Source organism: Pseudomonas sputi (genome assembly GCF_021603585.1).
Taxonomy (GTDB): Bacteria; Pseudomonadota; Gammaproteobacteria; order Pseudomonadales; family Pseudomonadaceae; genus Aquipseudomonas; species Aquipseudomonas sputi.
The window spans coordinates 1-41600 of record NZ_BQHI01000039.1; the positions used below are offsets into that span (position 1 = coordinate 1).

Annotated in this window: 38 protein-coding genes and 1 other RNA gene; 13 read left to right on the forward strand and 26 right to left on the reverse strand. The window is 61.1% G+C overall.

The genetic code is table 11. From position 1 onward, the window contains the following. From L6D81_RS27690 to L6D81_RS27720, 7 genes are all read left to right on the forward strand, one after another. Positions 1–1067: efflux RND transporter periplasmic adaptor subunit (locus L6D81_RS27690; RefSeq protein WP_236182768.1), on the forward strand; the 1067-nt coding region annotated here is incomplete at its 5' end. After that, positions 1064–4165 (forward strand): multidrug efflux RND transporter permease subunit, encoded by a 3102-nt coding sequence (locus L6D81_RS27695; RefSeq protein WP_236182769.1) that lies wholly within the window; start codon positions 1064–1066, stop codon positions 4163–4165. The genes L6D81_RS27690 and L6D81_RS27695, both read left to right, overlap by 4 nt. An 8-nt stretch (positions 4166–4173) precedes the next feature. Further along, complete coding sequence (locus tag L6D81_RS27700; protein WP_236182770.1) at positions 4174–4851, forward strand: heavy metal response regulator transcription factor; 678 nt, start codon at positions 4174–4176, stop codon at positions 4849–4851. Next, positions 4841–6205 (forward strand): heavy metal sensor histidine kinase, encoded by a 1365-nt coding sequence (locus L6D81_RS27705; RefSeq protein WP_236182771.1) that lies wholly within the window; start codon positions 4841–4843, stop codon positions 6203–6205. Before L6D81_RS27700 ends, L6D81_RS27705 begins: the two co-directional genes overlap by 11 nt. A gap of 121 nt (positions 6206–6326) precedes the next feature. Then, entirely contained in the window at positions 6327–6551 is a 225-nt protein-coding gene (locus L6D81_RS27710) for a hypothetical protein (protein WP_236182772.1), read from the forward strand. Between the two features lie 194 nt (positions 6552–6745). After that, positions 6746–8062 (forward strand): OprD family porin, encoded by a 1317-nt coding sequence (locus L6D81_RS27715; protein WP_236182773.1) that lies wholly within the window; start codon positions 6746–6748, stop codon positions 8060–8062. Positions 8063–8170: 108 nt separating this feature from the next. After that, positions 8171–9676, forward strand: coding sequence for a sensor domain-containing diguanylate cyclase (locus L6D81_RS27720; RefSeq protein ID WP_236182774.1), 1506 nt, complete (start codon positions 8171–8173; stop codon positions 9674–9676). A gap of 61 nt (positions 9677–9737) precedes the next feature. On the opposite strand, the gene lpxC is transcribed toward L6D81_RS27720, so the two are convergent. The 18 genes from lpxC to rsmI form a co-directional block, all read right to left on the reverse strand. Continuing rightward, entirely contained in the window at positions 9738–10649 is a 912-nt protein-coding gene (lpxC, locus tag L6D81_RS27725; RefSeq protein ID WP_007956752.1) for a UDP-3-O-acyl-N-acetylglucosamine deacetylase, read from the reverse strand. Positions 10650–10761: 112 nt separating this feature from the next. After that, complete coding sequence (ftsZ, locus tag L6D81_RS27730; RefSeq protein ID WP_236182775.1) at positions 10762–11958, reverse strand: cell division protein FtsZ; 1197 nt, start codon at positions 11956–11958, stop codon at positions 10762–10764. Positions 11959–12025: 67 nt separating this feature from the next. Further along, a complete protein-coding gene (gene ftsA / locus L6D81_RS27735; protein ID WP_169431853.1) occupies positions 12026–13285 on the reverse strand; it encodes a cell division protein FtsA in 1260 nt (419 codons plus the stop codon). A gap of 15 nt (positions 13286–13300) precedes the next feature. Further along, positions 13301–14167, reverse strand: coding sequence for a cell division protein FtsQ/DivIB (locus tag L6D81_RS27740; protein ID WP_236182776.1), 867 nt, complete (start codon positions 14165–14167; stop codon positions 13301–13303). Positions 14168–14171: 4 nt separating this feature from the next. Next, the gene (locus tag L6D81_RS27745; RefSeq protein WP_007956758.1) at positions 14172–15146 is read right to left on the reverse strand and encodes a D-alanine--D-alanine ligase; all 975 of its coding nucleotides are present in this window, start codon (positions 15144–15146) and stop codon (positions 14172–14174) included. Further along, positions 15143–16603: a UDP-N-acetylmuramate--L-alanine ligase gene (gene murC / locus L6D81_RS27750; protein ID WP_192562353.1), complete on the reverse strand. Its 1461-nt coding sequence runs from the start codon at positions 16601–16603 to the stop codon at positions 15143–15145. The genes L6D81_RS27745 and murC overlap by 4 nt, the downstream gene beginning before the upstream one ends. After that, positions 16596–17666 (reverse strand): undecaprenyldiphospho-muramoylpentapeptide beta-N-acetylglucosaminyltransferase, encoded by a 1071-nt coding sequence (murG, locus tag L6D81_RS27755; protein WP_236182777.1) that lies wholly within the window; start codon positions 17664–17666, stop codon positions 16596–16598. The genes murC and murG overlap by 8 nt, the downstream gene beginning before the upstream one ends. Further along, positions 17656–18873, reverse strand: coding sequence for a putative lipid II flippase FtsW (ftsW, locus tag L6D81_RS27760; protein WP_373874356.1), 1218 nt, complete (start codon positions 18871–18873; stop codon positions 17656–17658). Before ftsW ends, murG begins: the two co-directional genes overlap by 11 nt. Further along, entirely contained in the window at positions 18870–20216 is a 1347-nt protein-coding gene (gene murD, locus L6D81_RS27765; protein ID WP_236182778.1) for a UDP-N-acetylmuramoyl-L-alanine--D-glutamate ligase, read from the reverse strand. Before murD ends, ftsW begins: the two co-directional genes overlap by 4 nt. Before the next feature lie 5 nt (positions 20217–20221). Further along, positions 20222–21304: a phospho-N-acetylmuramoyl-pentapeptide-transferase gene (gene mraY, locus L6D81_RS27770; protein WP_007956769.1), complete on the reverse strand. Its 1083-nt coding sequence runs from the start codon at positions 21302–21304 to the stop codon at positions 20222–20224. After that, positions 21304–22671 carry a UDP-N-acetylmuramoyl-tripeptide--D-alanyl-D-alanine ligase gene (locus L6D81_RS27775; protein WP_236182779.1) on the reverse strand — a complete coding sequence of 456 codons (1368 nt, stop codon included), beginning with the start codon at positions 22669–22671 and terminating at the stop codon, positions 21304–21306. Before L6D81_RS27775 ends, mraY begins: the two co-directional genes overlap by 1 nt. Beyond that, the gene (locus L6D81_RS27780) at positions 22664–24127 is read right to left on the reverse strand and encodes a UDP-N-acetylmuramoyl-L-alanyl-D-glutamate--2,6-diaminopimelate ligase (protein ID WP_163976425.1); all 1464 of its coding nucleotides are present in this window, start codon (positions 24125–24127) and stop codon (positions 22664–22666) included. The genes L6D81_RS27775 and L6D81_RS27780 overlap by 8 nt, the downstream gene beginning before the upstream one ends. After that, complete coding sequence (locus tag L6D81_RS27785; protein WP_236182788.1) at positions 24127–25866, reverse strand: peptidoglycan D,D-transpeptidase FtsI family protein; 1740 nt, start codon at positions 25864–25866, stop codon at positions 24127–24129. The genes L6D81_RS27780 and L6D81_RS27785 overlap by 1 nt, the downstream gene beginning before the upstream one ends. Then, entirely contained in the window at positions 25866–26159 is a 294-nt protein-coding gene (gene ftsL / locus L6D81_RS27790) for a cell division protein FtsL (protein ID WP_236182780.1), read from the reverse strand. Before ftsL ends, L6D81_RS27785 begins: the two co-directional genes overlap by 1 nt. Continuing rightward, complete coding sequence (gene rsmH, locus L6D81_RS27795) at positions 26156–27103, reverse strand: 16S rRNA (cytosine(1402)-N(4))-methyltransferase RsmH (RefSeq protein ID WP_373874357.1); 948 nt, start codon at positions 27101–27103, stop codon at positions 26156–26158. The genes ftsL and rsmH overlap by 4 nt, the downstream gene beginning before the upstream one ends. After that, complete coding sequence (mraZ, locus tag L6D81_RS27800; RefSeq protein ID WP_007917012.1) at positions 27100–27555, reverse strand: division/cell wall cluster transcriptional repressor MraZ; 456 nt, start codon at positions 27553–27555, stop codon at positions 27100–27102. The genes rsmH and mraZ overlap by 4 nt, the downstream gene beginning before the upstream one ends. Positions 27556–27958: 403 nt before the next feature. Beyond that, positions 27959–28312, reverse strand: an RNA gene (rnpB, locus tag L6D81_RS27805) — RNase P RNA component class A. Positions 28313–28385: 73 nt separating this feature from the next. Then, a complete protein-coding gene (gene rsmI, locus L6D81_RS27810; protein ID WP_236182781.1) occupies positions 28386–29291 on the reverse strand; it encodes a 16S rRNA (cytidine(1402)-2'-O)-methyltransferase in 906 nt (301 codons plus the stop codon). A gap of 177 nt (positions 29292–29468) precedes the next feature. On the opposite strand from rsmI, the gene L6D81_RS27815 reads away from it, so the two are divergent. From L6D81_RS27815 to L6D81_RS27830, 4 genes are all read left to right on the forward strand, one after another. Then, entirely contained in the window at positions 29469–31280 is a 1812-nt protein-coding gene (locus tag L6D81_RS27815) for a penicillin-binding protein activator (RefSeq protein WP_236182782.1), read from the forward strand. Continuing rightward, a complete protein-coding gene (locus tag L6D81_RS27820) occupies positions 31280–31642 on the forward strand; it encodes a YraN family protein (protein ID WP_236182783.1) in 363 nt (120 codons plus the stop codon). Before L6D81_RS27815 ends, L6D81_RS27820 begins: the two co-directional genes overlap by 1 nt. Positions 31643–31744: 102 nt before the next feature. Then, the gene (locus L6D81_RS27825) at positions 31745–32338 is read left to right on the forward strand and encodes a phosphoheptose isomerase (RefSeq protein ID WP_007928463.1); all 594 of its coding nucleotides are present in this window, start codon (positions 31745–31747) and stop codon (positions 32336–32338) included. Continuing rightward, a complete protein-coding gene (locus tag L6D81_RS27830) occupies positions 32335–32913 on the forward strand; it encodes a BON domain-containing protein (RefSeq protein ID WP_236182784.1) in 579 nt (192 codons plus the stop codon). Before L6D81_RS27825 ends, L6D81_RS27830 begins: the two co-directional genes overlap by 4 nt. Positions 32914–32964: 51 nt before the next feature. On the opposite strand, the gene L6D81_RS27835 is transcribed toward L6D81_RS27830, so the two are convergent. The 7 genes from L6D81_RS27835 to rplM form a co-directional block, all read right to left on the reverse strand. Then, positions 32965–33378, reverse strand: a complete 414-nt coding sequence (locus L6D81_RS27835; protein ID WP_007956787.1) for a ClpXP protease specificity-enhancing factor — start codon at positions 33376–33378, stop codon at positions 32965–32967. Positions 33379–33394: 16 nt separating this feature from the next. Next, positions 33395–34012 carry a glutathione S-transferase N-terminal domain-containing protein gene (locus L6D81_RS27840; protein ID WP_011335872.1) on the reverse strand — a complete coding sequence of 206 codons (618 nt, stop codon included), beginning with the start codon at positions 34010–34012 and terminating at the stop codon, positions 33395–33397. A gap of 147 nt (positions 34013–34159) precedes the next feature. After that, a complete protein-coding gene (locus L6D81_RS27845; RefSeq protein WP_236182785.1) occupies positions 34160–34942 on the reverse strand; it encodes a cytochrome c1 in 783 nt (260 codons plus the stop codon). Next, complete coding sequence (locus tag L6D81_RS27850) at positions 34942–36153, reverse strand: cytochrome b (RefSeq protein WP_085684715.1); 1212 nt, start codon at positions 36151–36153, stop codon at positions 34942–34944. The genes L6D81_RS27845 and L6D81_RS27850 overlap by 1 nt, the downstream gene beginning before the upstream one ends. Next, a complete protein-coding gene (gene petA, locus L6D81_RS27855; protein WP_236182786.1) occupies positions 36153–36746 on the reverse strand; it encodes a ubiquinol-cytochrome c reductase iron-sulfur subunit in 594 nt (197 codons plus the stop codon). The genes L6D81_RS27850 and petA overlap by 1 nt, the downstream gene beginning before the upstream one ends. 268 nt (positions 36747–37014) lie before the next feature. Then, positions 37015–37407, reverse strand: a complete 393-nt coding sequence (rpsI, locus tag L6D81_RS27860; protein WP_007956794.1) for a 30S ribosomal protein S9 — start codon at positions 37405–37407, stop codon at positions 37015–37017. Positions 37408–37421: 14 nt separating this feature from the next. Then, positions 37422–37850, reverse strand: coding sequence for a 50S ribosomal protein L13 (gene rplM, locus L6D81_RS27865; protein ID WP_003228062.1), 429 nt, complete (start codon positions 37848–37850; stop codon positions 37422–37424). A gap of 244 nt (positions 37851–38094) precedes the next feature. On the opposite strand from rplM, the gene L6D81_RS27870 reads away from it, so the two are divergent. Next, on the forward strand, positions 38095–39135 hold the full coding sequence (locus L6D81_RS27870; protein ID WP_236182787.1) for an NADP(H)-dependent aldo-keto reductase: 1041 nt from the start codon (positions 38095–38097) through the stop codon (positions 39133–39135). A gap of 47 nt (positions 39136–39182) precedes the next feature. On the opposite strand, the gene L6D81_RS27875 is transcribed toward L6D81_RS27870, so the two are convergent. Further along, positions 39183–40319, reverse strand: a complete 1137-nt coding sequence (locus tag L6D81_RS27875; protein WP_221398075.1) for an acyl-CoA dehydrogenase family protein — start codon at positions 40317–40319, stop codon at positions 39183–39185. A 246-nt stretch (positions 40320–40565) separates the two neighbouring features. On the opposite strand from L6D81_RS27875, the gene L6D81_RS27880 reads away from it, so the two are divergent. Further along, the gene (locus L6D81_RS27880; RefSeq protein ID WP_170844884.1) at positions 40566–41462 is read left to right on the forward strand and encodes a GlxA family transcriptional regulator; all 897 of its coding nucleotides are present in this window, start codon (positions 40566–40568) and stop codon (positions 41460–41462) included. The last annotated feature ends 138 nt before the right edge of the window (positions 41463–41600 follow it).

Below are 41600 nucleotides of genomic sequence, written 5' to 3' on the forward strand. Positions count from 1 at the left end.
AACTCGCCGCCCCCACCGCCATCCCGGTGCGAGTCGTCGCCGTCAGCGAAAAAGACGTCCCCCGCTACACCAGCGGCATCGGCTCGGTTCTCTCGCTGCACAGCGTCGTGGTACGCCCACAGATCGACGGCATCCTCACCAAACTCCTGGTCAAAGAGGGTCAGTTGGTAAAACAAGGCGACCTGCTCGCCACCATCGACGACCGCTCGATCCGCGCCAGCCTCGACCAGGCCCGGGCGCAACTGGGCGAAAGCCAGGCGCAACTGCAAGTCGCTTTGGTCAACCTCAAGCGCTACAAACTGCTCAGCGTCGACGACGGCGTCTCCAAGCAGACCTACGACCAGCAACAGGCACTGGTCAACCAGCTCAAGGCCACCGCCCAAGGCAATCAGGCCGCGATTGACGCGGCACAGGTACAACTTTCCTACACCCAGATTCGTTCCCCGGTCACCGGCCGCGTCGGGATTCGCACGGTCGACGAAGGCAACTTCCTGCGCATGACCGACGCGCAAGGTCTGTTCACCGTGACCCAGATCGACCCGATCGCCGTCGAGTTTTCCCTGCCCCAGCAAATGCTGCCGACCCTGCAAGGCCTGATCAGCGATCCGCAGCGTGCGCAGGTCAAGGCCTACATCGGCGCCGACACCGACGGTGAAACCGGCAACCTGCTGGGCGAAGGTCACCTGACCCTGATCGACAACCAGATCAACGCCAACACCGGCACCATCCGCGCCAAGGCCGAATTCGACAACCCCAACCAGAAGCTCTGGCCGGGCCTGCTGGTGACGGTAAAGATTCAGACGGCGCTGGATAAAAATGCGCTGGTGGTCCCGCCCACCGTCGTACAGCGCGGTCTCGACCAACACTTCGTTTATCGGGTCAACGGCGACAAGGTTGAAGCGGTGCAGGTGCAGATGGTTTATCAGGGCAGCGGTCAGGACATCATCAAGGGCGTGAAGCCCGGCGACGTGCTGGTCAGTGATGGCCAGTCGCGGCTCAAGCCCGGTTCGACCGTGCAGGTCATGAGCGAACCGCCGCAGGTGGTACAAGCGGAGCCCAAGCCATGAAGCAGCACAAAGGCGTTTCGACCTGGTGCATCGATCACCCGGTGGCGACGATTCTGCTGACCATCGCGCTGGTGCTGGTCGGGGTGATTGCCTTCCCGCGCCTGCCGATTGCCCCGTTGCCGGAAGCGGAATTTCCGACGATTCAAGTCTCAGCACAGTTACCCGGCGCCAGCCCCGACACCATGGCTTCGTCCGTGGCCACGCCGCTGGAGGTGCAATTCAGCGCCATCCCCGGCATGACCCAGATGACCTCCAGCAGTGCGCTGGGCTCCACGTTGCTGACCCTGCAATTCACCCTCGACAAGAGCATCGACACCGCCGCCCAGGAAGTGCAGGCCGCGATCAACACCGCCGCCGGCAAACTGCCGAAAGACATGCCGACCCTGCCGACCTGGAAGAAGGTCAACCCGGCCGACAGCCCGGTGCTGATCCTCAGCGTCAGCTCCACGCAAATGCCCGGCACTGAACTCAGCGATCTGGTGGAAACCCTCCTTGCCCGTCAGATCAGTCAGATCGACGGCGTAGGCCAGATCAACATCACCGGTCAGCAACGTCCGGCAATCCGCGTTCAAGCTTCGGCCGACAAACTGGCGGCCATCGGCCTGACCCTCGCCGATATTCGTGTGGCGATCCAGCAGACCAGCCTCAACCTCGCCAAAGGTGCGCTGTATGGCGACTCGAGCATTTCCACGCTGTCGACCAACGACCAGTTGTTTCACCCCGAGGAATACAGCCAGCTCATCGTTTCCTACAAGGACGGCGCCCCGGTTCACCTCAAGGATGTGGCGAAAGTCGTCAACGGTTCGGAAGATGCCTACGTGCAGGCCTGGGCCGGTGATCGGCCGGGCGTGAACCTGGTGATCTCCCGTCAGCCCGGCGCCAACATCGTCGAAACCGTTGACCGGATTCAGGCCGCCCTGCCCGGCCTCGAAGCCATGCTGCCGGCCTCGGTGCAGGTGAAAACCCTGATCGACCGCACCCAGACCATCCGCGCCTCGCTGCATGAAGTGGAAATCACCCTGCTGATCGCGATCCTGCTGGTGGTGGCGGTGATGGCGCTGTTCCTGCGCCAGCTGTCGGCGACGATGATTGTCTCGGCGGTGCTCGGCGTATCGCTGACTGCCAGTTTCGCCCTGATGTACCTGCTCGGTTTCAGCCTGAACAACCTGACCCTCGTCGCCATCGTGGTGGCGGTGGGGTTCGTGGTCGACGATGCGATCGTGGTAGTGGAAAACATTCACCGTCATCTGGAGGCCGGCGACAGCATGCGCGACGCTGCGATCAAGGGCGCCGGCGAGATCGGTTTCACCGTGGTGTCGATCAGTTTCTCGCTGGTGGCGGCGTTCATTCCGCTGCTGTTCATGGGCGGCGTGGTCGGGCGCCTGTTCAAGGAGTTCGCCCTGACGGCCACCTCGACCATCATGATTTCCGTGGTGGTATCCCTGACGCTTGCGCCGACGCTGGCGGCGCTGTTCATGCGTAAACCGGTGCATCACGCCCATGACAAACCGGGCTTCAGCGAACGCCTGCTCGGCTGGTATGAAAAAGGCCTGCGCCGCGCCCTCGCCCACCAGAAATTGATGATCGGCGTGTTCGGCATTTCCGTCGCGCTGGCGATTGGCGGCTACGTGTTTATCCCCAAGGGTTTCTTCCCGGTGCAGGACACCGGTTTCGTCCTCGGCACCACCGAAGCCGCCGCCGATATCTCCTACAGCGACATGGTGAAAAAACACTTGGCGATGGCCGAAATCGTCGCTGCCGACCCTGCCGTCCAGGCGTTTTCCCACTCGGTCGGCGTGTCCGGCAGCAACCAGACCATCGCCAACGGCCGCTTCTGGATCGCCCTGAAAAAACGCGGTGACCGCGATGTTTCGGCCAGCCAGTTCATCGACCGCATCCGTCCGCAACTGATGAAAGTCCCCGGCATCGTGCTTTACCTGCGCGCAGGCCAGGACATCAACCTCAGCTCCGGCCCGAGCCGTGCGCAGTATCAATACGTGCTCAAGAGCAACGACGGGCCGACCCTCGCCACCTGGACCCAGAAACTCACCGAAAAGCTACGTAGCATCCCGGCGTTCCGCGACATTTCCAACGACCTGCAACTGGGCGGCAGCATCACCCACATCAGCATCGACCGCAGCGCCGCCGCGCGTTTCGGCCTGACGGCGAGTGATGTCGACGAGGCGCTGTACGACGCCTTCGGCCAGCGGCAGATCAACGAGTTCCAGACTCAGGTCAACCAATACAACGTGATCCTGGAACTGGACACCAGACAGCGCGGCAAGGCCGAAAGCCTCAACTATTTCTACCTGCGCTCACCGCTGAGCGGAGAGATGGTGCCGCTGTCGGCGCTGGCCCGATTCGACGCGCCGACCATCGGCCCGCTGTCCATCGCCCACGATGGCATGTTCCCGGCCGCCAACCTGTCGTTCAACCTGGCGCCCGGCGTGGCGCTGGGTGACGCGGTGATTCTGCTGAATCAGGCCAAGGCCGAAATCGGCATGCCGACCGCGATCAGCGGCAACTTCCAGGGCGCGGCCCAGGCGTTCCAGAGTTCGCTGAAAAGTCAGCCGTGGCTGATTCTGGCGGCGCTGGTGGCGGTGTACATCATCCTTGGCGTGCTCTACGAGAGCTTCGTCCATCCGCTGACGATCATTTCGACCTTGCCGGCGGCGGGGCTGGGTGCGGTGATCATGCTGTGGATCTGCGGGCAGGACTTTTCGATCATGGCGTTGATCGGGTTGGTGCTGCTGATCGGTATCGTGAAGAAGAACGGTATTCTGATGATCGACTTCGCCCTGGAAGCGCAGCGCCATCGCGGGCTGTCGCCGCAGGATGCAATTTTCGAGGCGTGTATCACGCGGTTCCGGCCGATCATCATGACCACCCTCGCCGCGCTGCTTGGCGCCCTGCCGCTGATGCTCGGTTACGGCACCGGCGCCGAACTGCGCCAGCCACTGGGGATCGCTGTGGTGGGCGGCCTGCTGGTCAGCCAGATGCTGACGCTGTTCACCACGCCGGTCATATACTTGTGGCTTGAGCGGCTGTTCCACAAGCCCAAACCTGCGCCCATCGCGGCGCTGGCAACGACAGACTGAGGCGGGTCATGCGCGTTCTGATTATCGAAGACGAAGAGAAAACCGCGGACTACCTGCACCGCGGCCTGACGGAACAGGGTTACAACGTGGATCGGGCCCGCGACGGCGTCGAGGGCCTGCATCTGGCGCTGGAAAGCGACTACGCGGTGATCGTCCTCGACGTGATGCTGCCGGGCCTCGACGGCTTCGGCGTACTGCGCGCATTGCGTGCGCGCAAGCAGACGCCGGTGATCATGCTCACCGCCCGCGAACGGGTCGAAGACCGGATCCGAGGCCTGCGCGATGGCGCCGACGATTACCTCGGCAAACCGTTTTCCTTCCTCGAACTGGTGGCGCGCCTGCAAGCGCTGACCCGGCGCAGTGGCGGCCATGAACCGGTGCAAGTGAGCATCGCCGACCTGTGGATCGATCTGATCAGCCGCAAGGCCACCCGCGCCGGCACCCGGCTGGATCTGACCGCGAAGGAGTTTTCGCTGCTCAGCGTCCTGGCCCGGCGCCAAGGCGAAATCCTCTCGAAAACCGCGATTGCCGAGATGGTCTGGGACATCAATTTCGACAGCGACGCCAACGTGGTCGAAGTCGCGATCAAGCGCCTGCGAACCAAGCTCGACGGGCCGTTCGACGAGAAGCTGCTGCACACGATCCGGGGCATGGGTTATGTGCTGGAGAGCCGTGGTGTCCAGTAACTCTATCGCGCTGCGCTTGAGCGGGATGTTCACGCTGGTGGCGCTGCTGGTGTTCCTGTTGATCGGCGGCGCGCTGTATCAACAAGTGGATAAAGGCCTCGGCCTGTTGCCGGAAGCAGAGCTCGATGCGCGTTACAGCGTGCTCGAATCCGCGCTCAATCGGTATGGCACACCCGAGCATTGGGTGAAGATCAACGCCAAGCTCAAGCTGCTCGGCGAAGAAGACAAGCGCATCCGTTTCTGGGTGGTCAGCGGCGATCCGGGCTACGAGTTCGGCGAGCCGGATGCCTTGATCCGCGCGTTCGCCCAAGGCCCGCTGGGCATGCGCGACCTGCAACTGCCCGACCATCCTTATCCGCTCAAAGTGCTGCTGACCGAACTGCCGGCCAAGGATCAACGCCCTCCGCTGCGCTTCATGATCGGCATCGATACCGAGACCTTTCACCAGACCCAGCATCAGTTGCTGATCGCGCTGGTCAGCCTGGCGGTGATCGGCGTGCTGCTGGCCTCGGCATTGGGTTACTGGGTGGCGCGGATCGGCCTCAAACCGCTGATCAAACTGTCCCACGAAGCCCAGCGTCTGGCCCCGCCGTTGCGGGCCGGGCGTCTGCGGCTGTCGCCGTTGCCGCCGGAACTGGAGCAGTTCGTCGACTCGTTCAACTCGACGCTGGAGCGGGTCGAACAGGCGTACTCGCGGCTGGAATCGTTCAACGCCGACGTCGCCCATGAGCTGCGCTCGCCGTTGACCAACCTGATCGGCCAGACCCAGGTCGCCCTCACTCGCGGACGCTCCGCCGAGCATTATTTCGAAGTGCTGCAATCCAACCTCGAAGAGCTGGAACGCCTGCGTTCGATCATCAACGACATGCTGTTTCTGGCCAGTGCCGACCAGGGCAGCAAGGCCACCAAACTGACCTCGACCTCGCTGGCCGATGAAGTGGCAACCACCCTCGAATACCTCGACTTCATCCTCGAAGACGCGCAAGTCCAGGTTCGGGTAAGCGGCGATGCGCAGGTGCAGATCGAGATCGCTCATCTGCGCCGGGCACTGATCAATCTGCTGAGCAACGCGGTGCAACATACCGCGCCGGGACAAGTGATCGAAGTGCAGATCGCGGTCGAAGAGCATCAGGTGAGTATCGGCGTGGCCAACCCCGGTTCGCCGATTGCCAGCGAGCATTTGCCGCGTTTGTTCGAACGCTTCTACCGGGTCGATGCGTCGCGCAGCAACAGCGGCAACAATCACGGTTTGGGACTGGCGATCGTCAAGGCGATTGCGCTGATGCATGGCGGCGATGTGTTTGTGCGCAGTGATCGCGGGATGAACACCTTTGGCATCCACCTTCCGGTCTGAGGTCAGGGATCATTGCCATTCCCGCAACAGTCATTTATGAAAATCACGCTGTTTCCCAACGCCCGGCAACCTTATCTTTGCCCGCACCAAACAGCACTTGCCAAGCAAGAAGGTTTTCAAGATGTCCAACAGTATGGGTATTGCCAGCGCTTTCGTTCTGTCCTCATTGATCCTGTCGCCAATGGCGATGGCTGAAGAATCCCAGACGTTCGTGGCGCAAAACGCAGCCCGGGCTCAGGCGTATGAACAGCATCAGGCAGAAGTGATGGCCAAGGCCAAAGACGCCACGCAAGCCCCGCAGGCCGGCCTTTCCCAAGCGCAGTCCGAATCCGGGGCCGACAGCTGAGGCACGCACCACTCCGTTTCCCTCGACGCGGTTGTTTGGCTCTTCCCGTTCAACCGTCGTCCTTGCAGGCCGCTGATTTTCAGCGGCCTTTTTTCGTTGTGGTCTGAAAGCTGTCTGGTACGTCTTTAACAACTGGAAACATCCCGCACCTCAAGACATTGAAGTGTCAGTTGACCCAAGGAGCTTTACCGCACGTGCGTTACCCAGTTCGCTTCACCCCGCTGTTCATTGCAATTGCCGCAACGATTGCCCCCGCCGCCCACGCCGCCGAATCCGAGCAGCAAGGTTTCGTCGACGGCGCGAGCCTCAACCTCAACGCCCGCAACTACTACATGAACCGCAACCGTCTGCAGCAGACGGATGACAACATCGAGTGGGGCCAGGGGTTGCTCGGCAAATTCGAGTCGGGCTACACCGAAGGTACGATCGGCTTCGGCATCGATGCCCACGCCATGCTCGGTTTGAAACTCGACGGCGGTGGCGGCACGGACAACTCCAGTATCCTGCCGGTCAGTGACGGCAGCGGCAAAGCGCCGGGCTCGTTCTCCACGGCGGGCGGCACCCTGAAAATGCGTGCGTTCGATACCGAGTTGAAGGCCGGTGACCTGTTTCTCGCCAACCCGGTGATCGCCGGTGGCGAGACGCGCATGCTGCCGCAGACCTTTCGCGGTCTGAGCCTGAGCAACCACAGCTTCGACGGCTGGATGATCGAAGGCGGCCAGGCCAGTTTCACCAAGCCCTATAACCAGAGCGGCCACAAACGCATCGGCACCTCTTACGGCAGCCTTGCCGAGGGCGACAAGAGCCAGCACCTGAACTGGGCCGGCGTGGCCTGGAGCGGCGTCGAAGGCCTGACCAGCAGCCTGTACGCTTCCGAGCTGAAGGACATCTGGAACCAGTACTACTACGACCTCGAGTACACCTGGGCGCTGAATAACCTGGTGACCCTCAACCCGGGCCTGCACTTCTATCACACGCAGGACACCGGCGACGCGCTGCTGGGCAACATCGACAACAACACCTACAGCCTGCATTTCACCGTCGGCGTCGGCAGTCACAGCGTCACCGCCGCGTACCAGCGGGTCAACGGCAACACGCCGTTCGACTACATCAGCCAGGGCGACAGCGTCTACCTCGATAACTCCCAGCAGTACTCGGACTTCAACGGCCCGAACGAGCGTTCGTGGAAACTCAAGTACGCGTACGACTTCGCCGGGCTGGGCCTGCCGGGCCTGACCTCGGCGGTGTCCTACTCGCGCGGTACGCTGGACCTGACCAAGGTCGATCCGCACAGCAAGGGTTACGCCTCGTGGTACAGCGCCGAGGGTCGCGACGCCAAGCACTGGGAACGCGACATCGACCTCAATTACAGGGTGCAAAGCGGTCCGGCCAAAGACCTCGCGGTACGCCTGCAATGGGCGACCAACCGCGGCGGCAACGGTTACGGCGCGCTGGATACGGACACCGATGAATACCGTGTGATCATCGACTACCCGATCAACGTCTTCTAAGATCGCCGCTACAGTAGAAAGGCCAGCCGATGTGCTGGCCTTTTTCTTGCCTGTGGCAGCGAGCGGGTACAACTACGCTTAAAAGAACCTCCAACCGAAAACCGAACCATGATCGCGAGCCGCCCCCCCACCGTTCCCGGCACGACCGGACGCTCCGAGCTGCTGCTGATCTCAGGCAGCCTGTTGAGCGTGATCACGATTGTGTGCATCGTCACGTTCCTGCTGATCCGTGAACGCGCCAACGCCCAGGAATCGGCGACCCGTAGCGCCACCACCATCGCCCAGTTGATCGATGCCGATGTACTGCGCACCGTCGAACTGTATGACCTGACGCTGCAAGGGCTGATCGCCGCCGCCCAGCGTGACGACCTGAAAAACGTGTCGCCGCAGATCCGCCATCTGGCGTTGTTCGACCGCTCCACCACAGCGCGCTTCAAGGGCGACATCCTGTTGCTCGACAAGCATGGCGACGTGATCGCCGACTCTTCGCGAATCGAGCCGCTGCCGGGCAATTTCGCCGACCGCGACTACTTCCTCGCCCACGCCTTCAACCGCGATACCGGCATGTTTATCAGCCGTCCGTTCAAACCCCGTTGCGACTGCGATGACGCGAACCAGTGGATAATCAGTTTCAGTCGGCGCATATCTTCGGACACCGGTGAATTCCTGGGGGTGGCCGTGGCATCGATGAAACTCGATTACTTCGATCAGTTGTTCAACAGCCTCGACATCGGCATCGACAGCACCCTCAACATCATCAACAACGACGGCATCCTGCTGGCGCAGAAGCCTTATCTGCAACGCGATTCGATCGGCAAGAGCTTTGCCGCCCGGCCCAATGTGGTGCAGATCCTGCGCGACAGCAACGGCAGCGGCAGTTTCAACAGCATCTCGAGCATGGATTATCAGCAACGGCTGTACACCTATTCGCGGGTCGGCAATCTGCCGCTGACGGTGATCGTTGCCCTGTCCAGTGAGGAGGTGTTCGGCGCGTGGCGACGCACGGCGATCCTGATCAGCGGCGCCACCGGCGTGCTGTGTGCCGGGCTGCTGTGGCTGACCTGGCTGCTGGCCCGGGAGCTGCGCCTGCGCCAGCGGGCCGAACGCGAACTGGCACAACTCGCGGCGACCGATGCCCTGACCGGGGTCGCCAACCGGCGGATGCTCGATCAGTCGTTGCGTCACGAGTGGTTTCGCGCACAACGCTCGGGCCAACCCCTGTCATTGCTGATGATCGACGCCGACCACTTCAAGGCCTTCAACGATCGCCACGGGCATCAGGCCGGGGATCAGGCGTTGCGTGAGCTGGCGCGGGTAATCACCGCCAATGTGCGGCGCCCGGCGGATCTGGTGGCCCGTTATGGTGGGGAGGAGTTTTCGGTGATCCTTGCAGAAACCGACAGTGCCGGGGCGCAGCAGATCGCCGAGCACATTCGTGCAGCGGTGGAGCAACTGCCGACCTTGAATGAAGACCCGTCACCGATGACGGTGAGCGTCGGCATCGGCACCTGGACGCCAGCGAGCGAAATCAGCCTGGAACAGCTGTTGTTTGCGGCGGACAGGGCGTTGTATCAGGCCAAGGAAGCCGGGCGAAACCGAGTCGTCGTGGCTTGAGAACAGGCATAAAAAAAGGCCACCCAAAGGTGGCCTTCAAAAAACTAGAGAGGTTCTTTACTTACACCGCCGCAACCGGGCGCATGTAAGAGATCGGTGCAGTGCTGGCGTCTTCGAACGTCACGACTTCCCAGGCATCTTTCTGCTCAATCAACTTGCGCAGCAGCTGGTTGTTCAGTGCGTGGCCGGACTTGAAGCCCTTGAACTCACCAATCAGGCTGTTGCCCAGCAGGTACAGGTCGCCAATCGCATCGAGGATCTTGTGCTTCACGAATTCGTCTTCATAGCGAAGGCCGTCTTCGTTCAGTACGCCATCGGCATCGACCACGATCGCGTTTTCCACGCTGCCGCCGAGTGCGAGGTTGTGCTTGCGCAGGTACTCGATGTCACTCATGAAACCGAAAGTACGGGCGCGGCTGACTTCTTTAACAAACGAAGTGCTGGAAAAATCCACGCTTGCACTTTGGGTGCGGTCCCGGAAAACCGGGTGATCGAAATCGATCTCGAAGCTCACCTTGAACCCTTCGAAAGGGACGAAAGTGGCGCGCTTGTCGCCGTCTTCCACTGTCACTTCACGCAGGATGCGGATGAATTTCTTGGCGGCGTCCTGCTCTTCCAGGCCAGCCGATTGAATCAGGAATACGAAAGGTCCTGCGCTGCCATCCATGATCGGGACTTCAGACGCGGAGAGCTCGACGTAGGCGTTATCGATGCCCAGGCCAGCCATGGCCGAGAGCAGGTGCTCCACCGTGTCTACCTTCACGTCACCGTTGACCAGCGTCGTCGACATGGTTGTCTCGCCGACGTTGGCCGCGCGAGCCGGTATCTCGACAACCGGATCGAGATCGGCACGACGAAAGACGATCCCGGTGTCGACAGGTGCAGGCTTGAGGGTCAGGTAAACCTTCTCCCCGGAGTGCAGACCTACACCGGTGGCACGGATAATATTTTTCAGTGTGCGTTGTTTAATCATGGCATGGGCCGCTTCAGCGCAAATTGCGAACTGGTATCAACAAAGGCTGGCGATGATAGCAGACCGAGCCTTTGCTGAACACCAATCACCTGAATACCCCTGATACATCTCATCAATCGGCCTGACGACGCAGGAAAGCCGGGATGTCCAGGTAGTCCAGGTCATCTTGCGGATTCATCTTCGTGGCAGTCGCAGCACCGGCCTGAGCCTGGTTGCGCATGACGGTCGGACGGTCCAGGTCACGGTAGTTCACCGCAGGCTGTTCCTGACGAGCGGGTGCCGGTTGCTGCACTTGAGCAGGCGCCATCGAGGTGTGAACAGTGTTGTCGATGACCTTCACAGGCTTCTCGATTTTCGCGCCCAGACCGGTGGCAACCACAGTCACATGCAGTTCGTCGCGCATGTCCGGATCGATAACGGTACCGACCTTGACCATCGCGTGCTCGGAAGCAAAGGCTTCGATGATCGAACCCACGTCGGAGTACTCACCCAGGGACAGGTCAGGACCGGCAGTGATGTTCACCAGGATGCCGCGTGCGCCTTGCAGGTTCACGTCTTCCAGCAGCGGGTTGCGGATGGCCGCTTCGGTCGCTTCACGCGCACGGTTCGGACCGCTGGCGCAGCCAGTGCCCATCATCGCCATGCCCATTTCGCTCATCACGGTGCGTACGTCGGCGAAGTCGACGTTGATCATGCCCGGACGCTTGATGATGTCGGAGATACCGCGAACGGCACCGGCCAGTACATCGTCAGCCTTGGCGAAAGCCGACAGCAGGCTGGCGTCCTTGCCGAGGATGGTCAGCAGTTTTTCGTTCGGAATGGTGATCAGCGAGTCGACGCTTTCCGAGAGCATGCGGATGCCTTCGTCGGCGATCTGCATACGCTTGCGACCTTCGAACGGGAACGGACGGGTCACGACCGCAACGGTCAGGATGCCCATTTCCTTGGCCACTTCGGCGATGATCGGCGCAGCACCGGTACCGGTACCGCCGCCCATGCCGGTGGTGATGAACACCATGTTGGTGCCAGCCAGCACTTCAGCGATGCGCTCGCGATCTTCCAGCGCAGCCTGACGGCCGACTTCCGGGTTGGCGCCGGCGCCCAGGCCTTTGGTCACGCCGGTGCCGAGTTGCAGAATGGTGCGCGCGCCGATGTTTTTCAGCGCTTGAGCATCGGTGTTGGCGCAGATGAATTCCACGCCTTCGATGTTGCTCTTGACCATGTGATTGACAGCGTTGCCGCCGCCACCGCCAACACCGATAACTTTGATTACCGGGCTTGCGGGGATGTTGTCTACGAGTTCGAACATTTTCCCTCTCCTTACATTCTCTAGTTTTTTCGCCTACTGCTGTTTGTTGCGGTACTGCGGTAAAGCTTTAGAAGTTGCCTTGAACCCACTTCTTCAAACGGTCAAGCAACGGCGCCTGCGGCTCTTCGTTGCTGTAGCTGTCGCGGCTGCCGATGCCCGAGAACGAGATCCCGTCGGACTGCTTTTGCAGGCCGTACATCAACAGGCCGACGCCAGTGGAATAAATCGGGTTGCGTACGACGTCATCCAGACCTTTCACGCCATGCGGCACGCCCAGGCGGACCGGCATGTGGAAGATTTCCTCGGCCAGTTCCGTGGCGCCTTCCATCTTCGAGGTACCACCGGTCAGCACGATGCCGGCCGGGATCAGGTCTTCGTAGCCGCTGCGACGCAGCTCGGCCTGGATCAGGGTGAACAGTTCGTCGTAACGCGGCTCGACCACTTCAGCCAGGGCCTGACGGGACAGTTCGCGCGGCGGACGGTCGCCGACGCTCGGCACCTTGATGGTCTCGCCCGCACCGGCCAGTTTGGCCAGGGCGCAGGCATAGCGGATCTTGATCTCTTCGGCGTACTGGGTCGGGGTGCGCAATGCCATGGCGATGTCGTTGGTCACCTGGTCACCCGCGATCGGGATCACCGCCGTGTGGCGAATCGCACCTTCGGTGAAGATCGCGATGTCGGTGGTGCCGCCACCGATGTCGACCAGGCACACGCCCAGCTCTTTTTCGTCGTCGGTCAGTACCGAGTACGCCGAGGCCAGTTGCTCGAGAATGATGTCGTCGATTTCCAGACCGCAGCGACGCACGCATTTTTCAATGTTCTGTGCGGCGTTGACCGCGCAGGTGACCACGTGAACCTTGGCTTCCAGACGCACGCCGGACATGCCCAGCGGCTCGCGCACGCCTTCCTGGTTATCGATCACGTAATCCTGCGGCAGGGTGTGCAGCACACGCTGGTCGGCCGGGATCGCCACAGCCTGGGCGGCGTCGAGTACGCGCTCCAGGTCAGCCGAGCTGACTTCGCGATCACGAATCGCCACGATGCCGTGGGAGTTCAGACTGCGAATGTGATTGCCCGCCACGCCGACGAACGCCGAGTGAATGCGGCAGCCCGCCATCAGTTGGGCTTCTTCGATCGCGCGCTGGATCGATTGCACGGTGGACTCGATGTTGACCACCACGCCTTTCTTCAGGCCGCGGGACGGATGAGTGCCGATCCCGACGATTTCCAGCGAGCCGTCGTCCGCAACCTCGCCGACCAGCGCCACCACCTTGGAGGTGCCGATATCGAGACCGACGATCATTTTGCCGCTTTGCACGTTTGCCATGGGTCCTGCCTCTTCTTAATTCTTTGCGACAGCGGGTTGGGCTGTCGTCGGCGCTACGGGTTCCCGCCAGCCAACGGCGAGGCCGTTGGCATAGCGCAGATCGATGCGCGCAATGTTCGTAATCTGTTCTTTGAGCGTCTTGTCATAGATGGCAATAAAGCGGCGCATCTTTTCCACCAGGTTGCCGCGTCCCAGCAGCAGCTCGATGCCGGGGCCGGAACTGCCGGCACCCGTGGTCAGGAACCAACTGCCACGTTCACGCAGTTCGAGCCGCGCAATCGAGAAGCCCAATGGCCGGAGCATCTGGCTCAGCACCTGGTATTGCTGCATCACTTGCTGCTGGGCCCGCTGCGGGCCGAACAGCTGCGGCAGGTGTTCGTAGTTCGCCAGTTCCTTGGGCGTGAACGCCTGGCCCTGGTTGTTGAGCAACGACTCATCGCCCCAACGGGCCACCGGCAGTTGTTCTTCGAGGCGGATCACCACCTGGTCCGGCCACACCCGACGTACTTCGGCGTGAGCGATCCACGGCATCTGCTCAAGCTCGGTGCGCATGCTCGCCAGGTCGATGGTGAAGAAGCTCGATGCCACAAACGGGGCGATCCGCTGCTGCACCGCCTGCTGGCTGATGTAACTCAGGTCGCCCTGCACGGCGATCTTGGTGATCGGCCGGTCGGCGTACGGCAGCAGACGCTGCGCGCCTTCGTAAGTGCCAAACCCCAGGGCCACCAGCAGCACCGGCCAGAACAGACTTTTCAGAAAGCCGAAGTTGGCTTTCGGCAGGCGCGCGGACATCGGCTCTTTGGCCACCATTCGGCTGGCACCCCGCGGCACCGGCTTGCGGCCGGGTGCGGGTGACTGATGTCTGAGATGAGCGCCTTGCATGGTCTTAACCTCGCGCCTCTTTCTTGCCATCGGCATCGACACTGGCGGCCAGAATGGCCAGGACCAGTTGCTGGAAATCCAGCCCGGCCGCTTTCGCCGCCATCGGTACCAGGCTGTGATCGGTCATGCCGGGGGCGGTGTTGACTTCCAGGAACCAGAATTTGCCGTCGGCGTCCTGCATCACGTCCGCCCGCCCCCAACCGGCAATACCCAGCGCCTCACAGGCTTGCGCCGTGAGGTCCATGAGTTCTTTTTCCTTGGCGGCATCGAGCCCGCACGGAATCCGATACTGGGTATCGTTGGCGATGTACTTGGCGTCGTAGTCGTAGAACGTGTGTGGCGTACCCAGGGCGATAGGAGGCAACACCTGGTCACGCAGGGTGGCGATGGTGAACTCGGGACCGTGGATCCATTGCTCGACCAACACTTGCGAATCGTAGGTACTGGCCGCTTTCCATGCGTCGATCAACTCGGACGCAGAACTCACTTTGGCCATCCCGATACTTGAACCTTCATGCGCCGGTTTGACGATCAAAGGGAAGCCCAGTTCCGTCGCTGCCGAAATACAATCAGCCTCGCTGCGCAGCACGGCGTGACGCGGTGTCGGAATCCCTAACGTGTGCCAGACCTGCTTGGTGCGCAACTTGTCCATCGCCAGTGCCGAAGCCAGGATGCCACTGCCGGTGTACGGAATGCCGGCCACTTCGAGCAGGCCTTGCATGCTGCCGTCTTCACCGCCGCGACCGTGGAGGATGATGAACGCACGGTCGATCTTTTCGCTCAGCAGGCGCTGCAGGATATCGGCGCCGACGTCGATGCCGAACGCGTCCACGCCCGCGCTTTGCAGCGCAGTCAGCACCGCGTTGCCGGACTTCAGCGAGACTTCACGCTCGGCACTCAGGCCACCGAACAGCACGGCCACACGACCGAAATCCTTCGGGGCGATGGTGGAGAACAGATTGGCGTAGGCAGCAGTCATTTCAACTTCCCCTCGACCGATGCCGCCACGGCACCGGCGAACAACTCGCTTTTCAACAGTTTCGGTGCGAGACCGCCGATATCACCGGCGCCCTGGCACAGCAGAATGTCGCCGGCACGCAGCAGCGGCTTGACCAGTGGCGCCAGATCAACGCCGCGCTCGATGTAGATCGGGTCGAGCTGACCGCGCTGGCGGATGCTGTTGCACAGCTTGCGACTGTCGGCGCCCGGGATCGGCTCTTCGCCCGCCGGATAGACTTCCATCAGCAGCAGTACGTTGGCATCGGCCAGTACATTGACGAAATCGTCGTACAGGTCGCGGGTGCGGCTGTAGCGGTGCGGCTGGTAGACCATCACCAGACGGCGCTCCGGCCAGCCACCGCGCACGGCTTTGATCACGGCTGCGACTTCGGTCGGGTGGTGACCGTAGTCGTCGACCAGCATCACGTTGCCGCCGTCCACCGGCAGTTCGCCGTAGACCTGGAAGCGTCGGCCCACACCCTGGAACCCGGACAGGCCCTGGACGATGGCTTCGTCGCTGACGCCTTCGTCGGTAGCGATGCAGATGGTCGCCAGGGAATTGAGCACGTTGTGGTTGCCCGGCATGTTCACGGACACATCCAGCGGCTCGCGATCAGGCCGCAGCACGGTGAAGAAGGTCTGCATGCCTTGCTGGCGAACATTGATCGCGCGCACGTCGGCTTCTTCGCTGAAACCGTAGGTGACGACCGGGCGTTTGACCTGCGGCAGGATTTCACGCACCACCGGATCGTCCAGGCACATCACCGCCAGACCGTAGAACGGCAGGTTGTGCAGGAATTCGACGAAGGTTTTCTTCAGTTTGTTGAAGTCGCCGTCGTAGGTCGCCATGTGGTCGGCGTCGATGTTGGTGACCACAGCCACCAGCGGTTGCAGGTGCAGGAAGCTGGCGTCGCTTTCATCGGCTTCGGCGATCAGGTAACGGCTGGTGCCGAGTTGGGCATTGGTGCCCGCAGCATTCAGACGGCCACCGATGACGAAGGTCGGATCCAGGCCACCGGCCGCGAACACCGAAGCGATCAGGCTGGTGGTGGTGGTTTTGCCATGGGTACCGGCGACGGCGATGCCGTGGCGGTAGCGCATCAGTTCGGCGAGCATTTCGGCACGCGGCACCACCGGGATGCGGCGTTCCAGCGCGGTCGCGACTTCCGGGTTGGAGGTGTTGACGGCGCTCGACACCACCAGCACGTCGGCAGCCGCGGCGTTCTCGGCACGGTGGCCGATGAAGATCTGCGCTCCGAAGGATTCCAGGCGCTCGGTCACCGGCGAAGCTTTCAGGTCCGAACCGGACACTTCATAGCCCAGGTTCAGCAGCACTTCGGCAATACCGCACATGCCCACGCCGCCGATCCCGACGAAGTGGATGCGACGGATACGGCGCATTTCCGGTTGCGGCATGGCTTTCTGATTCTCAACCATGGGCCACCTCCAGACAGGTATCGACCACGCTACGGGTGGCTTCGGGTTTCGCCAGACGGCGGGCCGCTTGGGCCATTTGTTCAAGTCGTTGCGGTTGCATCAAGACCTCTGTCAGGCGCGCGGCAAGGTCCGCGGCGCCAGTCGTTCTTTGCGGCATCAGGAAGGCAGCGCCTTCGCGGGCCAAATAATCGGCGTTGCGGGTCTGGTGATCGTCGATCGCGTGGGGCAAGGGCACCAGCATCGAGGGCAGACCGGCGGCGGCCAGTTCGCTGATGGTCAATGCGCCGGCGCGACACACCACCAGGTCAGCCCAGCCATAGGCCTGGGCCATGTCTTTGATGAACGGCTGCACCTGCGCATCCACGCCGGCGGCGCGGTAGCGCTCTGCAGTCACTTCATCGTGGTTTCTGCCCGCCTGATGAAACACTTCCGGACGCAAGTCGACAGCGACTTGTGCCAGGGCTTCAGGCAGCAACTTGTTCAACGGCTCTGCGCCCAGGCTTCCGCCCAGGATCAGCAAACGCGCCTTGCGTCCGGCCAGGGCCGGGCGCGGTGTTTCGAGGAACAGCTCGCTGCGCACCGGGTTACCGGTGGTACGGCGGCTGTCCGACAGGGTAAAGGTGTCGGGGAAGGCTTCACACACCCGGGCGGCGAACGGCACCAGCAACCGATTGGCGGTGCCGGCCACGGCGTTCTGCTCATGAACGATCACCGGCACGCCGGCCAGTTTGGCGGCGAGACCACCGGGGCCGGTCACATAGCCGCCGAAGCCGACCACGCACACCGGACGCAACCGGCGAATGATCGCCCGCGCCTGCCACACCGATTTCAGCAGCATGAACGGCGCCTTGAGCAGCGACAGTTTGCCCTTGCCACGCAGGCCCGTGGCGTTGATGCGGTGCAATTCAAGACCCGCCGCCGGCACCAGGTCGTTTTCGATCCCGCGCGGCGTGCCGAGCCAGTGCACGGTGTAGCCGCGCGCCTGGAATTCGCGGGCACAGGCCAGCGCCGGGAACACGTGGCCACCGGTACCGCCGGCCATGATCAATACGTTAGCGCCCATGGTTCGGCTCCTCGGCGAAGTCGCTCTCATGGAATTCCATCTCTTCACTGCCCAGGTGGGTCCGGCTCTCCCACTCGATCCTCAGCAACAGGCCAAGACAGGCGCAGCAGATCACCAGGGAGCTGCCGCCATAACTGAGGAACGGCAAGGTCAGGCCCTTGGTCGGCAACAGGCCGACGTTCACGCCGATGTTGATCAGGAACTGGCCGATCCACAGGAACGACAGGCCGTAGGCAACATAAGCGGCAAAAAACTGTTTGGCCTTCTCGGCCCACAAACCGATGTACATGCCGCGAATACACACGAACACGAACAACGCCACGGTGCACAGCGAGCCGACGGCGCCGAGCTCTTCGGCCAGCACCGAGAACACGAAGTCGGTGTGCGCTTCCGGCAGGTAGAACTGCTTCTGCACGCTGTTGCCCAGGCCAACGCCCAGCCATTCGCCGCGACCGAACGCGATCAAGGCCTGGGATAATTGATAACCGGCGCCGAACTGATCGGCCCACGGGTCGGCGAAGTTGGTCAGACGCGCCATCCGGTACGGCTGCATCTGAATCAGCAACACCACCGCACCGACGGCCAGCACCACCATCAGCGAGAAGCGGAACAGCCCGACCCCGCCGAGAAACAGCATCGCCGCCGCCGCGCCCATCATCACGACGGTGGCGCCGAAGTCCGGCTCCATCAGCAACAGGCCGGCCATCGGCAACAGCACAATGAACGGTTTGAAGAAGCCCATCCAGCTCTCGCGCACTTCTTTCTGGCGGCGCACCAGGTAACCGGCGAGGTAGATCACCACGAACACCTTGGCGATCTCGGACGGCTGAACGTTGAAGAAGCTGAAACCGATCCAGCGCATCGAACCGTTCACCTCACGGCCGATCCCCGGGATGATCACCATCACCAGCAGGCCGAACGCACCGATCAGCATCATCCAGCCCAGGCGCTGCCAGGTGGCGATCGGGATCATCATCGTGACGATGCAGGCGCCCAGGCCCAACACCACGTAGATCAGGTGACGAATCATGTAATACAGCGGGCTGCCCGACTGCACGGCCGCCACTTCGGTGGAGGCCGAGGCGATCATGATCAGGCCCAGACCGAGCAACGCCAGGCAACCGGCGAGCATCGGGAAGTCGAGGTCGATCCCGCGCCCGGTGATGAGCGGCGACGGGTATGGCTTGATGATGTTTCTCAAGTTCATGCCAGATCCCCCACGGTGCGGACGAACTGGTGACCACGGTCTTCGTAGTTCTTGAACATGTCGAAACTGGCGCAGGCCGGCGACAGCAGCACCACGTCGCCCGGTTGGGCGGCGGCGCGGCATTGGGCGACCGCGTCGACCAGCGTGGTCGCGCGAATCAGCGGAACGGCATCGCCGATCGCGTCGCCGATCCTGTCGGAGTCGCGGCCCATCAGAATCACGGCGCGGCAATGGGCCGCCACCGGATCGCGCAGGTCCTTGAAGTCGGCACCCTTGCCGTCGCCACCGGCGATCAGCACGACCTTGCCATCGATGTCCGCACCCAGGCCTTCGATGGCGGCCAGTGCGGCGCCAACGTTGGTGGCCTTGGAATCGTTGTAATACCCGACGCCGTCCAGATCACGTACCCACTGGCAACGGTGTTCCAGACCGGCGAAGGTGCGCAGGGCCGCCAGCATGGCGTCGAACGGCAGCCCGACCGCGTGGCCGAGCGCCAGCGCTGCCAGGGCGTTGGACTGGTTGTGGGCACCGCGAATCTTCAATTCGCGCACCGGCATCAGGTTCTGGAATTCGAAGGCCAGGTATTTCTCGCCATTCTCTTCGCGCAGACCGAAGGCCTTGAAATCGGGTTGGGTCAGACCGAAGGTCCAGCACGGCTGGCCCTCGCCCATCAGTGGCCGGGTCAAGGCGTCCTGGCGGTTGACCACGAACTGCTTCGCCCCCCGGAAGATCCGGTGCTTGGCCAGGTGGTAGGCCGGCAGACCGCTGTAGCGATCCATGTGGTCTTCGCTGATGTTGAGCACGGTCGCCACTTCGGCGTTGAGCTGGTCGGTGGTTTCCAGCTGGAAGCTTGACAGCTCCATCACGTACAGCTCGACGTCATCGCTGAGCAGATCCAGCGCCGGCGTACCGAGGTTGCCGCCTACTGCCACGCGCTTGCCGGCCGCAGCCGCCATCTCGCCGACCAGCGTGGTGACGGTGCTTTTTGCGTTGGAACCGCTGATAGCCACGATCGGCGCCTTCGCGTTACGCGCGAACAGCTCGATGTCGCCGGACAGCTTCACGCCACGGGCCGCGGCGGCTTGCAGGGCCGGGGTCGCCAGCGCCAGGCCGGGGCTCACGTAGAGCTCGTCGGCACGGCACAGGAATTCGACGTCCAGCTCGCCACAACGCACTTCCACGTGCGGATAGTCACGCTGGAGCGTGGCCAGTTCCGGTGGATTTTCCCGCGTGTCGGCCACAGCAAACGCCACGCCCCGGTTCGCCAGGAAGCGAACCAGGGACATGCCGCTCTTGCCGAGGCCGACAACGATGCGGAAGTGGTCAGAAGCGATCAGAGACACTCGTTCTACCTCAGCTTCAGGGTGGCAAGGCCGATCAGCACGAGAATCACGGTGATGATCCAGAAACGGACGATCACGCGTGGCTCGGGCCAGCCCTTGAGTTCAAAGTGGTGATGGATCGGCGCCATGCGGAACACACGGCGACCGGTCAGCTTAAAGGACGCAACCTGAATGACGACTGACAGGGTCTCCATCACGAACACGCCGCCCATGATGAACAGGACGATTTCCTGACGGACGATCACCGCGATGGTGCCCAGGGCGGCGCCCAGCGCCAGTGCGCCGACGTCGCCCATGAAGACTTGCGCCGGGTAGGTGTTGAACCACAGGAAGCCCAGGCCGGCACCGATCAGCGCGCCGCAGAACACGATCAGCTCGCCTGCGCCCGGTACGTACGGGATCAGCAGGTATTCCGCGAATTTCACGTTACCCGAGAGGTAGCAGAAAATGCCCAGGCCACCGCCGACCATCACTGTCGGCATGATCGCCAGACCGTCGAGGCCATCGGTCAGGTTGACCGCGTTGCTCGAACCGACGATCACGAAGTAAGTCAGGACGATGAAGCCGGCGCCCAGCGGAATGCTGTAGTCCTTGAGCATCGGCAGGATCAGGGTGGTTTCCACCGGCGTGCTGGCAGTCATATAAAGGAAGATCGCCGCACCGAGGCCGAACACCGACTGCCAGAAATATTTCCAGCGACTCGGCAGACCACGGGAGTTCTTCTCGATCACCTTGCGGTAGTCGTCGACCCAGCCGATGGCGCCGAACAGCAGGGTCACCAGCAACACGACCCACACGTAGCGGTTGCTCAGGTCAGCCCACAGCAGTGTGCTGACACCGATCGAAGACAGGATCAGCGCGCCGCCCATGGTCGGCGTACCGGATTTGGACAGGTGCGATTGCGGGCCGTCGTTACGAACGGACTGGCCGATCTGACGGTTCTGCAGGGTGCGGATCATCCACGGGCCGTAGCACAGCGACAAGACCAGCGCGGTCAGCACACCGAGGATCCCGCGCAGGGTCAGGTACTGGAAGACCGCGAAGCCTTTGTAGAACTGTTGCAGATACTCCGCTAGCAGCAGCAGCATTAATGTTTCTCCAGACTGGACCCGCACAGGGCCGCAACGATGTTTTCCATCGCTGCGCTGCGCGAACCCTTGATCAAAATGGTGGTGTTTGTGTCCTGCTCGGCACCGAGGGCCTGGATCAGTTCGGCTTGGGTGCCGAAGTGCTGCGCCTCGTTACCGAATGCGTTCACGGCGTGGACCATGTTCGGCCCGACGGCGTAAAGCGCGGATACCTTGCCCCGGGCGTATTCGCCGACGTCGCGGTGCCCCTGCTCCGCCCAGTCGCCCAACTCGCCGATATCCCCGAGCACCAGAACGGTGCGGCCGGAAAAGCCGGCGAGTATATCAACGGCCGCGCACATCGAGGTGGGGTTCGCGTTGTAAGTGTCATCGATCACGCGCATGCCGTTTTTCGCCAGTTGCGCGACGGTGCGACCCTTGACCGGTTGTACCGCGCCAAGCCCGGTGGCAATGCCGAACAGCGACACGCCCAAGGCGTGAGCGGCAGCGGCGGCGGCCATGGCGTTGGCGACGTTATGGGTGCCGAGCAGGTTCAGTTGAACCCGTTCCACACCTTCAGGACTGTGCAGGTTGAACGCCGGGCAGCCACGGGCATCGGTGGCCAGGTCGCTGGCGTAAAAATCCGCCTGCGTGTTGCTCAGGGCAAAGGTCAGCACCTTGCGGGCGCCGGCGCGAATCTTCCAGATGCCGAAGGCCTTGTCATCAAGATTGAGCACGGCGACACCATCGGTCGCCAACCCGTCGATGATCTCGCCCTTGGCTTCGACGATTTTTTCCGGGCCGCCGAACTCACCGACGTGTGCTGTGCCGGCATTGTTCAGGATCGCCACATGCGGCCTGGTCAGCCCCACGGTGTAGGCGATTTCACCCAGACGCGAGGCGCCCAGCTCGATCACGGCCGCCGTATGTTCCGGGGCCAGTTCGAGCAGGGTCAGCGGTGCACCCAGATCGTTATTCAGGTTGCCACGGGTCGCCAGCACCGGACCGCGCGTACGCAAGATGCTCGCGAGCATTTCCTTGACCGTGGTCTTGCCACTGGAACCGGTGACTGCTGCGACCGGTTTGGTGAACGCGGCCCGGTTCAACGCACCCAACTGGCCGAGGGCCTGGCGGGTGTCCTTGACCAGCAATTGCGGCAACGTGCTGTCGGCGACTTCGCGCTCGACCAGCGCCGCAACGGCGCCTTTGGCAGCAACTTCATTCAGATAGTCATGACCGTCGAAACGCGGGCCGGTCAGAGCGGTAAACAGCTGACCAGCCTTGATCGCGCGGCTGTCGATGCTCACGCCGTCAAAAGTGGCGTCGGCGCTGATCAGACGGGCATCGAGCGCGTTGGTCAATTCGCTGAGTTTCAGGGCCTTAAGCATGGGCCACCTCCCACGCGGTCAGGGCGTGATCAGCCTCGACCAGATCAGAGAATGCGTGACGCTCGCCGTTGATTTCCTGATAGTCCTCGTGACCTTTGCCAGCCAGAACAATCACGTCGTCGGCCGAAGCGCCGGCAATCAGTTGTGCGATGGCCTGGCCGCGACCGGCCACGAACGTCACCTTGTCCACGGCCGTGAAACCGGCGCGGATGTCATCGAAAATCACCGCCGGGTCTTCGGTGCGCGGATTGTCGTCGGTGACCAGCACGCGGTCGGCCAGACGCTCGACCACTTCGGCCATCAACGGACGCTTGCCGCGATCACGATCACCGCCGCAGCCGAACAGGCACAGCAGTTGACCTTTGACGTGCGGGCGCAACGCGGTCAGAACTTTTTCCAGCGCGTCCGGGGTGTGGGCGTAATCGACCACCACCAGCGGCTGAGTGCCGCCGCCGAGACGCTGCATGCGTCCGGCCGGGCCTTCGAGCTTCGGCAGCACCTTGAGGATTTCGTCGAGGGCATAGTCCAGACCGAGCAAGGCGCCGACAGCGGCCAGTACGTTGCTCAGGTTGAAACGACCGAGCAGCGTGCTGCGCAGATGGCGCTCGCCCTGCGGAGTCACCAGCGTGGCGCGCACGCCTTCGTCGTCGAACTGCGCCTCACGCACATAGAGGTAGGCGCTGCTGTCGAGCAGGCTGTAAGTGATCAGCCGCGACTCACGCTTTTCAGCGGCCAGTTGCCGGCCGAAATCGTCGTCGAGATTAACGACACGGCACTTCAGGTCATTCCAGGCAAACAGCCTGGCCTTCGCTTCGGCGTAGGCCTCCATCGTGCCGTGGTAATCCAGGTGATCGCGGGACAGGTTGGTCATCACCGCTACATCGAATGCCAGCGCGGTCACCCGCCCCTGATCCAGACCGTGGGACGAAACCTCCATGGCCACGGCTTTGGCACCGGCCTTTTTCAGGTCGCCCAGGGTCGCTTGCATGGCAATCGGATTCGGCGTGGTGTGCAGGCCGCTTTGCAGCGCGCCATGGAAACCTGAGCCAAGGGTGCCGACGATGCCGCAATGCTGGCCGAGCAGATCCAGGGCCTGCGCCACCAATTGGGTTACGCTGGTCTTGCCGTTGGTGCCGGTCACGCCGATCAGGTTCAGGTGATGACTCGGCTCACCGTAAAAACGCCCGGCGATGTCCGACAGCTGTGCTGCCAGACCTTTCACAGGAATCAGCGGCACTTCGGTGATCGGCAGCACGGTGGCGCCTTCCACTTCATAGGCCACGGCAGCAGCACCGCGCTGCAGGGCATCAGCAATGTGCGCACGCCCGTCGAACTTGCCGCCCGGCACCGCGAGGAACAGGTCACCCGCGCGTACATTGCGACTGTCGAGTGCCAGTTCACGGATCAACAGATCGTGGCCGGCGTGGGGAAAAATCTTGTTCAGACTCAGAGACATCAGCCGCGCCCTCCATTGGCTTTCAGCGGAACGGCCGGGGTGGCGTTGGCCTGTTGTGTGGTCGGCAGGTTGTCCGGGGTGACGTTCATCAGGCGCAGAGTGCCCGACATCACACGGCTGAACACCGGCGCCGAGACCAGACCACCGAAGTAACCGGCCTTGGTCGGCTCATCGATCACCACGACGATTGCATAACGTGGATCGCTCATCGGGCCGAACCCGGCGAACAGCGAACGGTAAGAGTTTTCGGCGTAGCCCTTGGTGCCGACCGATGTTTTACGCGCGGTACCGGACTTGCCGCCCACGTGATACGCCGGCACCTGCGCACGGAACACGCCGCGCGGGGCTTCGATCACTTGTTGCAGCATGCCTTGCATGGTTTTCGCGACGGCCTCCGGCAGCACCTGGGTGGTCTGCGGCGCCTTGTCGGTTTTGATCAGCGTCAGCGGCGCGAGGCGACCGTTGTTGGCCAGCGCCGAGAACGCATGCACCAGCTGGATCGCGGTCACCGAAATACCGTAGCCGTACGACAGCGTCGCGGTCTCGGCCTTGCGCCACTCGCGGTAATTCGGCAGGTTGCCGACACGTTCGCCCGGGAAGCCGAGACCGGTGTCCTGGCCGAGACCGACTTTCTGGGCGAGGCGGAAAATGGTTTCGCCGCCGATATCGAACGCGATTTTACTCATGCCGACGTTACTGGAATTGATCAGAATGCCGGTCAGGTCGAGTACCGGACCTTCGGTCCTGGAAACGTCCTTGATGGTGTACTTGCCGATCTGCAGGGAGCCTGGATACACCTCGACGGTGTCACTCGGTTTCCAGCGGCCGGTTTCGATCGCGGCGCTCATCGAGATCGCCTTCATGGTCGAACCGGGTTCGAACACGTCGATCATCGCCCGGTTACGCATCATCGCCGGCTGCAGGTTGCGACGGTTGTTCGGGTTGTAGGTCGGCTGATTGACCATGGCGAGGATCTCACCGGTCTTCACGTCCATGATCACCAGACTGCCGGCCTTGGCGCCGTTCTCGATGATCGCGTTGCGCAGTTCGCGGTTGGCCAGATATTGCAGACGCAGGTCAATCGACAACGCCAAGGGCTTGCCGGCCTTGGCGTTTTTGGTGACCTGGACATCCTTGATCAGCCGACCGCGCCGATCCTTGATGACTTGCCGCTTGCCGGGCACGCCGGCCAGCCATTCATCGTAGGCCAGTTCGACGCCTTCACGACCGTGGTCATCGATGTCGGTGAACCCGACCATGTGCGCGGTGACTTCACCGGCCGGGTAGAACCGGCGGAACTCTTCGATGCCGTAGACGCCCGGGACTTTCAGATCGAGCACGGCCTGGCCCTGCTCGGGGGTCAACCCGCGCACCAGATAAATGAATTCTTTGGTGGCCTGGGCTTCGAGACGTTCGGCCAGGGCTTTCGGATCCTGCCCCAGCGCGGCGGCCAGTGCTGGCCACTTTTCTTTGGCAGCCTGCATTTCCTTGGGGTTGGCCCACAGCGTGGTCACCGGCGTACTGACGGCCAGCGGTTCGCCGTTTCGGTCGGTGATCAGGCCACGGTGCGCCGGAATCGGAATGTGACGAACACTGCGCGCGTCGCCCTGACCTTTGAGGAAGTCGCGATCGACCACTTGCAAGTCGATGATGCGCCAGCAGATCGCGGCCACCATCATACCCAGCAGACCGACCACCAGACGGAAGCGCCACGGGAAGAGTGCCCCTTCGAGTTTCATCATGGCGCCACCATCTTCACGTCAGCCGCGCCGGGGATGTGCATCTTGAGTTGCTCGGTGGCCAGCACTTCGATCCGGCTGTGGGCGGTCCAGGTACTTTGCTCCAGGATCAGGCGCCCCCACTCGGCCTGCGCCTTGTCGCGCACGCTCAATTCGCTGTACAGGGTGTTGAGCAACTGCCGGTTCCAGTGGGCGCTGTAAGACACACCGATGGCCGATACGAGCACGCCGATGAACAGCAGCAGCATGAAAAAGCTGCCGCCGGGCAGTGGCTTGGCGAAAAGCTTGCTCACCGCAGCTTCTCCGCGACGCGCATGACGGCGCTCCGGGAACGCGGGTTGGCTTTGAGTTCGGCGTCGGAGGCCGTCTGCGCTTTGCCATGGATTTTGATTTTCGGTTCGAACGCAACGTGACGAACCGGCAGGTTGCGCGGCAGGTTGTCGGCTTCGCCTTTCACCAGCTTGCGCATGAACAGTTTGACGATACGGTCTTCCAGCGAGTGGAAGCTGATCACGACCAGACGGCCGCCCACTTCCAGGCATTCGAGCGCAGCTTCGAGGCCCGCTTCCAGATCGCCCAGCTCGTTGTTGACGTGAATGCGCAGGCCCTGGAATGCGCGGGTCGCCGGGTTCTTGCCCTTTTCCCACGCCGGGTTGGCGACTTTCAGGACTTCGGCCAGATCGGCGGTGCGCTCGAACGGCGTGATGTCACGACGCTCGGCCACGGCACGGGCCATGCGACCGGAGAAACGTTCTTCTCCGTATTCCTTGAAGACACGGGCGATTTCTTCCACCGGCGCGGTGTTGACGAACTCGGCGGCACTGATCCCACGGGACGGATCCATGCGCATGTCCAGCGGGCCGTCATTGAGGAAGCTGAAGCCGCGCTCGGCATCATCGAGCTGCGGCGAAGACACGCCCAGATCCAGCAGAATGCCGCTGACCTTGCCTGTCAGACCCTGTTCGGCAACCACCGAGCCGAGCTCGGCAAAGCTGCGCTGCACAACGACAAAGCGGCCGTCTTCGGCCGCTAGCGTTTGCCCGGTAGCAATCGCTTGAGGATCCTTGTCGAATCCGATGAGCCGACCGTCCGGCCCGAGCTTGCTCAGGATCAACCGACTGTGCCCGCCACGACCGAACGTGCCGTCCAGATAGCAGCCATCAGGACGTACGGCGAGAGCCTCGACGGCTTCGTCAAGCAGTACGGTGATGTGGTTAAAGCCGCTATCAATAGTCACAGGATCAGATCACGCAGTTCGTCAGGCATGGCGCCCGGTTGTTGTATGGCAGCCAGGTCAGCGGCAGAAACCGCGTTCCAGGCATCTTCGTCCCACAGTTGGAACTTGTTCAGTTGGCCCACCAGCATCGCGCGCTTATCGAGCTTTGCGTATTCGCGCAGGCGCGGCGGCACCAGGAAACGACCACTGCCGTCGAGCTCAAGGTCAACGGCATTACCAATCAATAAACGTTGCAGACGACGGTTCTCTTCGCGAAGCGAAGGAAGCGCGCGCAACTTGGTTTCAATAATTTCCCACTCATCGAGCGGGTAGACACACAAACACGGATCAACGGCGTCGATGGTCACGATCAACTGGCCGGAACTGCGCGAATCGAGCTCGTCACGGTACCGGCTCGGCATGGCGAGACGGCCCTTTGCGTCGAGACTGATAGCGTTAGCTCCGCGAAACACGTCTGCGTTTCTCCAATTTTTATCGTTTTGAGCTCAAAAAACCCACTTCATGCCACTTTCCGCCACTTGCGCACACTATAGGAATGCGCCCACCACACCGTCAAGGCGCGGATTAAAGGAAAACCCTTACAGAACGGAGATTTAGGAGCATAAAAGGAGGAGCAACGAGAATCTGGCGGATGCTTTTATCCAATAACTTGAGACAGCACTGAAAGCTGCGCTCGAAAGTTAAAGTAATTTGTTAAGAGTAAGATTTTTTCGGTATTACAAAAGCGCTTCTGCTGTTGATTGAAGCAAGGTGGGAAATGGCTATTACTGCGTTTGCCGCTGCCGGGTTTCCAGCGCAGGCCTGCTGATAATAAACAGCCCTGTCGCCTTAAATTCAAGCAGGGAAAAGAAAAAGGTGGAGAGTCGATCTGTAAGCCGGGTTCTGTCTTGAACAGTCATTCGTCTACGATGGCCATCACTGGACATCTTTAGCAACCTACCCGGTCCCAGCGCGGGCCACGCCTTGGGACCCTATTTGGTCTTGCTCCAAGTGGGGTTTACCTAGCCACGAACTGTTGCCAGACGTGCGGTGCGCTCTTACCGCACCTTTTCACCCTTACCGGCGCCGAAGCGCTTAGGCGGTTATTTTCTGTGGCACTTTCCGTAGGCTCACGCCTCCCAGGCATTACCTGGCACTTCGCCCTATGGAGCCCGGACTTTCCTCCCCCCCCTAATTTTCATAGAGGGCAGCGACTGTCCGATCGACTCTCCGCCGCGCAGGTTAACGGCAGAGCGGCCGAAGAACAAGCGCTAATAGCCCGCAAGCCGGTCTGCGCGACGGGTTACGCGTCTTTTTGCTGCTCCAGCGCCACCTGATACAGCACGTTTTTGCGCTCGCCGGTGATTTGCGCCGCCAGAGCCGCCGCGCGCTTGAGCGGCATCTCTTCCAGCAAAAGATTGAGGATGCGGATCGCCTCGCTGCTGACGGCGTCTTCGGATTCCGGCGCGGTCCAGCCCGCCACCACCACAACGCATTCGCCACGCTGCTGATTGCTGTCGGCCTCGACGAATGCCCGCAACTCGCTCAGCGGCAATCCCTTGAGTGTTTCAAAGGTCTTGGTGATTTCACGAGCGAGCAATGCAGGACGATCAGCGCCGAACACCGCCTCCATATCCTGCAGGCATTCCAGAATGCGATGCGGCGCCTCGTAGAAAATCAGCGTGCGCGGTTCTTCCTTGATCGCCTCCAGACGCGCCTTGCGCCCCACCGCCTTCGCAGGCAGAAAACCCTCGAAGATAAAGCGGTCGGACGGCAGACCGGCAGCCGACAACGCCGCGATCAACGCGCACGCACCTGGCACCGGCACCACATTGATCCCCGCAGCACGCGCCTGACGCACCAGGTGATAACCGGGATCGGAAATCAGCGGCGTACCGGCGTCGGAAATCAGCGCGACGTTGTCACCTGCCAGAAGACGGGTGATGAATCGACTGCCTTCGTCCCGCTCGTTGTGCTCATGACAGGCTGCCAGCGGCGTGGCAATGCCGAAATGCTGCATCAGGCGCTGGGAATGGCGCGTATCTTCGGCGGCGATCAGCGCCACCTCGCGCAGAATCTTCAACGCCCGGGCGCTGATGTCATCCAGGTTGCCAATGGGCGTCGCCACCACATAAAGCGAGCCCGCAGCGGAATTCAAAGGACCTGGAGCAGTCAAAGCGCACACCTCATGATCGGTAAAAGCCGCCATTGTAGCGCGTCGCGCGCCGGACGAAGCGTCCGGGCCTGACAAGGTTTGTCGCACCATTGTGAGGCTGCGCACTCTTTGTATCAGCTAAATTGACGGTTTCACGCCAGTAACATCGCGCCCCGGCCAGTGCTTGGGTACAATTCGACGCTAATTTGATCGAGTATCAGGAACACTTACATGATCGCTTGCCTGCGGCTGTTCACTGCCCTCTGCCTCGCTGCCTTGCTGGCGGCCTGCGCCAGCTCCCCTTCTTCCAGCCTTGGCGAACTTCCACGGACCCCGGATGCCACCATCGAGCAACTGCTCGAACAGGCCACTCAGGCCAAGTCGCCGGACAAGGCTGCGCTGCTGCGCCTGAGTGCGGCAGACATGGCTTACCGCCAGGGCAATGCCGGACAGTCCGCGCAAATCCTGCAACAGGTGCCGATGGAACAACTCCAGCCAGGCCAGCAGGCATTCGCCAGCACGCTGTCTGCTGAACTGGCCATGACCCGCAACCAGCCGAAAGCCGCGCTGACCGCCTTGAGCCATCCAAGCCTGCAACGACTGAGCGAAATGTCGGTACCGCTGCAAGTTCGCGCCGGCACCGTTCACGCCCGCGCCCTTGAAGCCGACGGCCAAACCCTGGCGGCCGCCCGCGAGCGCATCTTCATCGCGCCGATGCTGGAAGGCGAAGCCGCCAGCAAGAACCACGAAGCGATCTGGACCCTGATTGCGTCGCTGCCGGCCGATCAGCTGCAAGCGAACACCACCGATGACCTCGGTGGCTGGATGAGCCTGGCCCTGGCGGTAAAAACCGCCGGAACACTGGAACAGCAGCAAGCAGCCATCGACAACTGGCGCAACCAGCATTCGAAGCACCCGGCCGCGATCAATCTGCCGCTGCCTCTGACCAAACTCAAGGAACTGGCCAGCCAGCCCCTGAGCAAGATCGCCCTGCTGCTGCCGCAGGACGGCCAGTTGGCCTCGGTCGGCAGGGCCCTGCGTGACGGTTTCATGGCCGCGCACTATCAGGCTCAGCAAGCCGGCCAGAAACCACCGGCCATCGAGTTCTATGACAGCTCGAAACTGACCAACCTTGACGAGTTCTACCGCAAGGCCCAGGCCGAAGGCGTGCAACTGGTCGTCGGCCCGCTGGAAAAGCCGCTGGTCAAACAGTTGAGCACTCGTCCGCAACTGCCGATTACCACCCTCGCCCTGAACTACAGCGAAGGCGATCAAGGCCCGGCACAGCTGTTCCAGTTCGGTCTGGCCGCTGAAGACGAGGCCCGCGAAGTCTCCCGCCGCGCCCGCGCCGACGGCCTGCACCGCGCCGCCGTCATGGTGCCGAAAGGCGAATGGGGCGACCGTGTGCTGCGCGCCTTCAGCCAGGACTGGCAAGCCAACGGCGGCAGCATCGTCGCCACCGAGCGTGTCGATCAACCGGTGCAACTGGCCCAGCAGATCGCCGACATGTTCCAGTTGCGTCAGAGCGAAGCCCGCGCCAAGAGCCTGCAGAATGCCGTCGGCACTAACGTTGCGGCCCAGCCTTCGCGTCGCCAGGACATCGAATTCATCTTTCTCGCCGCCACACCGCAACAGGCACAGCAGATCAAGCCGACCCTGAACTTCCAGTACGCCGGTGACGTGCCGGTCTACGCGACCTCCCACGTATTCAGCGCCAGCGGTGACATCAATCAGTACAACGACATGAACGGTGTGCGCTTCTGCGAAACTCCGTGGCTGCTGGAAACCAGCGATCCACTGCGTCAGCAGGTCACCGCGCAATGGCCGCAAGCCGCCGGCAGCCTGGGTCGCCTGTATGCAATGGGCGTCGACGCCTATCGCCTGGCACCCCGCCTAGATCAATTGAAGGCACTGCCGGACAGCCGCATCGAAGGTCAATCGGGCAGCCTGAGCATGACCCAGTCCCAGCGCGTTGTGCGTCAGTTGCCATGGGCACAGTTCGTCAGCGGTCAGATCCAGCGCCTGCCGGACACTCCACGCTGATGCCCGACAGCTCACACCTGCAAAGCGGCAAGGATGCCGAGCGCCAGGCGCTCGAGCATCTGCAACACCAGGGTCTGCGCCTGCTGGCGCAGAACTGGTTATGCAAACGCGGTGAGCTTGATCTGGTCATGCTTGATGGCGATACAGTAGTATTCGTCGAAGTCCGTTACCGAAAGAACACTCAATGGGGTGGCGCACTCGACAGCATCGATGGGCGCAAACGGCAGAAACTGATTTTCGCCGCACAGTATTTTCTTCAGCGCGAGTCGCGTTGGGCCAATTCCCCCTGCCGCTTCGACGTGGTGGCCATCGACAGCCACCAAGGTCAGCTGAACTGGTTGCAGAATGCGTTCGACAGTTGACCGCCTGCTCCGCCCCGGACACTTTCACTCAATATTTTTGCTCTTTGCTTTGCGGGCTGCACATTCACGTGCCGGACAGCCGCGCTAATTAAGGTCACACAGATGGACATGCAATCCCGAATTCGCCAGCTTTTCCAGGCCAGCATCGACACCAAGCAACAGGCGATGGACGTACTTGCACCGCACATCGAGCAAGCCAGCCAGGTGATGGTCAACGCCCTGCTCAACGAGGGGAAAATGCTCTCGTGCGGCAACGGCGGCTCGGCTGGCGATGCCCAGCACTTCTCCTCGGAACTGCTCAACCGTTTCGAGCGCGAGCGCCCCAGCCTGCCGGCGATCGCGCTGACCACCGACAGCTCGACCATCACTTCGATCGCCAACGACTACAGCTACAACGAAGTGTTCTCCAAGCAGATCCGCGCACTCGGCCAGCCGGGGGACGTGTTGCTGGCGATTTCGACCAGCGGCAACTCGGCGAACATTATTCAGGCGATCCAGGCCGCACATGATCGCGAAATGATTGTCGTAGCATTGACCGGACGCGATGGCGGTGGCATGGCTTCGCTACTGCTGCCCGAAGACGTCGAGATTCGCGTACCGGCCAACGTCACCGCACGTATTCAGGAAGTCCACTTGCTGGCGATCCATTGCCTTTGCGATCTGATCGACAGCCAACTGTTCGGGAGTGAAGAATGACCCCTAATCGCCTTGGCCTTTTGGCCTTGACCCTGTGCCTCGGTATCAGCGGCTGCACCTCGGTGGTGAATGCCAGCCGTGAAGCGCCGATCGAAGACGACCGCGGCACCCGCACTTTCGGCAGCAAGATCGATGACTCGCTGATCGAAACCAAAGTTGGCGTTAACGTGGCCAAGGCCGATCCAGCCCTCGACAACGACTCGCACATCGTCGTCACCAGCTTCAACGGCGTCGTGCTACTGGCCGGCCAGACCCCGCGCGCAGACCTCAAGGAGAAAGCCGAACAGGCCGCCGCCAACGTTCAGCGCGTGAAGAAAGTCCACAACGAACTGCAAGTGCTGCAACCCTCCTCGCTACTGGCCCGCCAGAACGACGCCTGGCTGACCACCAAGATCAAGACCCAGATGCTCACCGACGCCAGCATTCCCGGCTCGCGCATCAAGGTCGTGACCGAGAACGGCATCGTTTACCTGCTGGGCCTGCTGACCAGACAGGAAGCCGCCCAGGCGACCAATCTGGTGCAGGGCGTTTCCGGCGTGCAGAAGATTGTGAAGCTGTTCGAATACATCGACTGACCCGCAAAATGCAGGCATAAAAAAGGCGATCCAACCGGATCGCCTTTTTTATTACTTCACCACTTTAAGACTTGGCCGGCCGCTTGGGCGCGGCGGCTCGCTGTCCGGTGGCGGAACATCGTCATCCTGTTCGATCTCGTCTTCGTCATCCATCGGCGACTCCAGATCGAACACCATGCCCTGCCCGTTCTCCCGGGCATAGATCCCCAGAATTGCAGCAATCGGCACGTACAGGCTGTGCGGGACGCCGCCGAAGCGACCTTCGAAGGTCACCACGTCGTTGTCCATGTGCAAATGCCGCACGGCACTTGGCGAAATGTTCAGGACAATCTGCCCGTCACTGGCAAATCCCTGTGGCACCTGCACTGCCGGGTACTCGGAATTGACCAGCATGTGCGGGGTGCAATCGTTATCCACAATCCACTCGTAGAGCGCGCGGACCAGATAAGGTCGACTGGAGTTCATAGCGGCTCCTTAAGCCTTAGCGCATGTCGCGTTCGACACCAGACAGACTCGCCTGGAAAGCCTCACGCGCAAACTGACGCTCCATATAATCAAGCAGCGGCTTGGCCGGCCGCGGCAGTTCTATACCCAGAATCGGCAAACGCCAGAGTATTGGCAATAGGCAGCAATCCACCAGACTTTGTTCCTCGCTGAGGAAAAACGGCTTGTCGGCAAACAGCGGCGACACACCCGTCAGGCTTTCGCGTAATTCCTTGCGCGCCACGGCGCGAGCCGCTTCCTTGGTGCGCGAATCCAGAATCAGATCCACCAGACCACACCAGTCGCGCTGAATGCGATGAATCAGCAGACGGCTGTTGGCACGCGCCACCGGGTACACAGGCATCAATGGCGGATGCGGGTAACGCTCATCCAGATACTCCATCACCACGGTCGACTCCCACAATGCCAGGTCACGATCGACCAGCGTGGGCAGACTGCCGTAAGGGTTCACTTCAATCAGTTTAGGCGGCTGACGACCAGCCTCCACAAAAATGATTTCGGCGCTGACACCCTTCTCTGCAAGCACGATGCGCACTCGGTGGGAATAGTGGTCGGCGGGGTCGGAGTAACAGGCCAACCGATTGGTCACGCCCATGGCGATCCTCCTCGCTTGTTGAAATAGTCGGAGCCGGAAAAACGCGCGCGCCCAGAGGGCGCCTCCCGCAACGGCTGGCGAACCAGACGTTGCGCTTCAGAGGCGCCCTTGGGCGCGCGCGATTAACAGCAATTGCTTGAAGCGTTATCAGTGCACGTCTTTCCAGTATTCACGCTTGAGCAGGTAGGCGAACACAAAGAAGAACGCCAGGTACAGCAAGACATAAGTACCGATGCGCTGATGTTGCAGCTTAACCGGGTTAGCCGAGTAAGCCAGGAAGGTTACCAGATTCTTGACCTTCTCATCGAACTGCTCTTCGTTGAGGGTTCCGGTTTTCGGCACGATGGTTAACTGATCACACGCTTCATGAGTCAGAGGCGTGCCGGTCAGCGGGTCATATTGTTTCTTGCCGTCTTCGACGATCTGTACCTGCTTGCAACCCACGACCTGCCGGCCTTGCAGGCCGACCAGCACGTTAGGCATGCCGACGTTCGGGAAGACCTTGTTGTTCACGCCCCACGGACGCGCAGGATCTTCGTAGAACGACTTGAGGTAACCGTAGAGCCAGTCGGTGCCACGGACACGAGCCACCAGCGTCAGGTCCGGCGGCGCTGCACCGAACCAGGTCTTGGCGTCAGCCGGCTGCATGCCGATGTTCATGTGATCACCGATCTTGGCGCCGGTGAACACCAGTTTTTCCAGCATCAGTTCGTGCGGAATGCCGAGGTCATCGGCCACACGCTCGTAACGCTGGAACTTGGCACTGTGGCAACCCATGCAATAGTTGGCGAAGGTGCGGGCACCATCCTGCAGGGCAGCCTTGTCAGAAACGTCGATGTCGACCTTTTCCAGTTCCGGACCGCCGTGTTCGGCCGCGAAAGACAGCACTGGCAGAGCAGCAAAAATCAGAGCACAAAATAACTTTTTCATCAGCCAGTCACCCTTTCCGGAACCGGTTTGGTCTTCTCGAGCCTGGTGTAGAACGGCATCAGAATGAAGTAAGCGAAGTACAGGAAGGTGCAGACCTGCGACAGCAGCGTACGGCCTGGCGTCGGGGCCAGAACGCCCAGAATGCCGAGAATCACGAACGAAATGCAGAACACCACCAGCCAGATCTTGCTCATCCAGCCTTTGTAGCGCATCGACTTGACCGGGCTGCGGTCGAGCCACGGCAGGACGAACAGCACCGCAATCGCCGCCCCCATGGCGATAACGCCCATGAGCTTGTCAGGGACCGCACGCAGGATCGCGTAGAACGGTGTGAAGTACCAGACCGGCGCAATGTGCTCAGGAGTCTTGAACGGGTTGGCTTGCTCGAAGTTAGGCTTTTCGAGGAAGTATCCGCCCATTTCCGGGAAGAAGAACACAATGAAGCAGAAGATAAACAGGAACACCACCACACCGACGATATCTTTCACGGTGTAGTACGGGTGGAAAGCGATACCGTCCAGCGGCACACCGTTTTCGTCTTTGTGCTTCTTGATGTCCACGCCGTCCGGGTTGTTCGAGCCGACTTCGTGCAACGCCAGGATGTGCAGCACCACCAGACCGAGAATCACGATCGGCAGCGCGACCACGTGCAGGGCGAAGAAGCGGTTCAGGGTGATCCCGGAAATCAGGTAGTCACCACGAATCCATTGGGTCAGGTCGTTGCCGATGACCGGGATCGCACCGAACAGCGAGATGATCACCTGGGCGCCCCAGTAGGACATCTGACCCCACGGCAGCAGGTACCCCATGAAGGCTTCGGCCATCAGCGCCAGATAGATCAGCATGCCGAAGACCCACACCAGCTCACGCGGTTTCTGGTACGAACCGTAGAGCAGGCCACGGAACATGTGCAGATAGACCACGATGAAGAACGCCGAAGCGCCGGTGGAGTGCAGCAGGCGCAAGATCGAACCGTACTCGACGTCGCGCATGATGTATTCGACGGAAGCGAAGGCCTCTTCCGCCGATGGGGTGTAGCTCATGGTCAGCCAGACACCGGTGACGATCTGGTTGACCAGAACGAGCAGCGCCAGCGAGCCGAAGAAGTAGAAGAAGTTGAAGTTTTTTGGAGCGTAATACTTGCTGAGATGGTCTTCCCACATCTTGGTGGCGGGGAAGCGCGCATCAACCCAATCCATGAACTTGCTCATCACGCTTTCTCCGTATCGACGCCAATGACAATCAGGTCATCGGTCTCATAGGAATGCGGGGGTACTGGCAGGTTCAAAGGCGCAGGTTGCGACTTGTAGACGCGGCCAGCCAGATCGTAGTGAGAACCGTGGCAAGGGCAGAAATAACCGCCTACCCAGTCTTTGCCCAGATCTGCGGGTGCCACTTCGGGACGGAAGGTCGGTGAGCAACCCAGGTGAGTGCAGATCCCGATCAGCAGCAGGATTTCCGGCTTGATCGAACGCACTTCAGGGTCGACATAAGGGGGTTGCGTGGAGTTTTTGGAGGTCGGATCGGAGAGCTGGCCTTCGATCTTTTTGAGATTCCCCAGGATTTCCTCGGTACGGCGGACAATGAACACCGGCTGGCCGCGCCATTCAGCAATCATCTGCTGTCCTGGCTCGATTTTGCTGACATTCACTTTCACCGGTGCCCCGGCGGCTTTCGCCTTGGCACTGGGAAACCATGACCCCACGAACGGGACCGCAGCCCCCACCGCTCCTGCAGCACCCACCACGGATGTGGCTGCTACCAAGAAGCGACGCCGGCCTGCATTCACGCCGTCATTGCTCATTCAGTCCTCTCCCATCAGCTTTGTGGCCTGTTAAATCAGGCGTCTACTAAATTGAAACTATGTACTTATAAAAATTTTGCCGAATGGTAATGAAAACCCCCAATTCTGACAAGGTAATTACCCGGAGGGCTGGCCCTCAAGCCTTGTAGTATAGGGGGTCTACGAATGTGGCAAGTTGTCACAGCGCAATTATTCAAGAAATCGCACGCATAAAAAAACGCCCGGTTCCGTGAGGAATCGGGCGTTCTTTTTGAACGTGGAAGCGAAATTAACGCTTCGAGTACTGCGGACGCTTACGCGCTTTACGCAGACCAACTTTCTTACGTTCAACTTCACGGGCGTCGCGGGTAACGAAGCCAGCTTTGCGCAGAGCGCTGCGCAGGGTTTCGTCGTAGTCCATCAGAGCGCGAGTGATGCCGTGGCGGATTGCGCCAGCCTGACCACTTACACCACCACCGATGACGGTGACGTAGATGTCGAATTTCTCGACAGTCTCAGTCAGTTCCAGCGGCTGACGAACTACCATGCGGGCAGTTTCGCGACCGAAGAACGTGTCCAGGGAGCGGTTGTTGATGGAGATGTTACCAGTACCCGGACGCAGGAAAACGCGTGCGGTTGCGGTCTTGCGACGGCCAGTGCCGTAATTTTGAGTCGCCGACATAATGAACTATTCCGTTAAATCTTCAGTTCTTGGGGCTGCTGAGCAGTATGAGGGTGTGCAGCGCCCGCATAGACTTTCAGCTTACGGTACATGTCGCGACCCAGCGGGTTTTTAGGCAGCATGCCTTTAACCGCGGTCTCGATCACGCGCTCAGGGGCCTTGGCGATCAGTTTTTCAAAGTTGATCGACTTGATACCGCCCGGGAAACCGGAGTGGGAGTAGTACATTTTGTCAGTGGTTTTAGCGCCGGTAACACGGATCTGCTCGGCGTTGATCACGACGATGTAGTCGCCGGTGTCAACGTGAGGAGTGTACTCAGGCTTGTGCTTGCCACGCAGACGGCTCGCGATTTCGGTGGCCAGACGACCCAGGGTCTGACCAGCAGCGTCGACGACAAACCAGTCGCGCTTTACTGTTTCCGGTTTAGCAGTAAAAGTTTTCATTCTTTATAGCCTCAGGGGCCGCCTGTAAATAAGACGGCGGATCTTACTGAATAGTGCGTACTTTGACAAGTCAAAGGCAGCCGGATACAGACGCTTTCGGGGGCTCGGGTCGGCGCGTCCGTTCAACGGCAAGATTCTTCGGCGGCGGGGCATCACTTCCACTGCAGAAAGAGGTCGGCAATTATGCAGATTGCGAAAAAAATTTCAACCTGCTTTTATGCTTGTTTTGCCCAAGGAGCACCCGATGGACTATCGCCAGCTAGGCCGTACCGACCTTAACGTGAGTGCAATCTGCCTCGGCACCATGACCTGGGGCGAGCAAAACACTGAAGCTGAAGCCTTCGCCCAGATCGAACGGGCAAAAGAGGCCGGGATCAATTTCCTCGACACCGCCGAGATGTACCCGGTGCCACCGAAAGCCGAAACCTACGCCACCACCGAGCGCTATATCGGCAATTACTTCAAGAGCCGCGGCGATCGCGCCGACTGGATCCTCGCCAGCAAGATCGCCGGCCCCGGCAACACCATCGACTACATCCGCGACAAGAACCTGCGCCACAACCGCCAGCACATCACCGAGGCCGTGGACGCCAGCCTCCAGCGCCTGCAGACCGACTACATCGATCTCTACCAGTTGCACTGGCCGGAGCGCAGCACCAACTTTTTCGGACAGCTGGGCTACAAACACCAGACCGAAGCCAACCTGACGCCGCTTGAAGACACCCTCGAAGCACTCGATGAGCAAGTGAAGGCGGGCAAGATCCGTCACATCGGTCTGTCCAACGAGACCCCGTGGGGCACCATGCGTTTTCTCGCCCTGGCCGAAGCCCGTGGCTGGCCTCGCGCAGTGTCGATCCAGAACCCGTACAACCTGCTCAATCGCAGTTTCGAGATCGGTCTGGCGGAAATCGCCATCCGCGAACAATGCGGCCTGCTCGCCTATTCGCCGCTGGCGTTCGGTTTCCTGTCGGGCAAGTACGAAGGCGGGGCGCGTCCACCGAAAGGCCGCCTGAGCCTCTACAGCCGCTTCAGTCGCTACTTCAACCCGCAATCGGAAGCGGCGTGCAGCCGTTATGTGGCACTGGCCCGTGAACACGGCCTGGATCCGGCGCAAATGGCCCTGGCGTTTGTGAACCAGCAACCGTTCGTCACCAGCAACATCATCGGGGCGACGACGCTGGAGCAACTGGACAGCAACATTGCCAGTTACGAGCTGAAACTGTCGAAGGAAGTGCTGGAAGGAATCGAAGCGATTCACAAGGATCACCCGAATCCGGCGCCGTAATCCAGGACGATGATCGTTCCCACCCGCGTGGGAACGATCACGCTGCATTACAGCGACCGCGCAATGATCTCCTTCATGATTTCATTGGTGCCCGCATAGATCCGCTGCACCCGCGCATCCGCCCAGGCCCGGGCCACCGGGTATTCCCACATGAAACCGTAGCCACCATGCAGTTGCACGCACTCATCGAGCACCTTGCATTGCAGATCGGTTCCCCAATACTTCGCCATCGCCGCTGTCGGCACGTCGAGTTTGCCTTGCAGGTGCAGCTCCAGGCACCGATCGACGAACACCCGGCCGATCTGTATCTCGGTGGCCATTTCCGCCAGTTTGAAGCGGGTATTCTGGAAGTCGGCAATCGACTTGCCGAACGCCTTGCGCTCGCGGGTGTAATCCAGCGTCCACTGCAGCGCCGCCTCGGCTGAAGCCAGACCGCCAATCGCCACGGTCAAACGTTCCTGCGGCAGCTCCTGCATCAGATAGGCAAATCCCGCCCCGGCCTGACCCAAGAGGTTTTCCTTCGGTACGCGCACGTCCTGGAAGAACAATTCCGACGTGTCCTGCGCCTTCATTCCGACCTTCTCCAGGCGTTTGCCCTTGTCGAAGCCCGGCGTGTTCGCCTCCACCAGAAACAGGCTGGTGCCTTTGGCGCCAGCTTTGGGATCGGTCTTGGCGACGACGATCACCAGATCCGCCAGGAAGCCATTGGTGATAAAAGTTTTCGAACCGTTGATCACATAGTCGTCGCCATCCAGCACCGCCGTGGTCTTGACCCCTTGCAGGTCGGAACCGGCGCCCGGTTCGGTCATGGCGATCGCGGTGACCATCTCTCCGGAGACCAGTTTCGGCAGGTATTTCTGCTTCAGCGCCTCACTGCCGTAATGCAGGATGTACGGTGCAACGATGTCCGAATGCAGCGAGAAACCGATGCCGGTCAGACCCAACCGCCCCACTTCCTCGATGACCACCGCACTGTAGAGAAAGTCCGCCCCCAGCCCGCCATATTCCTCCGGTAAATGCGAGCAGAGCATCCCCGCCTCCCCCGCCTTGTTCCACAGTTTGCGGTCGATGTAGCCTTGCTTTTCCCATTGCCCGTGAAACGGCACGGCCTCTTTTTCGAGGAATGTTCGTACGCTGTCGCGGAACAATTCGTGCTCGGAGCTGAACAAGGTTCTGGGAATCATGCGTCACCTTTTCTTTATTGTTGGAGGGATCAGACCTTCAGAGACTAAGCCTCGCTTCCGATACAGGACACTGGACACATCCGACAAAAAATAAGACGATCCAGCCGTCTGGTGACCACTTTCCCTTATAAAAACAAAAGTTGAATTATGTCCAAGCAAGTCTCCACGCCCTTGCGGCGCGTCAGCATCCTGGCGATCGACCGGGTTTTCGCTTCCACCCTCATGCAAGCCAAGGATTTCTTCCATCTGGCCAGCCTGCGTTACGGCAAACAACTGGGCCACGGCCTGACTCCGGCGTTCGAAACCCGCCTGGTCAGCCCCGACGGCAAACCGGTGAACAGCTTCAGTGACGTGATCATGCCGGTGGACGGCGGCCTGGAAAACGCCGACGTCATCATCCTCCCGGCCTTCTGGGACGATTTCGATACGCTGTGCCAGCGTTATCCACAGATCCTGCCGTGGCTACGCGAACAGCATGCCCGGGGCGCCGTGCTCTGCGGCGAGGCCACCGGGGTGTTCTGGCTCGCCGAGGCCGGATTGCTCAACGGCAAGGAAGCGACCACCTACTGGCGCTTCTTCAATGCCTTCGCCGAGCGTTTTCCGCAGGTCTATCTCAATCAGGACAAGCACCTGACCGACGCCGACAACCTGTATTGCGCCGGCGGTACCACCTCCGCCTGCGATCTCTACATTTATCTGATCGAACGCTTCTGCGGCGCCAACGTGGCCCAGGCGGTGGCCCGCGACATTCTCTATGAAGTGCAGCGCAGCTACGCCCCGGGACGCATCGGCTTCGGCGGCCAGAAGCTGCACCAGGACGTGATCATCCTGCAGATTCAGCACTGGCTCGAAGAGCATTTCGCCGACAAGTTCCGCTTCGAAGACGTGGCCCGCGAGCACGGCATGAGCATCCGCAACTTCATGCGCCGCTTCCAGACGGCCACCGGCGACAAGCCGCTGCACTATCTGCAACGGCTGCGCATCGAGACTGCCAAGGGCTTGCTCTCCGGCAGTCGCAAGAGCATCAAGACCATCAGCTACGAAGTCGGCTACGACGATGCGAGCTTCTTCGCACGCCTGTTCCGCCAGCACACCGAACTGTCGCCGAACCAGTACCGGCAGCAGTTCCAGCAAGCTGCCTGACGATCCGACCAGTGTCTAGTCCTGAAATAGGTTTACACCTGTTTCACCCCAACGCCCGATGCATCGCATCGGGCGTTTTGTATTTCAACGACAGATGCGGACGCTCACGGTTGTAGATCAAGACCGACTCACTCACCA

What these genes read in the sequence shown, in the direction of transcription:
- rpsI (WP_007956794.1), bottom strand. Translation starts at nt 37,407, where the DNA reads ATGTCGGCGACTCAAAATTACGGCACTGGCCGTCGCAAGACCGCAACC.
- L6D81_RS27775 (WP_236182779.1), bottom strand. Translation starts at nt 22,671, where the DNA reads ATGCTTAAGGCCCTGAAACTCAGCGAATTGACCAACGCGCTCGATGCC.
- L6D81_RS27845 (WP_236182785.1), bottom strand. Translation starts at nt 34,942, where the DNA reads ATGAAAAAGTTATTTTGTGCTCTGATTTTTGCTGCTCTGCCAGTGCTG.
- L6D81_RS27875 (WP_221398075.1), bottom strand. Translation starts at nt 40,319, where the DNA reads ATGATTCCCAGAACCTTGTTCAGCTCCGAGCACGAATTGTTCCGCGAC.
- L6D81_RS27780 (WP_163976425.1), bottom strand. Translation starts at nt 24,127, where the DNA reads ATGTCTCTGAGTCTGAACAAGATTTTTCCCCACGCCGGCCACGATCTG.
- L6D81_RS27830 (WP_236182784.1), top strand. Translation starts at nt 32,335, where the DNA reads ATGACCCCTAATCGCCTTGGCCTTTTGGCCTTGACCCTGTGCCTCGGT.
- L6D81_RS27745 (WP_007956758.1), bottom strand. Translation starts at nt 15,146, where the DNA reads ATGACTGCTGCCTACGCCAATCTGTTCTCCACCATCGCCCCGAAGGAT.
- murG (WP_236182777.1), bottom strand. Translation starts at nt 17,666, where the DNA reads ATGGGCGCTAACGTATTGATCATGGCCGGCGGTACCGGTGGCCACGTG.
- L6D81_RS27710 (WP_236182772.1), top strand. Translation starts at nt 6,327, where the DNA reads ATGTCCAACAGTATGGGTATTGCCAGCGCTTTCGTTCTGTCCTCATTG.
- L6D81_RS27840 (WP_011335872.1), bottom strand. Translation starts at nt 34,012, where the DNA reads ATGGGCGTGACCAATCGGTTGGCCTGTTACTCCGACCCCGCCGACCAC.
- L6D81_RS27820 (WP_236182783.1), top strand. Translation starts at nt 31,280, where the DNA reads ATGCCCGACAGCTCACACCTGCAAAGCGGCAAGGATGCCGAGCGCCAG.
- ftsA (WP_169431853.1), bottom strand. Translation starts at nt 13,285, where the DNA reads ATGGCAAACGTGCAAAGCGGCAAAATGATCGTCGGTCTCGATATCGGC.
- L6D81_RS27870 (WP_236182787.1), top strand. Translation starts at nt 38,095, where the DNA reads ATGGACTATCGCCAGCTAGGCCGTACCGACCTTAACGTGAGTGCAATC.
- L6D81_RS27815 (WP_236182782.1), top strand. Translation starts at nt 29,469, where the DNA reads ATGATCGCTTGCCTGCGGCTGTTCACTGCCCTCTGCCTCGCTGCCTTG.
- L6D81_RS27740 (WP_236182776.1), bottom strand. Translation starts at nt 14,167, where the DNA reads ATGCAAGGCGCTCATCTCAGACATCAGTCACCCGCACCCGGCCGCAAG.
- rplM (WP_003228062.1), bottom strand. Translation starts at nt 37,850, where the DNA reads ATGAAAACTTTTACTGCTAAACCGGAAACAGTAAAGCGCGACTGGTTT.
- ftsW (WP_373874356.1), bottom strand. Translation starts at nt 18,873, where the DNA reads ATGAACTTGAGAAACATCATCAAGCCATACCCGTCGCCGCTCATCACC.
- L6D81_RS27850 (WP_085684715.1), bottom strand. Translation starts at nt 36,153, where the DNA reads ATGAGCAAGTTCATGGATTGGGTTGATGCGCGCTTCCCCGCCACCAAG.
- lpxC (WP_007956752.1), bottom strand. Translation starts at nt 10,649, where the DNA reads ATGATTAAACAACGCACACTGAAAAATATTATCCGTGCCACCGGTGTA.
- L6D81_RS27785 (WP_236182788.1), bottom strand. Translation starts at nt 25,866, where the DNA reads ATGAAACTCGAAGGGGCACTCTTCCCGTGGCGCTTCCGTCTGGTGGTC.
- L6D81_RS27835 (WP_007956787.1), bottom strand. Translation starts at nt 33,378, where the DNA reads ATGAACTCCAGTCGACCTTATCTGGTCCGCGCGCTCTACGAGTGGATT.
- ftsZ (WP_236182775.1), bottom strand. Translation starts at nt 11,958, where the DNA reads ATGTTCGAACTCGTAGACAACATCCCCGCAAGCCCGGTAATCAAAGTT.
- petA (WP_236182786.1), bottom strand. Translation starts at nt 36,746, where the DNA reads ATGAGCAATGACGGCGTGAATGCAGGCCGGCGTCGCTTCTTGGTAGCA.
- L6D81_RS27825 (WP_007928463.1), top strand. Translation starts at nt 31,745, where the DNA reads ATGGACATGCAATCCCGAATTCGCCAGCTTTTCCAGGCCAGCATCGAC.
- L6D81_RS27700 (WP_236182770.1), top strand. Translation starts at nt 4,174, where the DNA reads ATGCGCGTTCTGATTATCGAAGACGAAGAGAAAACCGCGGACTACCTG.
- rsmI (WP_236182781.1), bottom strand. Translation starts at nt 29,291, where the DNA reads ATGGCGGCTTTTACCGATCATGAGGTGTGCGCTTTGACTGCTCCAGGT.
- murC (WP_192562353.1), bottom strand. Translation starts at nt 16,603, where the DNA reads ATGGTTGAGAATCAGAAAGCCATGCCGCAACCGGAAATGCGCCGTATC.
- L6D81_RS27720 (WP_236182774.1), top strand. Translation starts at nt 8,171, where the DNA reads ATGATCGCGAGCCGCCCCCCCACCGTTCCCGGCACGACCGGACGCTCC.
- mraY (WP_007956769.1), bottom strand. Translation starts at nt 21,304, where the DNA reads ATGCTGCTGCTGCTAGCGGAGTATCTGCAACAGTTCTACAAAGGCTTC.
- L6D81_RS27695 (WP_236182769.1), top strand. Translation starts at nt 1,064, where the DNA reads ATGAAGCAGCACAAAGGCGTTTCGACCTGGTGCATCGATCACCCGGTG.